Source organism: Microbacterium sp. 01T413_2 (genome assembly GCF_056398985.1).
This window is the reverse complement of the sequence record NZ_JBFTQL010000002.1, coordinates 224442-281534: the sequence shown is the minus strand read 5'-3', so window position 1 is coordinate 281534 and position 57093 is coordinate 224442. Positions and strand designations below refer to the sequence as shown.

Here is a 57093-nt window from a genome sequence, read left to right as displayed (position 1 = left end):
GACGGCGCGCGTGACCTCGACGGCGAAGCGTGCTCGGTTCTCGGCAGAGCCGCCGTAGCGGTCCTCACGGGTGTTGGACGCCGGTGAGAGGAACTGATGCACCAGATAGCCGTTCGCACCGTGCACCTCCACCCCATCCATCCCGGCAGCGATCGCGTTGCGGGCCGCGTCGGCGAACTGGGCGATCACCTCGGTGATCTCCTCCTCGGTCAGCGCGTGCGCGACCGGCAGCTCGGCCTTGCCGTGAGGGGTGTGCGTCTCCCCCGGCGCGGCGAGCGCACTGGGGCCGACCACGCGCGGTTCGCCCGAGATGTCGGGATGGGAGATCCGGCCGCCATGCATGAGCTGCATGACGATCGTGCCGCCTGCCGCGTGCACGGCATCGGCGATCCGCCGCCAGCCGTCGATCTGCTCGGGAGTCACGATGCCCGGCTGCCCCGGATACGACTTGCCCTCCGCGGACGGCCAGGTGCCCTCGGTCAGGATGAGCCCCTGCCCGGACCGCTGCCGGTAGTACTCCTCCATGGTCGCCGTCGCCACGCCATCCGCCCGGGCACGAGTGCGGGTGAGCGGGGCCATGACCACGCGGTTGGACAGCTGCAGGGCGCCGAAGACGGCGGGTTCGTAAAGATTCACAAGGAGGGTAAGGCGCGGCCCTCGCACGATATTCCGATACCGGCATGCGGATCGCCTGGGCACCGGATCGCGGCCCTCGGAACGACTCACGATCGCCGCATGACGAAGGCCCCCTGATCAGATTTCCCTGATCAGGGGGCCTTCTCTTGTTGCGGGGACAGGATTTGAACCTGCGACCTCCGGGTTATGAGCCCGGCGAGCTACCGAACTGCTCCACCCCGCGGCACAAGGAATAGCCTAACACGGGAATCGGCAGTGCGCGAATCGAGCGCTACTTCGTGGTGGTGCTGCCGCTCCCCTCGAGCTCGATCAGCCGGTTCACGGCGTCGGTGAGCTTCTGGTCCTGCACGGCGAACTCCGAGAGGTTCCCCGCCTTCAGCGCGGCGTCGCGCGCGACCATCGCCGCCTTCGCGTCCGCCAGGGCGGACTGGAACGCCGCGTCGCCGGTGGGCGGCGTGGTGCCGGTCCCCGTCCCGGGGGTCGGCGTCGGAGTGGGCGTGATGTTGTTGTCACCGCCCGCGGCGCCCGAGTCGCCGCCGAACAGCTGGTCCAGCGCCTCGGTGAGCGTGTCGGCGAAGGCGATCTTGTCGCCGAAGGCGACGAGGATCTTCTGCAGACGCGGCACCTGGGTGCCACCGGACGACTGCACGAAGACCGGCTGCACGTACAGGAACCCGCCGCCGACGGGCAGCGTCAGCAGGTTGCCGTGGGTCACCTTCGACTGCCCCTGCTTGAGCAGGTTGAGCTGCTGGCCCACGGTCGGATCCGAGTCGAACGAGTTCTGCACCTGGCCGGGGCCCGGCACCGTGGTGTCGGCGTCGATCTCCAGCATGCGCAGCTTGCCGTAGGAATCCGATTTCTTCCCCGCGGTCGAACCGGCATCCGCGTCGACGGACAGATAGCCCATCAGCACGTTCCGGCTGTTCGATCCCTGCGACGCGGGGATGAAGCTCGTGTACATGGAGAACTGGGACTGCTCCTGCCCGGGCATCTTCATGGTCAGGTAGTACGGAGGCTGCAGCTCGGGGTTGGCCGAATCGCTCTGCGGGTCGTTCGGGGTCTCCCAGAGGTTGTCCTGCCGGGCGAACGAGGCCGCGTCGTTGACGTGATAGGTGCCGAGCATCGCGCGCTGCACCTTGAACAGGTCGGTGGGGTAACGCACGTGGCTCATGAGCTGCGCCGACATGTCGCTGATCGGCTTGAGCGTGGACGGATAGATCTTCTGCCAGGTCTTCAGCACCGGGTCGGTCGGATCCCACGCGTACAGGGTGACCTTGCCGTCGTAGGCGTCGACGGTGGCCTTGACCGAGTTGCGGATGTAGTTGATGTCGTCCGTCACGAAGCCGGGCTGGGTGTTGACCGAGTCGCTGATCGCCTTGGGCAGGTTGACGGTGGTCGAGTACGGGTAGCTCGAGCTCGTGGTGTAGCCGTCCACGATCCACACGATCCGGCCGTCCACGATGCTCGGGTACGGGTCGCTGTCCAGCGTCAGGTACGGCGCCGCCTTCTGCACTCGATCCTTCGGTGCACGGTCGTAGAGGATCTGGGAGTCCTCGTTCACGCTCTCCGAGAACAGGATCTGCTCGGACTGGAACTTCAGCGCGTACAGCAGCTTCGTGAAGAAGTTGCCGACCCGCGGTCCGCCGTCACCCGTGAACGTCGTCTTCGTCTGGTTCTCGCTGGAGTCCTTGCCGCGCGGATAGTCGATCTCGACCGGCGCGGTGCCCTTCGGCGCTCCCACGATCGAATAGGCCGGCGAGTTCTCGCCGAAGTACACTCGCGGCTCGAACTTCTGGGCGTCGGTCAGCGTGCCCGAGGTCGGGATGCCCCGCTCCAGGAAGACCGGCTCCCCGTCGTCGGTGCGCTTGTTGCCGGCGGCGGCGACGAGGCCGTAGCCGTGCGTGTAGACGAGGGTGTTGTTGTTCCACGTCGGGCTGCCGATGCGGTCCGTGTCGATCTCGCGGACGGCGACCACCGCATCCTGGGTCTTGCCGTCGATCGTGTAGCGGTCGACGTCGAGCTTCGACGGGAACTTGTAATAGCTCCGGTACTGCTCGAGCTGCTGGAACGTCGGCCCGATCACATTCGGATCCATGATGCGGATCGACGCCGTCGTGTCGGCGTCGCTGCGCAGCTGCCCCGACTCGGCCGTGGTCTGCGCCTTGAACGGGGTGGTCTCCACGCCGTTGATCCCGTAGGCCGCCTTGGTGGCGGTCAGGTTGCGCTCGTAGTACTGCGCCTGCAGCTGGTTCTGGTTCGGCTTCACCTGGAAGGTGTTCACCGCCCACGGATAGGCGATGCCGAGCACGAGGGCCGCCACGATGAGCAGCGCGGTCGCCGCCAGCGGGAAGCGCCAGTGCCCGATCACCGCGGTGACGAAGAAAAGCACGGCCACGAGCGCGGCGATGATCGCGAGGATCGACAGACCGGGGATCACCGCGTTGACGCCGGTGAAGGCCGCACCCGTGATCTTGTCCTCAGTGGTGGTGAGCGTCTTGTAACGGTCCATCCACAGGCTCACCGCCTGGGTCAGCAGGTAGACGCCGGCGATCACGGCCAGCTGCACACGGGCCGCCTTGGAGATGCGCAGCTCCCCCTGGCCGATCCGCACCGAGCCGTACAGGTACAGCACGAGCGCCGACACCAGCAGCGACAGGATCAGCACCGCGGAGATGAAGCCGAGCAGCGCCTCGTAGAAGGGCAGGTCGAACAGGTAGAAGCCGGTGTCCAGGTGGAACTGGGCGTCCTTCTGGCCCGTCGCGGTGCCGTTGGCCCACTGCCACACGGTCTCCCACTGCCCCGCGGCGGCGAAGCCGGCGAACAGGCCGAAGAAGACCGGCATCCCCCACATCGCCAGGCGACGCAGCGGCTCGACGACCTCCTGGTACCGGTCCAGCTGCGAGCTCAGCCGCACGTAGACGGGCCGCATCCGGTAGGCCAGCTGGATGGCGATGAACATCGGCACCGCCATGCCGAGGAAGCCGACGACGAACATCGTCGCAGTCGCGATCCAGCGGGTGGTGAGCACGCCGGCGAAGTTCAGCTGGTCGTACCAGAGGAAATCGGTGTACATCGATGCGAACACGAAGAACGCGGCGATGAGCACGGCGAGGATCACCACCGTCGCGAGGACGATGCGTCGGGCAGTACGGGGCGCGGCCGGTGCGGGTGAGGTGGTCACCGTCCCATCCTAGGTCGGCGCTTTGTCGAGATCCCGAGCCGCGGGCGCCCCGGCTTCGCCCGTCGCGAACGCGCGGGCTACTTCTTCAGGTCTGCCGCCGTGCACGTGGGCAGCGCGGCGACGTCTCCCCCGTCGGCGATGACCTTGAGCGCATCGAGCGACTGCTCCAGGGTGTCGGTGCGCACCACCGTCAGCCCGGAGGGGACATGGCCGTAGACCTCGTCGCAGTTGGACCCCGGCGCGAGGAAGTAGTCCGCGCCGGCCGCGCGCGCACCGTAGAGCTTCTGCCGGATGCCGCCGATCGGGCCGACCGTGCCGTCCGCGGTGATCGTGCCGGTGCCTGCGACCTGCTTGCCGCCGTTGAGGGCCCCGGGGGTGAGCGTGTCGATGATGCCCAGCGCGAACATCATGCCGGCGCTCGGACCGCCGACGTTGTCCAGCTGCAGCTTCACATCGATCGGGAAGTCGTACTTCTGCTGCAGCGTGATGCCGAGCAGCCAGCGGCTGCTTCCGCTCTGGACCTGCTTCTTCGGGGTGACCGAGACGTCCTGCCTCGTGCCATCGCGTTCGATCGTGAGCGTGACAGGAGATCCCGCCGACTGCTGGATCTCCGCCCGGACCGCGTCCGTGTCCGACGGATTCGCGCCGTTGACGGCGATGACCGCATCTCCCGCCTTCAGGATCCCGTGCGCGGCGCCGTCGTCGGTGACCGAGGCGACCTGGATCGTGACCGGCACGTCGTGGCCGAGTTCACGCAGGGCTGCGGCGGTGGCCTCCTGCTGCGAGTCGACCATCATCAGCTGGTTCGCCTGATCGCGCTGCGTCGTGGTGACGCCCTGCGGGAAGACGGCGTCGACCGGCACCACGGCCTTGGACGGGTCGAACCAGGCCAGCACGAGCTGCATCCACGACGGCGGGTTCTCCCGGTTGCCCACGACCTGCACGGTGGTGAGATCCAGCGCACCCTGGGTGGGATGGGTGTCGGCGCCCGTGACGGAGATCAGCCGCACGGACTTGCCCTTCGCGTCCTTGACCTCGCCAAGAGTGTTGAAGACCGGTCCCGGCTGCTCGATGACATACGGCAGCGGGAGGAAGGTCAGCACCAGCAGCGCGACGAGCGACACGATGAACGCGATCAGCCCGATCCGGGTGCCCCGGGGTGCACGCCGCCGCCCGCGCGTCGCTCCCGCGTCGGATCCTCCGCGCCCGGTCTGCTCGGGATCGCTCGGCGCGGGACTGATCGTCACAGGGCCTCCAGGCCGGGGGTCTGATGCTCGTTCGCGAGCGGCGTACAGCGGAGCGGTCCGTTCCCGGCGCATCCTGTGGTGGTGCAACTAGCGTAGTCAGCACGGGCTATACACGTGCTGAGAGGGCTCCCGATGGCTGAGAACGACCCGAACTCCGACGACTTCCTGCAGTTCCTCCGCCGTATGCTCGGCGGGTCGGCGGATGACTTCGACCTGAGCGCCCTGCAGGGCATGCAGGGGCTGAACCTCGACCCCGCGATGATGCAGCAGATGATGCAGCAGATGCAGGGCGCCATGAACGGCGACCCGTGGGAGACCACGCTGCGGCAGGCGCTGCACATCGCCAACCGTGATGGTCAGGGCATCGACACGGGCTCCCGCGCGTCGATCGCCGACGCCTTCGCCCTCGCGGATCTCTGGGTCGGCGAGGCGACCACGATCTCCGAGCTCGGCTCCGCCCCGCGCGCCCTCACGCGCGGCGAGTGGGTCGAGCAGACCCTTCCGGTATGGAAGGAGGTCGCCGCCCCGGTGTCCACGAGCATCGCCGACGCGCTGATGAGCGCGCTCGAGGGCCAGACCCCCGAAGAGATGCAGGGCATGGTTCAGGGCGCAGGGCGCCTGATGCGCGGCATCGGCAGCTCGGTGTTCGCGATGCAGTTCGGTCAGGTGCTGGGCAACCTGTCGCTCGAGGTGGTCTCCGGCGGCGACGTGGGCATCCCCGTGCTGCCGGCCGGCACCGCGGCTGTCATCCCGCAGAACCTCGCTGCATTCGGCGAAGGGCTGGAGATCCCGGAGGATCAGATCGCGCTGTACCTGGCGGCCCGGGAGATCGCGTACGCCCGGCTGTACCGGCACGCGCGCTGGCTGCACCTGCACGTGATGACGCAGATCACCGAGTTCGCGAAGGGCGTGACGGTCGACGTCGACAAGCTCGAGGACGTCGCCGGCCGGCTCGATCCGTCGAACCCCGAGGAGCTCCGCGAGGCGATCGAGGGCGGGGCGCTGCTGCCAGAGCTGTCGGATGCACAGCGAGAGGCGCTGGAGCGGCTGGAGAACCTCATCGCCACCATCGACGGCTGGGTCGACGTGGTCACCACCCAGGCCACCTCGCGGCTGCCCGACAGCGTTCGGATCGCCGAGGCGGCCCGCCGCCGTCGCGCGGCGGGAGGCCCCGCAGAGGACGCGCTGGGCGCCCTGGTCGGGCTGAAGATCCGGCCGCGCCGGCTGCGCGAGGCCGCCGCGATGTGGCGGGCCGTCACCGAGGCGGTCGGCGTGGAGGCCCGCGACGCGCTGTGGGACTATCCCGACCTGATGCCGGATGCGTCCGACATCGATGATCCGGCCGCGCTCGTGGCGCGGCTGCAGTCGCGCGCACGGGGCGAGCAGCCCGCGCCCGACGAGATGGACGAGGCGCTCGAGCGGCTGCTGAACGGCGAGGACTTCGGCGATCCGGAGAAGTCGGATGATCCCGGGGCCGTGAACGGTTCCGAGGATGACGGATCGGGCGAACCGGACGGCTCCGGCGATGGGTCCGACGAGAAGCCGGTCTGACCGAGTTCTCCACCGATCGCGCATCCGGCCTCCAGGCAAGGTCGTGGACCGGTCATGATCGGGGCATGTCCACGATCCGACTCGATCCGGCGCACCCCGTGCTCTGGCGCGACGCCGACACCGTGCAGCTCGGCGCCGACCCGGCGCTGACACTGCACGTGGAAGCGCCGTGGATCCCCCGCATGCTGCAGGAGCTCGCGCACGGGATCCCCGCCCGCGCGTTCGAGGTCGTCGCCCACGGAGTCGGCGCGCCGCTGCCCGCCGCCCGAAGACTGCACGCCCAGCTGGAGCCGGTGCTCGTCGAGGTGGTCCCCCGGGCCGCGACACGGCTGGCGCCGTCGCCCGTGGTCGGGGCCCGCACGCTGCTCCGCCTCGAGGAGGCGCTCGCGGATGCCGGCGTCGATGTCGTGGACGACACGGACACGGTCGCGGTGGTCGTCCGGCACGGGGCCGTAGCCGCGCGCGACGCCGCGGCGATGCTGGCAGACGATCTGCCGCACCTGCCGTTGGCCTTCGATGCCGGCGGATCGACCGTCGGACCCCTCGTGGTGCCAGGGCGGACCCCGTGCCTTTCCTGCCGCGACTCGCACGACCGCGAACGGGATCCGTCCTGGGCGGCCCTGCATGTCCAGCTGCTCGAGCGGGATCCGGGCCGGGTCCCGCTCGGCGGGATCGCGTCCGCCGCGGAGGCGATCGCCGACCTGCTCAGCACGCGATCCCAGGCCGTACGCGACGGCTCGGGCCGGCTGATGCGGATCACCCGCGACGGGCGCCGATCATCGCGGACGGTGGAATTTCACGCAGACTGCCTCTGCCGATCTCCGCAAGGAAGCGAGACGGGCGCCGCCCTGCGCGATCCGCATCCCGCGACCACGTCATCGTCAGCGCTCGCGCGGCCCGCGTGACTCCGACGTACGCGAGCCGGCGCTCCTCGTCGATCGCGTCGAAGCCCGTCGCGTACGAGATCGGCAGCAGACCCTCCGAGCAGCCCACGAGATACACGTGCGGCCATTCCAGGCCCTTCGCGGCGTGCAGCGTGGACAGGGTCACGGTCCGCAGCACCGGCTCGTGCTGATCCTTGGCCCGGGCGAAGAGGTCGTCCGCGAAGCTGCGCATGGTGGTGCCGGCCGGAGCGTCCTCGGCGAGGCGCAGCACGGCGCGGCGGGCCTCCCAGGCGTCGCGCAGTGCTCCGCCAGCCTCGGGCGGATCGTCCGTGTAGCCGAGGCCGCGCAGCACGTCGCGCACGGCGCCGAGGAACGAGTGCTGCTGCGGCGCGACAGCGGCGGCGCGCAGGCCCTGCACGGCCTGACGCACCTCCGGCAGGTCGAAGAAGCGCTTCCCTCCCAGCACCGTGGCCGCGACCCCGGCCGCGGCGAGCGCCTGCAGAAGCGCCCCGGATTGCGAGTGGGCACGGTAGAGCACCGCGATCTCCTCGGGTGACACCCCCTCGGCGATGCGCGCGGCGATCGCCGCAGCGACCCCGCGAGCCTCCTCCGCGTCGTCGTCGAACGCCACCACGACCGGGTCATGCACGGGGATCGCCGGCGGCTCCTCGGATTCGGGGGCCGCGGCCGGCACGAGCTCGAGCGCCCCGGGACGTCCCTTCATGAGCGCGTTGGCCACACCGAGCACCCCGGCCGCGGAGCGGTAGTTGGTCTCCAGCCGCACCACCGTCGCATCGGCGTGACGGCGCTCGAAGTCGAGCAGGTAATGCTGGTCGGCGCCCGCGAAGGAGTAGATGGTCTGCGAGGCGTCACCGACCACGCAAAGGTCCCCGCGGTCGCCGACCCACAGCTCGAGCAGACGGTGCTGCAGCGGGGAGACGTCCTGGAACTCATCGACCGTGAAGTGCCGGTACTGCTCGTGCACCGCGGCGGCGACCCGGGGTTCCGCCTCGAGCATGCCCGCGCACGCGAGCAGCACGTCCTCGAAGTCGAGCTGATGCCGGTCATCCTTGAGCGTCTCGTAGGCGCGGGAGAGCTCGGCCACCTGGTTCTCGTCGAACCGCCCGACGGACCGTCCGCGCCGCGCCGCCTCTTCGATGGACAGCATGGAGACCTTGCGCCACTCGATCGCGGAGGCCAGATCGCGCAGCGTGGCGGTGTCGGGCCGGAGGCGCAGCATGTCCGCGGCCTGGGCCAGCAGGCGCACCTTGTTGTCCACGATCGCGGGGGCGGGGGCTCCTGCCAGTTGCGGCCAGAAGAAGCCGAGCTGAGAGAGGGCGGCGGCGTGGAACGTGCGTGCGGCGACGCCCTGCACGTTGAGCGCGCGCAGTCGGCCGCGCAGCTCCCCCGCCGCTTTCGCGGTGAACGTCACGGCCATGACGCGTGACGGCGTATAGGCGCCTGTCTCGACGCCGTGCGCGATGCGGTGCGTGATCACCCGGGTCTTACCGGTGCCCGCACCTGCGAGCACGGCGACCGGTCCGCGCAGCACGGACGCGGCTTCCCGCTGGCGTTCGTCGAGGCCGTCGAGCGCGCTCACCGCCGAAGCCAGTCGACGATGAGACGGTGCGCGATCGATGCCGCGCCGGGCAGTCCCACGGGTCCGTTCCCCTCGAGAGCGGATCCGACCTCCGCGCGGGTGAGCCAGCGCACGTCGATGATCTCCTCGCCGTCGCCCTGCACTCCCTCCTCGTCCACGGCGGTGGCGTGGAACCCGACCATGAGCGAGCGGGGGAACGGCCACGGCTGAGAGGAGAAGTACTCCACGTCGCGGACGCGCACGCCCGCCTCTTCGAACAGCTCGCGGTGCACCGTGGTCTCGAGTGACTCCCCCGCCTCGACGAAGCCCGCGAAGCAGGAGTAGAAGCGGCCCTTCCACTGCGCATTGGCGCCGAGGAGCAGGCGTTCGCCGTCGGCGCTCTGCACGGCCACGATCACGGCGGGGTCCGTACGGGGGAAGTGCTCCCGCCCGCACGAGGGGCAGTGCCGGGACCAGCCGCTCTGCCTCAGCTCGGCCGCGCTGCCGCAGGCGGGGCAGAATCCGGCGTCATGCAGCCATCCGGCCAGGGCGATGGCGGAGACGACCAGTTCCGCGTCGACCTCGTCGACCACGGGGAGAGCGTCCCGCAGGTCGCTCCAACGCGGCGCCCAGGATCCGTCCGCGTCCGTGTCATCTTCCGGATCCTGCAGTGCGAGAAGCAGACCGGATCCGTCGGCACGACGTCCCAAGAGAGCCCATTCCCGCGTACGAGCGAGGACGGGGTCACCGGCGGAGAGGAGGATGAGGCCGTCGTCCAGGGGCACGCGGCGCTCACGCACGACGAGCACTCCGGTGCGGGGATCGGCGCGGAGACGGGTGATCGTCTGCGGGTCGTCGCGCCACTGCGCACCCTTGTCGAGTGCCGCACGCTCGGGGGCACCTTTGTCGGCTGCTGCGCCCTCGGGGGCGGCTCCGTCGAGCACTGCGCCCTCGGCGACCACGCCATCCAGGACGGCGGCGTCCAGGACCACGGTGTCATCGGCGTTCGGTTCGGGGACGGTCTCCGGCACGGTCTCGACTCCCCTTCTCACAGGCGTGGCGGGCCCTGTGCGGACGAGGCTCGACCTACCCTGGTGACATGGCTCGCTCACCCTTCACTCTAGCCGCGGCGGTCACGGCGGCGGTGCCCGGAGCCGATGTCGTCGGCGCACGGGCCCTGTCATCCGGCGGCGACGGCCGATTCGACTCCGCCGTGGCGACGCTGGCCGACGGCACGGAGGTCGTGATCCGCGCGTCGAACGACGACGAGACGGCCTCCGAACTCGCCAAGGAGAGCCTGGCGCTGCGCGCCCTCACCGCCGGGGCCCGCTCGATGCTGCGCTTCGCCGCCCCCGAGCACCTCGGCGACGGCCGGGTCGGGGACACGCGCGCGCTGGTCACGACGCTGCTGCCCGGTTTCCAGATCGACGCCGCCGATGTGCCGGCCGGCCCCGGCGCCGCCGTCGCGATCGGCAAGGCCATCGCCGGGGTGCACGCCCTTCCCGCGTCGGTCGTCCGCAGCGCGGGTCTTGCGGAGCGGACGGCCGCCGAGGCGCGCGACGAGGTGCGCCTGCTCATCGATCGCGCCGCAGCCACCGGCCGCGTCTCGGCTCGCCTCACGGTGCGCTGGCGCGAGGCGGTCGACGCCGACGATCTGTGGCGCTTCGAGTCCGCCGTCACCCTGGGCGGCGCTCATGCGGAGTCATTCGTGTTCGCGGATGACGACGAGCGCGGCCCACGGGTCACCGGGATCGTGGGATGGCATGCGCTGTCGATCGGCGACCCCGCCGTGGACCTCGCCTGGCTGACCCTGGCCGCCGATGCGCGTTCCGATGTGCTGGACGCCTATGCGTCCGCCACGCTGCGCGCTCCCGATGCCGGCCTCGCCACGCGCGCCCGACTGCTTGCCGAGCTCGAGCTCGCGCGCTGGCTGCTGCACGGGCACGACACGCATCGCGCCGACATCGTCGACGACGCGGCACAGCTCCTGGACGCTCTCGCCGACGGGATCCATGACGACCTGGCCCCGCGCGCGGGTGCCGGCGCCGGCGTGGACGAGGCGATGTCCGCCCTGGACCGGGTGCCGGCGACCGGCGCGACCCGCATCGACACCTCCATGCAGACCGACACCTACGACGCGAGCGCGTTCGCGGGGATCTCGATGGACGACACCTCCGCGTTCGGGCCACGCGGTGCCGCGCGCACGGACGAGGACGACGAAGGCGCATCCCAGGCGCCCGAGGAGGATGCGGCGCCCCACGACGGAGCCCGGGAGGACCTGACCGCGGCGGGCTCGATCGAGCATCTGGATCCGAACGCGACCGAGGATCTCGGTGATCTGCGCGCGTCGTTCGGCCCCAGCGGCACCAGCCCGCAGGGATCCGCGGACCGGGACGATGAAGACAGCCCGGAGCGGCCCGGCACGCTGCTGCCCAGCGAGGGCGGCATCGCCGGCTCCGACTCCGACGTCGCCGAGGCTCACCGCGCGGCGCGGGCCGCATTCCAGCGCTGGACCAGCGCCTCCTCCGAGTAGACGGTGTCGCCCCGCAGCACGAGGTCGTCAGCGACGTAGAACAGCGCGACGTCGATCTCGTCCAGTGGCACCCCGAACCGGCGATGGTAGGCGAGCCGGTACAGCGCGAGCTGCAGCATGCGCTCCTCGCGCTCGGCCGCCGTCGCGGGCGGTCGGCCGGTCTTCCAATCCACGATCTCGATGCGCCCGCCGCGATCCTCGCGCCGGTAGACGGCGTCGAGCTTGCAGATCACGATGCGCGCGGGCTCGCCGTCGCCGACGGGCAGAGCGAAATCGATCTCCGTCTCCACGGCGATCGGCCGGAGTGGCGCCCACTCGCTGCGCTCGAAGATCTCCCGCAGTCGTGCAAGGTCCTCGGCGTCCGCGCGGGCGATCTCGTCCCCCGCATCGCCCTCTGCCGCGGCTGCACCGCCGCCGGCCAGGGAGAGCTGGTCGTCGTCCAGATCCCACAGCGCATCATCCAGCGATGTGCCGACGCCCACGGATCCGGAGCGGTGCTCGACCCAGGCGTGGAAGAGCGTGCCGAGCCGGGTCTGCCGGTAGGGGCGCTCCGGCATGGGACGGGCGATCGCACGGATCGTGCCGCCGTAGTCGGTGACGTAGTCCTTGAAGCGCGAGGCCGGCACGCGCGTGGGCGCGTCCGCGATCGTGCCGCGCTGCCGCGCCGCCCGCTCGGCGAGCAGCCGTGAGAGCTCCGCGCTCGGCGCCGGTGCGGTCGCATCGGCCATCGCCCGGCGCACCTCCTCGGCGGCGCCTGCGACCCGTTCCCGGCGTCCGCCGAGTGGATCCATCGGCCACACGCTCGTGCGTGCCGCCCCCTCGTACGGGTTGTCCTCCGACTGCGGTTCGGGCAGCGGATCGAGTCCGAGCTCCTCGATCGCCTCGAGCAGGTAGGGACTCGGCTTGCGCATGTTCTTCTGCCCGGACCAGTGCGAGCCGGTCAGCAGCAGATCCGTGCGCGCCCGCGTGACGGCGACGTACGCCAGCCGTCGTTCCTCGGCGCGCTGGTAGTCGCGATAGTCGTCCTTGAACCGGCGCAGCGCACCGCCGTGCGGGTAGGCCTTGGTGATGCCCGCGGCGAGCGAGTCGAGAGCCGCCTTCTCGCGCTTGCGGGGATCGTCGCCGGCGACGTCCCTGGCGGCCTGCGGATCCCAGGCGAACCGCGGCAGCGCATCGCTGTCGCCGCGCAGCGCGAAAGGTACGACGCCGAAGCCGAACCAGCCCTGCGCATCGGCGATCCGGCCCGGCAGCTCGTCCTCCACGAGGCGGACAACGGCCACCGCGTCCCACTCCAGCCCCTTCGAGCCATGGATCGTGAGCAGCTGCACCACGCCCGGTTCCGGCGGCTCGGTGCGGGGCATGAGCTCGTCCGTCATCTCGGCCTTGTCGAGCCAGGCGAGCAGGCTCGAGATCGTGCCACGGTCGTCAGCGACGAGGAACGCGCGCACCTCGTCGCCGAACGCGCGCAGCTGCGTCGCGGCGACCCTCGCAGGCCCCCGGGTCTCGTTCACGGCGAGCTCGATGTCCAAGCGCAGCTCGGACTCGATCGCGCGGATCAGCTCGAGGATCGGCTGCCCTGCCGCCCGGCGCAGTCGCTCCAGCATCTCTCCCGCCGCGCGCAGCCGCGCGCGGCCGGCAGGGCTGATCCGCTCGATCAGCCGGTAGTCGTCGCGGGCGGTGCGCACGAAATCGACCGCATCGACGATCGACACGGCCTCGTCGGCGCCGCGCGAGGAGCGCAGCCGCTGCTTCAGCTCGTCCGTCAGCGGAGCGAGCGCGCCGTCTCGCACCGCGAGTTCGCGCGCCAGGTCGTACAGCGCCGCCATGTCCGCGACGCCGATCGCGAAGCGCGGGCCGACGAGCAGCCGGATCAGCGCGGATCCCGCCGTCGGATCGTGGATCACCCGCAGCGCCGAGACCACGTCCACCACCTCCGGCGTCGCCAGCAGTCCGCCGAGACCGAGAATCCGGTGCGGGATGCCCTGTGCGGCGAGGGCGCCCGCGAAGGTCTGCATGTGCCGCTTGGACCGGAACAGGATCGCGCCGGTGTGCGGGCGGGCATCCTGCGTGCGCCCCTCCTGTGCCTCGTCGTGCGCGGCCCGGCGCTCGGCGAACCAGGTCGCGACCGCCTCGGCCTCGTCGTCCGCCGTCTCGCCGTACCGCACCTGCACCCGTCCCGTGCCGGATCCGGGCCGCGGCTCGAGAGCCGGTACGTCCAGGCCCGGGCGCTGCAGCGGCAGCAGCAGGCGGTTCGCGACATCGAGGATCCGCTCGTCGTTGCGCCAACTCGTCATCAGGCTGTAGGTCTCGGCGGTCCGCTCCTCGGCGAACGTGCGTCCGAAGGCGTAGAGGTTGTCCGCGCTCGCACCGCGCCATCCGTAGATGGACTGGTGCGGATCACCGACCGCCATCACGGCACCGTCGCGGAACAGCGCGGCGAGGAACCGCGTCTGGATCACGGACGTGTCCTGATACTCGTCCAGCAGCACCACGCGGTGTTGCGCGCGCAGCTCGGCACGCACCTCGGGCGACGCCTGCACGATGTCGAACGCACCGCCGACCTGGTCGGCGAAGTCGAGCACGCCGCGGCGTCCCTTCTCCGCGATGTACTCGCGCACCAGATCCACGAGGATCGGCATCGTGCGGAGGTTGTCCACGGCCTTGGCCACATCGGCGTTGCCGCGATAGGGCTCGAAGTCGGAGGCAGTCCGAGCGGCGATGCGGACCATCGCATCCAGGTCGACCCGATGATCGAGCACGTCCCCCGCGAGACGTTGCACGGCATCGATCACGCCGTTCAACGAGCGGTCCACCTCGTCGAGGCCATCCAACTCAGCACGCAGCACGACAGAGCGGGCGATGAGCCATGACGCCGACTGGCTGAGCATCGCCGCATCGGGGTCACGGCCGATGTGCGCCGCGTGCTCGCGCACGATGCCGTCCGCGAAGGCGTTGTACGTCGACACGCGAGGCCGGATGATGAGATCCTCCGCAGCGCGGGGGGCCGTCGGATCCCACCCGGTGCCGAACCGTATCGCGAGCTCGTCCAGCACCTCGCGCTGCACGGCGGCGCGCTGCGCGGGACTGGTCGCCGCCCCCACCCGGTCGAGCGCGCCGGTGCGCACGATCTCCGCAAGATGCGGCAGCAGGCCCCTGCGTCCGTACTCGTCGATGCGGTCGAGCCGCAGCGCGATGCGCTCCGCGAGCTCGCCGGCGGCCTTGCGGGTGAACGTGAGCCCGAGGATCTCGTCGCGCTCGACGTGACCGTTCGCGACGAGCCAGACCACGCGGCCCGACATGGTCTCGGTCTTGCCGCTGCCGGCGCCGGCCACGACGAGCGCCGGAGTCGGAGGCGCCTCGATCACGCGCTGCTGCGCCAGGGTCGGCGTAGGCAGGCCGAGGGCAGCGGAGATGTCGGTGGCGGCGATGCCGTGGCCGGGGCCCCAGCCGTCCTCGATCGCGCCGTCGCTGACCACGGCGGGGCCTGCGACGGCCGGCCCGCCCGCGCCGCTCATGCGCTCACCGCCGGGATGGTGTGGATGCGACAAGGGCTGATCCGCACCTGCGTGTCGGCGCAGTGCGCTTCGACCTGCGCCGTGAAGCTCGACGCGGCCATGCCGCGGCCCGCCTCGGCGACGCGCTGCAGGAACGCGGCGCGCGCCTCGTCGCCCAGCCGATGCTGGTGCGCCACGCGGTAGGGGCTCTGCCCGATGGTCTGCGCGACGAGGACGAGGCGAGCACCGGCGAGCGCGGCCGGATCCGCATCCTCGACCTGACCCTGTTCGACTGCGAGCTGATACGCGGCCAGCTGCGCGTGCTCGGTCACGAGCGCCTCCGTGCCGGGCTCGTACTTGCCCGTCTTCAGATCCACCACCACCACGCGCTCTCCCCCGGCGCCGTCCGCCATCGTGCTCCAGGTGCGCCCGCGCGCGGCCTCGTGCTCACCGGAACCCGCCGGATACGCCTCGACGCGGTCGATGTAGCCGCTGACGATCGCCTGCTGCGCCGGCTCCTCGGGATCGATGGGGTGCGCGGTCGGCTCGGCGGCGAGGTCGACGGCGAAGCGGAATCCGCCTTCGGAGGCGATCACTCGGCCTCCCTCGCGCTGCACCTCGGTCAGGTAGTCGTGCAGGCGCTGCAGGTACAGGTCCGCTCTGCGGCGCTCCTTGGCATCGATCCACGGCGTTTCGAAGTCGAGCTCGCCCCAGCGCTCCTCGAGGATGCGCCGCATGGCCTCGAGGTCGCCGTCGGGCACGTACTCCATCGCCGCGTGCACGATCGTGCCGATGCCCGCCGAAGGCGGAGCCATGGTGTCTCCCCCGAGCGCGGCCACGGCCCAGTTGACCCCGCACTCCTCGAACGCCTCGAGCCGTGACGGCGAGACGGACACCGATCCGGTCTCCAGATCCCGCAGCGGACGCTCATCGGACGGCCCTCGCACGCCGAACCACTCATCCGGATCCGCTCCCGGCACGTCCGCCTCGGCCAGCAGTCGCAGCTGCCCGGCCGCCTCGGACCGCGCAGCCGGATCCGGCGAGGTCGTGAGCACCCTGCGGTGCTGGGCGACGAGGCCTCGGAGGGTCAGCGGATGCGCATGCCGCTCCTGGGCGGGCAGCGGATCCGGCAGGAAGCCGAAGAACGCGCTCGGACTCTGATCGTCGTCGTCGACCGCGGTCACCAGCAGCCGGTGGCGAGCGCGGGAGAGCGCCCGCACGAACAGACGCAGCTCGTCATGCAGCGCCGCACGACGCCGGTCGAGTGTGGAGTGCTCGTGCTCCGGCTCACCGGAGCGCGCCGCGGCGACCGCCTCGCCGAGCCGCCAGGTCTCCAGCAGCCCGCCGCGCAGCCGGACGTTCGGCCACACCCCGTCCTGCAGGCCGGCGATCACGACGGCATCGAACTCCGTGCCGAGGGCGGTGGCCGGCGTCATCAGAGTGACCGTGGCGGGGCGCTCCGGGGCGGAGAGGGAGTCCTCCGGCACCTCGCTGTCGAGGATGTCGTGGATGAACGCCTCGGGGCCCTTCTCCGGCGCGCGCTCCACCGAGCGCTTGGCCGCGTCGAACAGCGCGACCAGGGCGTCCAGGGCGCGCGCGGTTTCGGCACCGGAAGGAGAGCCCGCGGCCTCCTGCCACGCGAGCGCGAGGCGTCGGCCGTCGGGGGCGCGGCAGGAGTCCCACACCCGCCAGAGCAGCTCGTGGATCGTCTCGCCGCGCAGCCGGGCTTCGCGCACCTCGTGCAGCACGGTGCCGAACCGGTCCGCGGTACGCGCTTCGGCCGTGTCGATCCTCGCGAACCGCGCGGGCTCCGCGAGACCGTCACGCAGCAGCAGCCGTGCGGGTGCGGACCCGCCGGCTTCCAGTTCGAGGTGACGCAGCCGCGCCCGGAGCCGGCGCAGCCCCACGCCGTCCAGCCCGCCGAACGGCGTGCGCAGCGCCTCGGCGAGCAGTTGCGGATCCCGCTCCGTCGGCTCGGTGAGCGCGAGCCGCACGATCCCGACGATGTCGCGCACGATGGTCTCGCTGCCGAGCGGGCGCTGCACGCCGGCCGCGCGGGTGGGCACCTCGCGGGCGGCGAGCTCGGCCTCCAGGGCCGCCACCTGGCGGGTGTCGTGGGCGATCACGGCCATGCGCTCCCACCCGATGCCCTGCAGCAGGTGCCATTCGCGCAGCGTGCGTGCGATGAGGTCGTGCTCCTCGTGCGGCGACGGCGCGATGAACGCCTGCACGGCGTCACTCGGCGCGCCATCCTCTGCCGCTCCCGGCGCGCGGCGGTGCTCGATCCGTCCCGACGCGCCGATCGTCTGAACCACGGTGCGGGTCAGCGCGGTGAGCGGCGGATCCTGCCGATGCGACTCGTCCAGCACGTGCACGTCGCCGAGCATCGCAGCGAGGCGCGCGAACAGCTCGGGGCCGGCGCCGCGGAACGCCCCCGAGGAGATGTCCGGATCCCCGAACGCCAGCACCGCGATGCCGCGAGCGCGCAGAGCTTCGACCAGCGTCACGCCGCCGGCGGTCAGCTCCTGCGCGTCGTCGATGAGCACGACCCGCAGACGTCCGAGCGGGCCCAGCATCTCCTGTGCGGCGGTGTGCAGGATGGCGGCGGCCTCCGCGAGCAGATCCGCGGCGTCGCGGTGCGCGGCGCGGGCGCGATCCAGCACCCGCCGATAGGACTGTGCAAAGGATCCGACGGCACGCCAGGCCGGGCGCTCCGATCGCCCCAGCTCCGCCGGGGTGACGCCGAGCTCGGTGCATTCGGCGAGGAAGGCGCGCAGTTCGGAGCGGAACGCTCTCGACGAGCGCACCGCCGCCGGCAGGCTCTCCGGCCAGCGGCTGCGGATCCCCTCGGCCTCGTCCTCCGCATCGCCGGAGAGCAGATCCGCGATGATGCGATCCTGGTCGGCACCGGTGAGCAGCGCCGGCGGTTCCTGCCCCGCGTGCACCATGGTGCCGCGGACCAGTTGGAACGCGAACGAGCCCAGCGATCGGGCGAGCGGGCCCGGCGTCGCGACGCGCACGCGGACGCCGATCCGGTCGCGCAGGGCCGTGGCCGCCTGTCTGTTCGGAGTCAGCGCGAGCACCTGCTCCGGGGCGAGACCGCCGTCGACGAGCGCGGCGACCCGCTCCACGAGCGCGTGCGTCTTTCCCGTGCCCGGTGCGCCGATCACGGTGCCGACCGCCGTCTCCGGGGCGCCGATCACGGCTGCCTGCGCAGGGGTCGGGGCGGGCTGTGCGGGCATGTTCCCACGCTATCCGCCGCGGCCGACATCGCCGCCCGCGATCCGCGGCACCGGCGGGGAATCGCCCTCGGCGAACACCGCCCGGCACGCGGTCCCGCCCGCTCGACCCCGCGATAGAGTGACGGGACATCGGCTTTCAAGAGCACGACCTTTCAAGGAGCATTCCCGTGGAGATCCGCATCGGCATCATCAACACCGGCCGTGAGCTCAGCTTCGAGACCTCGGCCTCCGCCGACGAGGTGCGCACGCAGATCGCCGGCGCCCTCGATCAGGGTGCCAGCCACGTGACCCTGAGCGACACCAAGGGCAACTCCTACATCGTGCCGACCGCGAACCTCGGCTACGTCGAGCTCGGGACCGAGGAGTCCCGCCGCGTCGGCTTCGTGGCCTGACGCAGGAACTGAGCCGCGTGTACATCCTGCTCGCGCTGATCGCCGCCTGCGCGCTCGGTGTCGTGGTGCACTTCACGATCCCGCAGCGCGAACTCCGCGGTGTGGCTCTCGTGCCGGCGATCGCGACGGCCGTCGCGGCCGCCGCCTACACTCTCGGGCAGTGGGCGGGCCTGAAGGAGTCGAGCGCGTGGCTGTGGCTGATCGCCCTCGGCGGCGCGATCGTGATCTCCGCGGCAGCCGGCGTCATCCTGACCCGCGTGCGGAGTCACGGCGACGCCGTGCGCCGCGCCGAACTCGGCGTCTGAGCCGAGCGTGACCGCCTCCGAGGGCAGGGATCGCGCCCGCACGCTGCGCGGAGAGCGCCGGGCTTCCGCCCGCTAGGAGGCGAGGCCCATCGCGTCCATGCGGCGGGCGTGCGCACCCATGAGCTCGGTGAACACCGGCTCGAGCTTGTCGTCCTCCGCGCCGGGCAGGTGCGGCCGCAGCGCCGCGCGGGCGACGAGGATGGTGTCGCCGACGAGACGGCGCCCCCACATCGACAGGAGTGAGCGCCACTGCTCGTCGCTCGCGATCGTGGCCTGCACGATCCCGACGATCTCGTGCCGGTCATCAGCCTCGGAGAGGATCCTGGCGACCTTCGTCCCGGTCTCGCCGTAGCTGGAGGCGAGCGCGAGGTAGAAGTCGTCGAGCATGCCGGCGGTGAGGTACACCGCGAGCATGGTCTCCGCGATGCGCGGGCCCAGGGTCTTGCGGCGGAACGCGTCCAGTTGCTCGCGGAACGGCAGCATCACCTCGGTCGGACGGTCGCCGTGCGCGGCGATGATCGCGACGATGCCGTGGTGTTTGGCGAGGGCCGCCCCGGCGGCGCGGGAGAGGATCTCCTTCTCCGCGAGATCGTCCGTCGCACGGATGAGGCGGGTCAGCGTCTCGAAGTAGCCGAGCTGAAGGTAGGCGGCCTGACCGAGGAACGTGTTCAGCTCGGGCGCCAGCTCGGCGAAGTCGACGCGGGTCGCGTCACCCGCATCGCCCCGGGAGCGGAGCACCAGCGCGCGCCGCGGCGCCTTATCGCGCTGCCAGAACCACCTCACCACCCGCCCAGCCTAGTCGAGACGTCCCGCCCGACCGGGGGCGCCGCGCACGCCGATCACTCCGATCCCGGGTACGCGTGCCCGCTCCGGTAGGCTGGATCCCGCTCCGGCGACGGATCGGAGCCCCGCGCCTGTGCATACGGATTCGGCGTGGACCCCATCAACGAGGCGGCGCCGCGATCGCAAGGCCCGCCGGACAGGCAATCAAAGACTGTGACTTCTTTCGCCGATCTCGGCATCGATCAGGACATCGTGGACGCCATCGCGGCGAAGGGCATCGTCGACGCCTTCCCGATCCAGGAGCAGACCATCCCGCTCGGCCTTCCCGGCCAGGACATCATCGGCCAGGCCAAGACCGGCACCGGCAAGACCTTCGGCTTCGGCATCCCCGTGGTGCAGCGTCTCGGACTCGACCCCGAGCCCGGTGTGAAGGCGCTCATCGTCGTGCCCACCCGCGAACTCGCGGTGCAGGTGTACGAGGACATGGATCTGCTGACCAGCAACCGCTCGACGAGCGTCGTCGCGATCTACGGCGGCAAGGCCTACGAGGGCCAGATCGACCAGCTCAAGGCGGGTGCGCAGATCGTGGTCGGCACCCCCGGGCGCCTCATCGACCTCGCGGGGCAGCGTCTGCTCGACCTGTCCCACGCGACCGAGGTCGTGCTCGACGAGGCCGACAAGATGCTCGACCTCGGCTTCCTCGCCGACATCGAGAAGATCTTCCAGAAGGTCCCCGCGGTGCGCCACACGCAGCTCTTCTCCGCCACGATGCCGGGACCGATCGTGGCGCTGGCGCGCCGGTTCATGACGAACCCGATCCACATCCGCGCGAACGACCCCGACGAGGGCCTCACTCAGGCGAACATCAAGCACCTCGTCTACCGCGCGCACTCGCTGGACAAGGACGAGGTCATCGCCCGCATCCTCCAGGCCGAGGGCCGCGGCAAGACGGTGATCTTCACGCGCACCAAGCGCGCCGCCCAGCGCCTGGTCGACGAGCTGGGCGACCGCGGCTTCAATGTCGGCGGCGTGCACGGCGACATGGGTCAGGATCAGCGCGAGCGCTCGATGGCCGCGTTCAAGGCCGGCAAGAAGGACGTGCTGGTCGCGACCGACGTCGCCGCCCGCGGCATCGACGTCGATGACGTCACGCACGTGATCAACCACACGATCCCGGACGAGGACAAGACCTACCTGCACCGTGCGGGCCGCACCGGCCGCGCGGGCAAGACCGGTATCGCGGTCACGTTCGTCGACTGGGAGGACCTGCACAAGTGGGCCCTCATCAACCGCGCCCTCGAGTTCGGCCAGCCCGAGCCCATCGAGACGTACTCGTCGAGCCCGCACCTCTACGAGGACCTGAACATTCCGGCCGGCACCAAGGGACGCCTGGTCACCGCACCGGTCTCCGAGAAGCCGGCCCGCAAGCAGCGCGAGCCGCAGCGTGCCGCCGACGCGGCCGCCGAGGGCACGAGCGAGGGCACCACCCGCCGTCGCCGCCGCCGCCGCAACGCGGAGGACGAGGTCGGTTCGACGTTCACCGAGGGCGCGGAGGCTCCCGCCGCCAAGGCGGCCGGATCCGGTGACGCCGACCGTGCCGCCGAGGGATCCGGAACGCACGACGGCCAGGGCGCCGAGCATCACGACGGCAAGCCCGCCGCGCAGCGTCGTCGTCGCCGTCGTCGCCGTCCCTCCGGCGGTGCCGCCGCGGGCAGCGCGCCGCAGCCCGGAGCCTGAGCCCGCCCCGCGCTCGCTCCCGCCCCGCGCTCGCCTCTGACCGCGAGACTCCATCTGGGCGACGAGACTGCACTTCACAGGCGCAGTCTCGTCGCCCAGTTGCAGTCTCGCGGGCAGTTACCGGGCCCGGATCGGGTAGACCGGGGCGGAACCGGATCCGCGGTCGATGATGCGCTGCAGCATGGCCGGATCCGTGGTGTTCTCTCCGGGCACGTTCGGCTTGCCCGCGCCGTGGTAGTCGCTGGACCCGGTCACGATCAGGTCGTTCTCGGCGGCGATGCCGCGCAGCCAGGCGCGCCCCTCGGCGGTGTTCTCGCGGTGATCGATCTCGAGTCCGGCCAGGCCCGCGTCGATGAGACGCCGCAGGGTGGCGTCGGTCATGCGCTCGCGCCCGGCCGGGTGCGCGATCACGGGCACTCCCCCCGCGCCGACGACGAGCTCGATCGCCGTGAGCGGATCCGGCGCGTAGTGCGCCTCGTAGTACCCCTGGCGCGGATGCAGGATCCCGTCGAACGCCTCTCCGCGGTCGCCCACGATCCCTCGCGCGATCAGCGCATCGGCGATATGAGGCCGGCCCACGGTCGCCCCCGGATCGGTCTGCTCGAGCACATCCTCCCAGCGCAGCGCATAGTCACGGCCGATGTTGCGCACGATGCGTTCGGCACGGCCGATGCGGTCGTCGCGGATGCGCGCCGTCTCGGCGAGGAGATCCGGATCCGTGGGGTCGAACAGATACGCGAGCACGTGGACGCTGCGCCAGCCGTCCTTCGAGGACAGCTCCATGCCGGGGATGAACGTCATGCCGCGTTCCGTCGCGGCAGCGGCCGCATCGCCCCATCCGGCCGTCGTGTCGTGGTCCGTGAGAGCGATCGTGCCCAGGCCTTCGTCCGCGGCCCGTCTGACGACGGTCGCGGGATCCTCCGTGCCGTCCGAGCGGTTCGAGTGCAGATGCAGATCGATCGGCCCGTCGAAGAGGGCGGGGCGTGACGTCGGATCGGCATCGGTCATCCTCCGAGCGTAGCGATCCCCCGCCTCTCGGACCGCCGCGGCCACGGGGCGGCGGTCGGGCGGATCCCCGGCTGCGCACCAGATGTCTCACAGATCCGCTCGCCTAGGCTCGAAGACGATGTTTCGACTGATCGGGATCCTCCTCACCGTGCTCTTCGCGATCGCCACCGCGATCGTGACCTGGCCGCAGTTCTTCCACCTCGAGCAGACGTTCCCGATCACGCAGATCGTGGCCTCGCGCGCGGTGCTCGTGCTCGTGTTCGCCGGGATCCTGGTGCTGGCGCTGCTGCTCCTGTTCGCCCGCCCGCTGCGCGGGTTCGCGGCGTCGATCGCACTCGTCGCCCTGCTCGGCGGAGGCGCCTCGGCGGCCATCCTCGCGCTGCGCGGCATCGACACCGCCGTCTCCCTGCCGGACAAGACCGCGACGAGCGTGCGCGTGCTCGCCTGGAACACCGCGGGCGAGGCCGTCTCGGCCGACGAGATCGCGACCACGATCGTCGCCCAGAAGGCCGATATCGTGGCGCTCCCGGAGACGACCGAGGCCGTGGGAGAGGAGATCGCGCTCACACTGCGCGAGGCAGGGCACCCGATGTGGGTGCACCACGTGCAGTATCGGCCCGAGGTCACCCAGGGACCGGATTCGTGGCAGACCACGGTGCTCATCTCGCCGGCCCTCGGCGACTACGCGGTCATCCCCTCCTCCGCCGACGGATCCAGCAACACCTCCTCGGTCCCGAGCGCGGTCGTGATGCCGGTCGACGGCGACGGCCCCATCGTCGTCGCCGTGCACACCGTCGCTCCGCGCGAGGACGAGATGGCGGACTGGACGCAGGATCTGCGATGGGTCGCCGACCAGTGCCCCGCCGGGAAGAACGTGATCCTCGCCGGCGACTTCAACGCGACCCTGGACCACATGGGCGGGCTCGGCACCGGCGGCGGCGACCTCGGCGCCTGCCACGACGCGGCTTCCCACTCCGGCTCGGGTGGCGTCGGCACCTGGCCGACATCCGTGCCGGCGCTGCTCGGCGCCCCGATCGACCACGTCATGGCGACCGCGCACTGGCGCGCCACGGGATCCGCCGTGCTCCCGGCCGGCGCGGGCGGCAGCGACCACCGCGCCCTGATCACCCAGCTGGAGCCCGCGACGCCTTAGCGGAGCGTGCGTGCGCGCCGATCCGCGAAGCGCGCCCGGGCGGCGCGGCGGCTCAGCGGCGAGCGCGCCCCCGGGCGATGAGCGCCGCGATCCCGCGCCAGCCGACCAGGAACACGAGCAGAGTGATCGTGGCCACGATGATGAACGCGACCGCGGTGGTGCCGCCGGTCACGACGCGCAGGATCATCCCGAGCGCGACCGTGATCACGACAAGCCCCATCCCCGTGCGCAGCGGGGCGGAGGGCGCCCGCCATGCCCGCAGGATCAGCCAGCCCGCCGCCAAGCCCACCAGGAACGGCCACGCCGTCTCCAGTACGCCCACGGCGTCGACCGTGTGATCATGGCTCGCCCGGCCGATCGCGGCGAAGACGATCACCAGCACGGCGTCGATCCCCAGCGCCCAGGGCCAGGTCAGAACGGATCGGCGGTCAGGGGCGGCTTCGGTCATCCCTCCACGGTAGCCCGGCGGGCTATGGGTCCTGCGCCGCGCGCCGTGCCGCGCTCCTACCCTGATATCCGGCTATCAGCAAGCATTGAAATGGCTGGGAGCGCCCAGTAGAAACGATGCAGGGCCATCCGCCCGCGCCGACCTGTCGGCACCCACCCCCACGAGAGGACCCTCACCAATGAGGATGCCAACCCCCCACCGCTCGTTCCGCACCATCGCCTGCACCGTCGCGGCGCTGGGACTGGTCCTGGCGGGCTCCGTCAGCGCCACTGCGGCGACGAGCGAGCCCTCGACGCCCGTCCCGATCACTCCGCCGGACGGCACGGTCATGAGCTACGTCGTCAACACCGGCCAGGCGAACCCGGGCCAGACCCGCAAGGCCGAGAAGGCGGTGACCGACGCGGGCGGCGTCGTCGTGCAGAGCTGGCCCGAGATCGGCGTCGTGATCGCGCAGTCCGATCGCGCGGCGTTCCGCGACACCGTGAAGGCCAAGGGCCGCAACGTCGTCGCGTCGGTCGGCGCGACCCGCACCGTCGAGGTGAAGGACAAGGTCACCGGCCCGCAGGCGCCGTGGGGTCCCGGAGCCTCCGGATGGAACCAGGGCAAGAACAAGCCGGTCAACGGCGATGAGCCCACCGAGCCGGTGCCCGCCTCCGCGTCCGACTCGCTCGAGGGCCAGCAGTGGGACATGACCATGATCCAGGCGGATCAGGCGCACCAGATCACCGACGGCAGCCGCAACGTGCTCGTGGGCGTGCTGGACTCCGGCATCGACCCGACCCATCCCGACCTGCAGGCGAACATCGACGTCGCCGACTCGGTCAACTGCACAACTGGCGGCCGCCCTGACCAGACCGATGGCGGGTGGTACCCGACCACGTCCGACCACGGCACGCACGTCGCGGGCACGATCGCGGCGGCCCGCAACGGCGTGGGCATCGTCGGGGTCGCCCCGAATGTGCGCCTCGCGTCGGTCAAGGTCGTCAACGACGACGGGTTCATCTACCCGGAGTACGCGGTCTGCGGCTTCATGTGGGCGGCCCAGCGCGGCATGGACGTCACGAACAACAGCTACTACATCGACCCGTTCGAGTTCTGGTGCGACGATCAGCCCGACCAGGCAGCGGTCCGCGAGGCCGTCGCCCGCGCCGTGAACTGGTCCAACTCCAAGGGCGTCGTGAGCGCGGCCGCGGCCGGCAACTCGGGCCTCGACCTGACGGTGAACACCCTCGACGAGGGCAGCCCGGACGATGCAGCCACCCCGACGCCGCGCACCATCAACCAGGGCTGCAAGGACATCCCGGCCCAGGTCCCCGGTGTCGTGACCGTCGCCTCGCTGACCAAGGACGGCCAGCTGTCGTACTTCTCCAACCGCGGTCTCGGCGAGATCGACGTGGCGGCGCCCGGATCGAGGATCCTCTCCACGATCCCGGGCGCGAAGTACGGCCTCAAGAGCGGCACCTCGATGGCCTCCCCGCACGTCGCCGGCGTGCTGGCGCTGATGAAGTCCGCGCACCCGGAGCTGACCCCGGCCCAGCTCGTGCAGAAGCTCGAGGACGACGCGACGCCGACCGAGTGCTCGGCTCCGCAGTACGACGAGGGAGCCGCCTGCGTCGGCACCGCCGAGCTGAACAGCTACTACGGTCACGGCATCGTGAACGCGCTCAAGGCCGTGCAGTGATCTGATCCGGATCGACAGGAGGGGCTCGGATCGCCGACACGGCGATCCGGGCCCTTGTCGCCTGCCGCCCGGATACTTCCCGCACCGGCCGGTGAGAGGATGGATCCATGACCTCCGAGCACGACACGATCGAGCAGCCGGGCGATGCCGCCACCGCGACCACCTCGACGACGACCAACCGCCGCCAGCCTTTCCCGCAGGGCTTCCTCGACACCATCTCGACGGGCTGGGCCGAACGCCCCGAGTCCCTGCCCGCTCCGCGCGCGCAGGCGCCCTACGCAGCAGCACGTCGCGCCGCCGTCTCCGCGGCCTTCCCCGGCAAGCGCCTGGTGATCCCGGCCGGATCCCTCAAGCAGCGCAGCAATGACACCGACTACCCGTTCCGGGCGCACTCGGCGTTCGCGCACCTCACCGGCTGGGCGGTCGACTCCGAGCCCGACTCGCTGCTCGTGTTCGAGCCCACCGCGGACGGCCACGACGTCACGCTGTACTTCCGCGAGCGCGCCGACCGCACCACGAGCGAGTTCTACTCCGACGCGACGATCGGCGAGTTCTGGATCGGACCGCGTCCCGCTCTCGCCGGCGTCGCCGCAGACCTTGGCGTGACCACCGCGCATCTCGACGAGTTCGCCGCGGGCGAGGAAGACCTCGTGGTCGACCAGGACGACGAGCTCACCCGGTTCGTCTCCGAGCTGCGCCTCGTCAAGGACGAGTACGAGGTCGCGGAGATGCGCCGAGCCGTGGCGATCACCGCGGACGGCTTCGACGACATCATCCGCGACCTTCCGCGGGCGGTCGCGCACCCGCGCGGCGAACGCATCGTCGAGGGCGTCTTCCACCAGCGCGCCCGCAGCGACGGCAGCTGGGAGGGCTACGACACGATCGCCGCATCCGGCCCGCACGCGTGCTACCTGCACTGGACCCGCAACGACGGCGCCGTGCTTCCGGGCGACCTCATCCTCATCGACGCCGGAGCCGAGGCCGACAGCCTCTACACGGCCGATATCACGCGCACGCTGCCGGTGAACGGCACGTTCAGCGAGGTGCAGCGCCGCATCTACGACACCGTGGTCGAGGCCGCGGACGCCGCCTTCGCCGCGGCCGAGGTCGGTGTGCCGTTCCGCGAGGTGCACGCGGCCGCGATGGACGTGATCGCCCGCCGTACCGCCGAGTGGGGTCTGCTGCCCGTCTCCGCCGAGGAGGCCCTCGACGCCGACCAGGGCGGCCAGCACCGCCGCTACATGGTGCACGGCACGAGCCACCATCTCGGCATCGACGTGCACGACTGCGCCCAGGCCCGCCGCGAGATGTACTACGACGGCCTGATCGAGCCCGGCATGGTGTTCACGATCGAGCCCGGCCTGTACTTCCAGATCGACGATCTGACCGTGCCCGAGGATTACCGCGGCATCGGCGTGCGCATCGAGGACGACATCCTCATCACCGCCGAAGGCCCGGTGAATCTCTCGGCCGCCATCCCACGCACCTCCGCCGAGGTCGAGGCGTGGATCGCCCGCGTGCAGGGATCCGCGTCCTGACCGAGGACATGCACCCGGATCAGCTCCGGCTGGACGAGGCCGCCGCGACCGAGAGGATCGCGGCGGCCTTTCCCGCGCTGGCGGGGCAGCCGGTGGTGGCGCTGTCGACACCGGGCACGATGAACGCGCTGTTCCGGATCGGCGACGCGCACGTCGCCCGGTTCCCGCTGCAGTCCGCGGCGCTCGAGGACGTGGCCGCGGAGGCGCGCGCCCTCGACGAGTTCGCGACGTGCTCCCCGTTCCCCGCACCCGTCGTGCGCGGTGTCGTCGACCGGGACGAGTGCTACCCTTCGTCATGGTCGGTGCAGGCCTGGATCCCCGGTCGCACCGCCTCCGAGGCGCTGGCGGATGAGGATCCGCTCCCCCTGCTCGCCGACGATCTGGCGCGGCTGATCGGGGCCCTGCGTCTCGCACCCCTGCGGGGGCGGACGTTCGACGGCCGAGGGCGCGGCGGCGAGCTGCACGCGCACGAGTAGTGGATGACGCAGTGCTTCGCGAAGAGCGGACATCTGCTGGATGTCCCGTCCGCGCGTGCGCTCTGGCAGCGGCTGTCGCAGATCCCGCACCCCGGCACGGAGGTCATGTCGCACAAAGACCTGATCCCGCCGAACCTGCTCGTCTCGGACGATCATCGGCTCGCCGGAGTGCTGGACGGCGGGTCCTTCGGAGCGGCGGATCCGTCGCTCGATCTCGTGGTCGCGTGGCACCTGCTCGGACTCGACGACCGGCGCCGGCTCCGTGCGGCTCTGGGCAGCGATGACCAGGAATGGTGCCGGGGAGCTGCGTGGGCGCTGCAGCAGGCGATGGGCCTCGGCTGGTACTACGAGCGCACCAATCCCGTGATGGCCGCTCTCGGCCTGCGCACCATGCGACGGCTGCTCGCCGATCCGGATCTGGGCTGAGGCCGAGGCTCTTCGGCGGGGATGCTCCGGCTGTCAGCCGACGGCGTGCTCGCGCAGCGCGGCAGCCATCTGCCGCACGGCCTGCGCGATGACCGGGCGCGGCGTGGCGAGGATGAAACGCAGGAAGCCCTCCCCGGCGGCGCCGCAGGCGATGCCGTCGGTCATGGCGACGCCCGCGTGCTCGCGGAAGAACGCGGCCGGCGAACCCTCGATGCCGAGCCCGCGCGCATCCAGCCAGGCGATGTACGTGCCCTCCGGGGCGCGGTAGCCCATCCCGGGGATGTGCTCGGCGAGGAGTTCGCCCAGGAGCCGGAGGTTGCCGTCGAGGTAGTCGAGCGTGCCGTCGAGCCAGTCGCGGCCGTCGTCGAAGGCCGCCGTGGTCGCGATCACGCCGAGGTTGGCCGTGCCGTGCTCGGCCCAGGCGACCTCCGGCCGCGCCCAGGTCTCGACATCCGTGTCGTTCGTCAGGATCACCTGCGCCGCCTTGAGGCCGGGCAGGTTGAACGCCTTCGAGGCGCTGGCGGCGGTGATCGTATGTCCCGCTGTCACGGCGCTGATGCCGGCGTAGGGAACATGGCGGTGCGGCGCGAAGACGAGCGGCGCGTGGATCTCGTCCGAGAACACGCGCGCGCCGTGCCGCGCGACGACCTCCGCGACCGCTTCGAGTTCCGCGCGCTCGAACACACGTCCCAGCGGATTGTACGGGTTGCACAGGATCAGCAGGCCGCCGCCGTCCGCGAACGCCCGGTCGATGCCGTCCAGGTCGTAGACGTGGCGCCCGCCCTCGACGAGCATCGGCACCTCGATGATCTCGCGGTCATGCATCGCCGGGATCGTCAGGAACGGCATGTACGCGGGCGTGGGCAGCACGATCTTCGAGCCGGGCTCGGTGAAGAAGTCGATCGTCGCGCGCAGTGCGGTCAGCACATCCGGCACGGGGCGGATCCGATCGGCCGGCACGTCCCAGCCGTAGCGATCCTTCTGCCAGCGCGCGGTCGCCTCGCTCATGCGCGCCCGCACGGCCGCCGGCAGATATCCGGTCAGGCCGTCATCGATCGCGCCCTTCATCGCGCTTGCGATCGCCGGCGCGGGCGGGAAGTCCATCTCGGCGACGAACGCGCCGATCGCCTCGGGGAACACCGACCACTTCAGGCTGCCGATCTCGCGCAGCCGGGCGATGCCGATCGCGTCCAGCTCCTGCGCCATGCTCATGCGTCTCCCCCTTCGTTGCGCCCCGATGCGCCGATCTCCGACGCGCCCTTGCCGAAACCCGACCACGCGAACTCCACGACCAGCGGCGCGAGATCCGCCCCGATCTCCGCGGCAGGGCGCTTGCGGCCTTTCACCTCGAACGAGTGCCCGCCGCCGTCGATCCAGGCGATCCGCGCGTCCTGACACGACGCCACCGCCTCCTCGAGCTGCGACAGCGGCTGCACGAACGGATCGTTCGTGCCCTCCACGAACAGCTGCGGCTGCGGCACCGCCGGCAGATGCTCGGTCCGCGGCTTCTCCGGCTTGCCCGGCTGGTGCAGCGGATAGCCCAGGTAGACGAGCCCCGTCGCGGCGAGGCCGGCCTCCTCGGCGGCGGCCATGGACGCCATCCGCCCACCATAGGACTTGCCGCAGGCGACGACGGATCCGGATCCGCGCTCGCTCGCCGCGGCGACGACGGCGCGCCAGGTGAGGATCGCGTGCGCCGCCGAGCCCGGCATGCGCCGTCCCGCCTCGACGTACGGGAAGTTGAACCGCAGCGTGTGCAGGCCCGCGGTGCGCAGCGCCGTGGCGAAACCGATGAGGAACGGATGATCCATGCCCGCGCCCGCGCCATGGGCGATCGCCACGATCGGCGCATCGGCCCCGGCAGCGAGGTCCCCGTCGGCAGCGCCGAACGCGGCCGACACCTCGGCTGTACCGGCAGGGAGCGGAACCGCGATCCGGAACCGCTCCTCGGCCCGTCCCGTCATCGCGAGGTGCCGTCGCCCGCCGGGTTCTCGCCGTCCACGGGCGTGGCCGCGGAGGGCGGCGTCTCGAGGGCAGGGCTCTCCGCGGGGGCGGCGGGAGCTCCGTCGGTCGCCGGGGTACCGTCGGTCGCCGGGGTACCGTCCGTCGCCGGGCCACCGTCCTGTGCGGGCTGCACCGAGGCGGTCGGCGGTGCCGGCGGCATCGGCGGGCGCGGCGGCGCGATGCGCTCGCCGTACCGCGGCGGCTCCTCGACCCGCTCTCCGTACTGGGGCGGCGCTGCCGCGGTCGTGCCGGCGGCAGGGGCGGACTGCGGGATCGGGGTGACGGCACGGCCGAGCACCTGGCGCGCCTTGCCGACCGAATCGGACAGCACCGTGACCTCGTAATGATCGGCCTTGAGCTGCATCACGCTCGCGTAGTCGCGGCGACGACGCACGATCGAATACGTGATGAGGCTCAGGATCATCCCGATCGCGACGCCGACGAACAGGATCCCCACGAAGGCCTGCATCGGCACGGCGGGGTTGCCCAGCACGAAGATCGCAGAGAGGAAGAGGCCGATGAGCACGCCGTTGACCGCGCCGGAGCGCGCCGCGTTCGCATAGCCGAGGCGGCCGGTGACCCGCTCCACGGTCTGCACGCCGACCCCGACGATGGCGATCGCCCTGGCCGGGATCTCCCCCGCGATCAGCTGCGAGACGAGCTTCTGCGCGGCCTCGTACTCGGTCACCGTGGCGACCGTCTCGCCGATCTCGCCCGCGGGGCCCGACGCGTTCAGCATGCTCATCGGACCATTGTTCCACGCGGCTGCCCGGAGACCGCCGGATGCCGTCACCCACCCCGGATCCCAAGGCGCAGGACACTACGCTGGAACCATGAGCACACAGCGGGTTTTCGTCGCGCGCCTGGCCGGGTGCGCCGTGTTCGACCCCGCCGGCGACCGGATCGGGAAAGTCCGTGATGTCGTCGTCGTGTACCGAAGTAGCGCGGCCCCGCGCGTGATCGGCCTGGTCTGCGAGATCCCCGGCCGCCGGCAGGTGTTCCTCTCGATCGGGCGGGTCGGATCGATCAGCACCGGACAGGTCATCACGTCCGGGCTGATGAACGTGCGCCGGTTCAAGCCCCGCAACGGCGAGGTGCGCATCATGGCCGAGCTCATCGGCCGGCGCGTCGACTTCTCCGACGCCTCGGGCACGGCGGTGATCGAGGACGTCGCGATCGAGCCGAACCGGCTCGGCGAGTGGTCCGTGAGCCAGCTGTTCCTGCGCAAGCCCAAGACGAGCGCCTCGCCGTTCGCCAAGGGTCCCACCACGTTCGCGACCTGGAACCAGGTGCACGAGCACAACCGTCCCGGTGAGGCGCAGTCCGCCGAGCAGCTCGTCGCCACCTACTCCGAGATGCACCCCGCCGACCTCGCGAACACCCTGCTCGACCTGCCCCAGCAGCGTCGCATCGAGGTCGCGGAGGAGCTTCCGGACGAGCGGCTCGCCGACGCCCTCGAGGAGATGCCCGAGGACGACCAGATGGACATCCTGGACCGTCTCGGCGACGAACGCGCCGCGGACATCCTCGATCAGATGGAGCCGGACGACGCCGCCGACCTGCTCGCGCAGCTGCCCCAGGGCCGCCTGGAGCACCTCCTCGAGCTCATGGAGCCGGAGGAGGCCGAGGACGTGCGCATGCTGTTGCGCTACAGCCCCGACACCGCGGGCGGTCTGATGACCCCCGAGCCGATCATCCTCTCCGCGGATGCCACGGTCGCCGAGGCCCTGGCCCTGATCCGCCGGCACGAGTTGCACCCTGCCCTGGCCGCCGCGGTCTTCGTCACGCTGCCGCCGTTCGAGACGCCCACAGGACGTCTGCTCGGCGTGGTGCACTTCCAGCGCATGCTGCGCTATCCCCCGCACGAACGGCTCGGCGCCATCGTCGACGACACCCTCGAACCCGTCCCCGCGACCGCCTCGGCGGCCGAGGTCGCGCGCATGCTGGCCAGCTACGACCTCGTCTCGCTGCCCGTCGTGGATCAGGCGCACCGGCTCGTCGGCGCGATCAGCGTCGATGATGTGCTCGACTACCTGCTGCCCGACGACTGGCGCTCGCACGACGCCGATGACCGTCCCGGGTCCGCGCAGTCCGTGCCGACGCAGGGAGCGAGCGGATGATGGCGAAGTCGGGCCGTCGTGGGCTGGATCTGCCCCGCGGCCGGTCCGGCATGCTCGGGCGCGGCACGTCGACGGGATCCAGCGACACCTTCGGGCGGTTCTCCGAGGCGTTCGCGCGGGCCATGGGCACGTCCGGCTTCCTCATCGGGATGTCGGTGTTCGTCATCGTCTGGCTGTGGTGGAACATCGCCATGCCCAAGGAGTGGCAGTTCGACCCGGCCGCGACGAACTTCACCCTGCTCACGCTGATCCTCTCGCTGCAGGCCTCCTACGCCGCCCCGCTGATCCTGCTCGCGCAGAACCGGCAGGACGACCGCGACCGCGTGCAGATCGAGCAGGATCGACAGCGCGCGGAACGCAACCTCGCCGACACCGAGTACCTGGCCCGGGAGATCGTCGCCCTGCGCATGTCGCTCGAGGAGCGCTCCGCGCAGAGCGTCACCCGCGAGGTGCTGCGCGCCGAGCTCAGGGCGATGCTCGCCGAACTCCGCGACGAGGATCCGGCGGAGCAGACCCCGTGACCGTCGACCTCGCCGACGCGGTCCGCCGCGCCGTCGGCGCCGTCACCGACCCCGAGCTGCGCCGCCCGCTGGCCGACCTCGACATGCTCCGCGACATCACGGTCGCCGGCACGGTCGCGCACGTGGGCATCGCGCTGACCATCGTGGGCTGCCCCGCCGCGACCCGGATCGAGGCCGATGTGCACGCGGCCGCGGCCGCCGTGCCAGGCATCGACGCGGTCGAGGTCGCCGTGGGGGTGATGACGCCGGAGGAGCGTCGCGCCCTCACCGAGCGCCTGCGGGACGGCAGGGCGCCCCGGCAGATGCCCTTCGGCCCGGAGTCGCTCACGCGCGTGATCGCCGTCACGAGCGGCAAGGGCGGAGTGGGCAAGTCCTCGCTCACCGCCAACCTCGCGGTCGCTCTGGCGGCCCGCGGACGCAGGGTCGGGCTCATCGACGCCGACGTGCACGGCTTCTCGATCCCCGGCCTCCTCGGGATCGCCCCCGGCACCCAGCCCACCCGGATCGACGACCTCATGCTGCCCCCGGTCGCGCACGATGTGAAGACCATCTCGATCGGGATGTTCCTGCGGGAGGGGGAATCCGTCGTCGCATGGCGCGGACCCATGCTGCATCGCACAGTGCAGCAGTTCCTCACCGACGTGTTCTTCGGCGACCTGGACGTGCTGCTCATCGACATGCCGCCGGGCACCGGCGACATCGCGATCACGCTCGGCCAGCTGCTCCCCCATGCCGAGGTGCTGGTCGTGACGACGCCGCAGGAAGCGGCGTCCGACGTGGCGATCCGCAGCGCTCTCGTTGCCCGGCAGACCGGGCAACGGGTGATCGGGGTCGTGGAGAACATGGCCGCGCTGACGCTGCCCGACGGCACGGTGCTCGATCTGTTCGGATCCGGCGGCGGGCAGGCCGTCGCGAACGCCCTTTCGCAGGATGCGGATCCGGTTCCGCTGCTGGCCTCGGTCCCGCTGAGCCCCGCGCTGCGCACGGGCGGGGACGCGGGAGTGCCCGTGGTGCTCGCGGACCCGCAGGATCCCTCGGCACGCGCGATCCTGGCTGTCGCGGACGCGATCGATCGAGGGGGCCGTGGTCTCTCCGGGCGGCGCCTTCCCGTCAGCCTGGGTTAGACAGCCAGCCTGGGCCGGACGATCAGGTGGCTTCGCTGTCGTACGGCGGAAGGTCCTCGGCGGAGAACACCTTCGGCGCCTTCGACGTGGGGGCTGTCTCTCCCCCGGCGGACGCGGCGTTCATCGCGGTCGCCGTGGCCAGCAGAGCTGCTGCCGAACCCGCAGCCGCCGGCGCCGGAGCGGTCTCGACCGCCGCGACCGGGGTTGCCGGACGCGGCGGCGCCGGGGTGTCATCCATCAGCGCATCGCGGATGATGCGGCGCGGGTCGTACTGCCGGGGATCCAGCTTGCGCCAGTCCAGCTCATCGATCTCCGGCCCGACCTCCTCGCGCATGCGATCTTTGGCGCCGCGCATGTAGTCGCCCGCCTTCTTGACCAGGCGCGCGAACGTCTCCGCGTAGCGCGGGAGCCGCTCAGGGCCGACGAGAAGGGCCGCGATCACGCCGATCACGATCAGCTTCTCGAAGGTGATGCCGAAGAACATGTCATAAGGGTACCGCCGCGCCTGGCCACTGCGGACACGGAGGACGCCTACGCTGGGGGCATGCGGTGCAGTGAGCGACCGCCAGGGAGTCGAAGTGAGCGAGCAGGACGCCAACGCGCGATACGTGCGCGAAGCAATCATCGAGCCGGATGAGATCGCCAAGGCGCGCGCACATGCGGTCGAACTCGGCGCGCAGCCGATCAGCGCCGCCGTCGGCGCGCAGATCGCCGTGCTCGCGGCAGCCACCGGCGCGCGCTCGATCGTCGAGATCGGCACCGGCGCCGGCGTCTCCGGGCTCTGGCTGCTGCGCGGCGCCCCGAAGGCCGTGCTCACGTCGATCGACAACGAGCCGGAGCACCTGGCCGCCGCGCGCAGCGCCTTCCAGGACGCACGGATCGCCCCCACCCGCGCGCGCTTCATCGCGGGCAGGGCCGCCGATGTGCTGCCTCGGATGAACGAGGCCGCCTACGACATCGTCCTCGTCGACGCGGATCCGGAGAACGTGATCGAGTACGTCGAGCACGGTCTGCGGCTCGTGCGCGCCGGAGGGACCGTGCTCGTGCCGCGCGTGCTCGCCGGCGGAAGGGTCGCGGATCCGGTGCAGCGCGACGACGTCACGGTCGCCTACCGCTCGCTCATCCAGGAGACCCAGCAGTCCCCCGCCGTACTCGCCGCGCTGAGCACGGTCGGCGAAGGCATGCTGCAGCTGACCGGCATCGCCGAATGACGAAAGGCCCGCAGGAAGCGGGCCTTTCGAAGATCTGAAGAGATCTGGTCTTGATCGTGCGAGTCGGAACTCAGGCTGCTGCCACGACGTTGCTGAGCACGTCGTGAAGTTCCTTCGCCTCTGCGTCGTTGACGGAGACGACCAGACGCCCGCCGCCTTCGAGCGGAACGCGCACGATGATCAGCCGGCCCTCCTTCACGGCCTCCATGGGTCCGTCGCCAGTCCTCGGCTTCATCGCTGCCATCGCGGTGCTCCCTTTCCTCGGTGGTCTACGACTCCCATATTAGTGGGTGCTGGGACACCGCTTACCGCGGCGCGGCGAGGCCGCGAGACGATCGAGCAGGTTCAGGGCACGCGCCAGAAGGTGTTCGCGAGGCCGTAGACGTTCGCGATCCACAGCGCCTGCAGCGCGATGCACACCACCAGCACCGTCGTCCGCAGCCACCAGGAACGGTGCCAACCGACGCCGCCCCACAGGGGCGCGAGCGGGAACATCAACCGCAGCGTGCTGGACTGCGGGAAGAACACGGCCAGCAGGTACAGGGCGTAGCTCGCCGAGAAGAGCCGGATCTCCGGCCCGAGCCGGCGCACGCCGTGCCCCGCGATCAGCACCGCCGCGAACAGCGCCACCAGCACGGCGAGGATGACGAGGCCGAGCCATCCCGGCAGCCCGAGCAGCTGCGCCCAGTACGGCATCGCGCTCAGCCACCCCTCGAAGGGCGAGAAGGCGGTGTGCCCGTCCTGCGGCATCCAGAATCCGCGCCAGCTCAGCTCGGTCTCCAGGTAGGCGTTCGGCACGCCCGTGACCACGCCCGCGATCGCCTGCCACGCGAAACCCACGACGACGCCGAGCGCCCCGAGACCGAGGTAGTGCGCGATCTCGGATCCCGTCAGCGGATCCGACTTCCGTCGCATCCAGCGCACCACGAGCATGAGGCCGAGCGTGAGCGCGAACGCCAGCACACCCGGGCGCGTGAAGCCCATCAGCACGATCAGCGGATACAGCCGCACGTAGCGGCGGCGGATCAGGCCGTCCAGCGCGAGCAGCAGGAACAGCATGTTGAGCACCTCGGCGTAGCCGACCTGGAACAGCGCGCCGAGGGGGCCGGAGGCGAAGAAGACGACCGTCCACACCGCCGCCATCCGCCCGATCCGCCCGCGCATCATGCGGAACAGCACGAGGCAGCAGAGGTATCCCGCCACGAGGGAGACGAGCGCCGCGCCCACGCCCCAGCCGCCTGCACCGAACGGCAGCGCCACGACCTGCGACACCCACGGGTACAGCGGCAGGAACGCCCACGAGTTCTGGGTGATGTGTCCGTCCGGCCCGAGCGGCAGCGTGGTCGGGTACCCGTACACGACGATGTACCAGTACCACTGCGCGTCCCACCCGGTCACGAATGAGGCGATCGACGCGCCGTGGCCGAACCGCGAGCCCGGCGCGCCGGACAGCCCGGTCGCCCACAGCAGCAGGCCGGTGGTGATCAGGCGCGCCCCGACGTAGATCGCGAGGATACCCGCCCAGGCGGGCGTACGTGCATAGAGCCGGGCGGCCCAGCGCGGTGCGGTCGTCGCGCCCTGCCGGCGATGCACCGCCGCCGCGGCGAGCTCAGACACCGCTGAGCCAGGAGCGCAGGCCCCGCTCGGTGGCCGTGATCTGCGCGAGCGGCACACGCTCCTCGTCGTGGTGCGCGAGGTGCGGATCCCCCGGTCCGTAGTTGACCGCGGGGATGCCCAGCGCGGAGAACCGCGCCACATCGGTCCACCCGTACTTCGGTTTCGGGGTCGCGCCGACGGCCGCCACGAACTCCTGTGCGATCGGCGCGTCGAGGCCAGGACGAGCACCCTCGGCGACGTCGGTGATCTCGACCGCGAAACCGGCGAACACGTTGCGCACGTGCGCCTCCGCATCGGCCGCGGACTTGCTCGGGGCGAAGCGGTAGTTCACCTCGACCTCGCAGACGTCGGGGATGACGTTGCCGGCGATGCCGCCGGTGATCCGCACCGCGTTCAGCCCCTCGCGGTACTCCAGGCCGTCCACCGTGATCTCGCGCGGACGGTACTCCGCGAGACGCGCGAGGATCGGCGCCGCACGGTGGATCGCGTTCTCGCCGATCCAGGCGCGCGCCGAGTGCGCGCGCACCCCGGTCGTGCGCACGACAGCGCGCAGCGTGCCGTTGCAGCCGCCCTCGACCTCGCCGTTCGAGGGCTCGCCGAGGATCGCGAAGTCGGCCTCGAACAGATCCGGCCGGTGATCGGCGAGCAGCTTGAGCCCGTTGCGGGCGGCCTCGACCTCTTCGTTGTCGTACCACATCCAAGTGATGTCGACCACGGGCTCGGTGAGCTCCGAGGCGAGCTTGAGCTGCACCGCGACCCCGGCCTTCATGTCGACCGTGCCGCGCCCCCAGATCAGAGCCTCGCCGTCGATCTCGACATCACGCGTCGGCACGTTGGCGTTGATCGGCACCGTGTCGATGTGCCCGGCGATCGCCACGCGCTGCGCGCGGCCCAGGTTCGTGCGGGCGACGATCGTGTTGCCCTCGCGCAGCACCTCGAGATGGCCGAGCGCGCGCATGGCCTCCTCGATCAGGTCCGCCAGCGGCTTCTCCTCCCCCGAGACGCTGGGGATGTCGCAGATCGCGCGGGTGATGTCCGCCGCGGAGGCGGTGAGATCGAGCGGCATGGTCCCCACCCTAGCGCCGCGTCATGAAGGGGAAGCTGGGGGTGCCGATTCGATACCGTGGACGCATGACCGACGCGCGCATGATCCACGGATCCGGCCTGACCACCATCGCCGGCGACGGCACCGTCCTGGACGCCTGGTACGGCGAGATCGGCGCCGTCGAGCCGTCCGCCGGAGATCGCGCCGCGACCGCCCTGACGATCGCAGCGCTCGCCGGTGCCGACGAGCGCCGCAACGTCACCGTCGAGGCGGTGCAGCTGTCGATCGACCTCGATGCGGCTCCGGCTTCGACCGCCGACGCGTATCTGCGCCTGCACGCCCTCTCGCACCTGCTGGTGCGCCCCAACGAGGTGAACCTCGACGGCATCTTCGCGCACCTCCCGAATGTCGCCTGGACGAGCGCCGGTCCGATGCTCCCCGCCGATGCGGCACGGCTGCGCCCGCTGTTGCAGCGCGCCGGGATCCAGATCACCGGCGTGGACAAGTTCCCGAGGCTCACCGACTACGTGCTGCCGGAAGGAGTGCGCATCGCAGACGCCTCGCGGGTGCGCCTGGGCGCCCACCTGGCCCCCGGCACCACCGTCATGCACGAGGGCTTCGTGAACTTCAACGCGGGCACCCTCGGCGCCTCGATGGTCGAGGGCCGGATCTCGCAGGGCGTCGTCGTCGGCGACGGATCCGACATCGGCGGTGGCTCCTCGATCATGGGCACGCTCTCGGGAGGCGGCACCCACCGCGTCTCGATCGGTGCGCGCACCCTGCTCGGCGCGAACGCCGGCATCGGGATCTCCCTCGGCGACGACTGCATCGTCGAGGCGGGCCTGTACGTCACGGCGGGCACGAAGATCGTGCTCGCCGACGGCGCTCCGCTGGCCGACGGGGGCCGCCCTGTCGTCAAGGGCGCGCAGCTGAGTGGCGAGAACGGGATCCTGTTCCGGCGCAACTCCCTTTCCGGAGCTGTCGAGGCCGTGCGCCGCACCGGCGTGGGCGTGACGCTCAACGAGGCGCTGCACGCCTGAGTGACGGGCTCTCGGGCAGAGCTCAGGTCCGCAGCGAGCCGATCGCGAGGCCGAGCACGCGACGGCGCTGCTCTTCGTCGTCGTAGGCGACCGCGCTCACACCGGCGATGAGCTTGACGACGTCGGCGATCGCGAGATCGGCCTTCACGGCGCCATCCTCCTGCGCGCGGGCGAGCAGCGGCTCCCCCGCGCCCAGCATCACGCCGCGGCACTCCGCGAACACCGACGACTCCCGGTTCAGTCCGTCCAGCAGGACGTGCTTGGTGCCGACGTACTCGACGAAACGCCCCAGCCAGGCCTCCAGTGCGGGCCAGGGCTCCAGGTCCGCCACCTCGTCCGCGGCGTCGGCGAGAGCGGCGACCTCGCGGAGGTAGAGCGTCTCGATCAGGTCGTCCCTGGTCGGGAAGTTGCGGTACAGCGTGCCGATGCCGACCCCTGCGCGGCGCGCGATGTCCTCGAGCGAGGCTCCCGAGCCATCCTCGGCGAAAGCCTCGCGCCCGGCGGTGACGAGGGCGTCGAAGTTGCGCGCGGCGTCGGCACGGCGCGGTCGCCGCTCCTCCAGCGTCGCCGTCGCCCTGTTCTGGCCGCCCATCGTGCCGTCCTTCCGAAAAGTCTCAGAAGACCTCTTGCAAACCGGAGGGACCCTCCGGTAATCTCAATCCGGAGGCATCCTCCGTTCGGAGGCCTTCCTCCACTTTACCCCTCTTCTCCAGGCTTCGGAAGGGAACTCATGTCCCGCTCATCCACCTCGGTCCTGGTCGCGATCGCCGTAGCGGTCTCCTCCATCGCTCTTCTGCAGAACCTCGTCATCCCGCTCGTGCCGCTCATCCAGGCGGAGTTCGGCGTCACCGCCGATGCGGCCAGCTGGACCATGACCGCGTGGCTCATCGCCGCCGCGGTCGCCACACCCACCCTCGGCCGCGTCGGCGACCTGCGCGGACGGCGCACCACCTTCCTGATCACCCTCGGCGCGACCGCGGCGGGGGACGTGCTGGCCGCGGTCGCCCCGACCCTCGAGGTGCTCATCGTCGCCCGCGTGCTGCAGGGCATCGGCGGTGCGCTGTTCCCCCTCGCCTATGGGCTGCTGCGTGACGCACTCCCCCGTGAGCGCGTGACCGGAGCGATCGGCGTGGTGAGCGCCGTGATCGGCATCGGCGGCGCCGCGGGCACCGTGCTCGCAGGCCCGCTGGCGGACCTCGTAGGCTGGCGCGGCACGTTCGCGGTGCCGTTCCTGGTCGCCGCACTCGGCGCCTTCCTCACCCTCGCCGCGGTGCGCGACACCGGCACCCGCGCCCTCGGGCGGGTCAACACCCGCTCTTCGGTGCTGCTCTCGGCGTGGCTGGTCGCACTGCTCGTCCCGCTCAGCACCGGCTCGCGCTGGGGCTGGACCTCGCCGGCCGTGCTCGCGCTGTTCGGCGTCGCCGTGCTCGCCTTCGCCGCGTGGATCGTGTCGGAGCTGCGCTCCGCCGAGCCGCTCGTGGACCTGCGGATGCTGGCCTCCCCCGCGATCTGGCCGGTCAACGCCGCATCGCTCCTGATCGGGGCCGGCGTCTTCGCGTTCTGGGGTTACCTGCCGCAGTTCCTCGAGCTGTCGGCCTCCGCGGGCGGCACGGGTCTCACCGTGCGCGACGCCGGGCTCATGCTCGTTCCGATGCTGATCGGCATGAGCGGGGTCGGCTTCGCCACCGGCGCACTGAACCGCATCCTGTCGCTGCGCACCCTGCTCGTCATCGGCGCGCTGCTGATGGGTGTCTCCGGCGCGAGCGCCGCCCTGGCGCACTCGACGCCCTGGCAGCTCGCCGTGGCAGGCGCGGGCTTCGGCATCGGCTGCGGGCTGGCCTACGCGGCCTCGGCCGGCATCGTCGTGCAGAGCGTGCCCGCCGCGGTCACCGGCGTCGCGACCGGCGTGAACGCGAACCTCCGCACGATCGGATCCGCGATCGGCTCAGCTGCGACCGGCGCGATCGTGTTCGGCTCTGCGACGCACGGCACCGGCTCCGGCTTCGCCACCGCATGGGGGCTCGTCGCGGTCGCCACGATCCTCGCGGGCGCGATCGTGTGGGCGGTGCGCACCCGCCCCCACGTCACGACATCGGCGACGGCATTGCCCGAGCTCGTCGAGGCCTGAACCGACTGTCAGGGGATCCAGGATAGGATGTAGGGGATGTCGGATCATCCGGCATCTCGTCGCCATCCTGGATCCCTGGGCGCGGAGTTCGCTCCCCCTCGCGATCCGGTTCTGTGAGCGGCGACCTGATGCGTCGTTGCGACACGTTCATTGCGACGCCCTGACCCCGTGGCCGGACACCGGCCCAGGAGACACCCATGACTTCCTTCCTCGATCTCGGCGTGCCCGCGCCCCTGGCCGCCGTCCTCGCCGCCGATGGCAAGACCGAAGCGTTCGCCATCCAGCGCGACACGCTGCCCGACGCCCTCGCCGGCCGTGACCTGCTCGGCCGCGGACGCACCGGCAGCGGCAAGACGATCGCCTTCGCCCTTCCCCTAGTCGCCCGCCTCACGGGCTTCAAGGCCCGCCCGCAGTACCCGCGCGGACTCGTGCTGGCGCCGACGCGCGAGCTCGCCTCGCAGATCGCCGCGACCATCACCCCTCTCGCCCAGGCGGCGAACCTCCGTGTCGCCACCGTTTTCGGCGGCGTCAGCCAGCACCCGCAGGAGGAGGCAATGCGGCGCGGAGTGGACATCCTCGTGGCCTGCCCCGGCCGCCTCGAGGACCTCATGAAGCAGGGCGTCGTGCGTCTCGGCGACGTGCGCGTCACCGTGCTCGACGAGGCGGACCACATGGCCGACCTCGGCTTCCTGCCCGGCGTCACCCGGATCCTCTCGGCCACGCCGTCCGAGGGTCAGCGCCTCCTGTTCAGCGCGACGCTGGACAACGGCATCGACGTGCTCGCCCGCCGCTTCCTCACCCGCCCGGTGAGCCACGAGGTCGACGAGGAGAGCGTGCCCGTGGGTGAGATGACTCACCGCGTGCTCGAGGTCGCCGACGCCGACGCCAAGAAGACGCTCGTGCAGACTCTCGCCTCCGGTACGGGACGCCGGATCCTGTTCACCCGCACCAAGCACCAGGCGAAGAAGCTCGCCAAGGCGCTCACGGCCGCCGGCATCCCCGCCGTCGACCTGCACGGCAACCTTGCCCAGGGCGCGCGCGAGCGCAACCTGGCCGCGTTCTCCGCCGACCCGGCGGACGGCGGCGTGCGCGTACTCGTCGCCACGGACGTCGCGGCCCGCGGCGTGCACGTGGACGACGTCGATCTGGTCGTGCACGTCGACCCGCCCGCCGAGCACAAGGCGTACCTGCACCGCTCCGGCCGCACCGCGCGTGCGGGCGCCGCGGGCACGGTCGTGACCGTGCTGTTGCCGGAGCAGCGCCGCGACACGAAGGACCTCCTGCGCAAGGCCAGGATCAGCGTCGACATCGAGCCGGTCTCGCCTTCCTCCGCGGCCGTCGCGGAGCTGGTCGGCGAGAAGGCCGCCTTCGTGAAGCCCGCGCCGATTCAGCCGCCACAGCAGCAGCGCCCCGCGAAGAAGAAGCCCGCGGCGTCCGCCCAGCCGCGCGGCCAGCGCCAGGGCCAGGGCCAGGGCCAGGGCCAGGGCCAGGGCCAGGGATCCCACCGCGCGCCGCGCCCGCTCGGGGTCGGCGATACGGTTCCCTCGCGTCGCCGTCGCCGGTCCTCGCGCCCGCAGGGCACCTCGACCGCGCGCTGACCGTCCTCACCGCGGACAGCGGCGGAAACGAACAAGAGGGGGGATCCGATCCGGATCCCCCCTCTTTCGTCGTCGTGCGTCGCCCGCCCGGTCAGGACCGGCGGAACTCGCGCTCCGGCGAGCCCGTGTACAGCTGCTGCGGGCGGCCGATCTTGGTCTGCGGGTCGAGGTTCAGCTCGCGCCACTGCGCCAGCCAGCCCGGCAGGCGGCCGATCGCGAACAGCACCGTGAACATGCGCGTGGGGAAGCCCATCGCCTTGTAGATCACGCCGGTGTAGAAGTCGACGTTCGGGTACAGGCGACGCTCCTGGAAGTAGTCGTCCGCAAGCGCCACCTCCTCCAGTTCCCGCGCGAGATCGAGGAGCGGATCCGTGACGCCGAGCTCGGCGAGCACCTCGTCCGCGGCGGCCTTGACCAGCTTCGCGCGCGGATCGTAGTTCTTGTACACGCGGTGCCCGAAGCCCATGAGCTTCACGCCGTCTTCCTTGTTCTTCACGCGCTCGACGAAGCGCTGCACGCTCTGGCCCGATTCGCGGATCTGGCCGAGCATGGTCAGCACCGCCTCGTTCGCGCCGCCGTGCAGCGGGCCGGAGAGCGCCTGGATGCCGGCCGAGACGGAGGCGAACTGGTTCGCCCCCGTCGAGCCGACCAGCCGCACCGTCGACGTGGATGCGTTCTGCTCGTGATCCTCGTGCAGCACCAGCAGCAGCTCGAGCGCCTTGGACATCACGGGGTTGATCTCGTAGGGCTCGCTGTGCACGCCGAAGTTGAGCTTGAGGAAGTTGTCCACGAAGCTCAGCGAGTTGTCGGGGTACAGGAAGGCCTGGCCCACGCTCTTCTTGTGCGCGTACGCCGCGATCACCGGGAGCTTGGCGAGCATCCGGATCGTGTTCAGCTCGACGTGCTCGGGGTTGTGCGGGTCGGACTCGTTCTCGTAGTAGGTCGAGAGCGCCGCGACGGCTGACGACAGCACCGCCATGGGGTGCGCGTTGTCCGGAAGCGCCTGGAAGAAATGCTTGAGATCTTCGTGCAGCAGCGTGTGCCGGCGGATCTTGTCATCGAACTCCGCGAGCTCGGAGGCGCTGGGCAGCTCGCCGTAGATGAGCAGCCACGCGACTTCGAGGTAGGAGCAGGTGTTCGCGATCTGCTCGATCGGGTACCCGCGGTAGCGCAGGATCCCCTGGTCACCGTCGATGAACGTGATCTCCGACTTGGTGGAGGCCGTGTTCACGAATCCGTAATCGAGGCCGGTGTGGCCGGTCTGCCTGGTCAGGGTGGAGAAATCGATGCTGGCGTGCCCGTCGGTGCCCTGAAGGATCGGGAACTCCGCGGTCTTGTCGCCTACTGTCAGCGTCGCCTTCGTAGGCCGCTCGCCCGCTGCGCTCACGCAGACCTCCTCATGCGTCTGTCTCGTGTGGGGGATGCGCGATCGGCGCCGATGGGCCCGCGATCGCGTCGCTCATACAGCCTAGTCCGCGTGCGCACCTACTGTGAAAACGACCAAGAGTGGCGCCGAAACACCTGTGGAATGCTACAAAGCTGCCCCGCGCAAGCGCGCCGCGGCCGCCTCGATCCGTTCGAGAGGCGCGGTCAGCGAGAGCCGGACGTGCTGTGCGGAGTGGTCGCCGTAGAAGGGTCCGGGACCCGCCAGGATCCCGAGATCGGCGAGCGCGCCCATGGATTCCCACGCGTCGCGGCCCTGGGTGACCCACAGGTACAGCCCCGCCTCCGAGCCGTCGATCCGGAAGCCCGCGTCGAGGAGCGCCGGCCGCAGCACGTCACGGCGCTGCCGGTAGCGCTCCTTCTGCACTGCGACGTGCTCGTCGTCGCGCAGCGCGACGGCCATCGCGTGCTGCACGGGAGCCGGCGGCATCAGACCGAGGTGCTTGCGGGCGGTGAGGATCTCCCCCACCACGCGGGCGCAGCCGGCGACGAAGGCGGCGCGGTAACCGGCGAGGTTCGACTGCTTGCTGAGCGAGTAGACGCTGAGCAGACCCGCTCTGGTGCCGCTTGTGACGCGCGGATCCAGCACCGAGGGCACCGGCTCGCTCGCCCACGGCCCGTCCCAGCCGAGTTCGGCGTAGCACTCGTCGCTCGCGAGGATCGCGCCCAGCTCACGTGCGCGGCGCACGGCCGCGGCGAGCTCGTCGACGGTCCAGGTGCGCCCGTCCGGGTTGCCCGGGGTGTTGATCCAGATGAGCTTGGCGCCCTCCGGCCAGCGCGCGGGGTCGTCCTCGCTCACGACCGTCGCGCCGGCGACCTGGGCGCCGACGGCGTACGTCGGGTATGCGACGCGCGGCTGCACCACGATGTCGCCCGCGCCGAGCCCCAGCAGCGTCGGCAGCAGTGCGACCAGCTCCTTGGAGCCGATCGTGGGAATCACGTTGTCCACGCGCAGGTCGGGCACGCCCCGGCGTCGCGCGTACCAGTCCACGATCGCCTCGCGCACGGCCGGGGTGCCGACGGTCTGCGGATACGAATGCGCGTCGGTGGCCTCGGCGAGGGCATGTCGGATGATCTCGGGGGTGGGATCCACGGGGGATCCGATGGCGAGGTCGACGATGCCGTCCGGGTGCGCGGCCGCACGCTCGCGGAACGGGGTGACCGCGTCCCAGGGGTAGTCGGCGAGGTCGCGGACGCTCACCGCGCTACTCGCCCTGCGGCGGGAGAACGGCGATGACCGGGTGGTCGTGATGGATCACGCCGACCTTGGCGGCGCCGCCCGGGGATCCGATCTCGTCGAAGAACTCGACGTTCGCCTTGTAGTAGTCCGCCCACTCCTCGGGGAGGTCGTCCTCGTAGTAGATCGCCTCGACGGGGCACACGGGCTCGCAGGCGCCGCAGTCGACGCACTCGTCGGGGTGGATGTACAACGATCGCTCACCCTCGTAGATGCAGTCCACGGGGCACTCGTCGACGCAGGCACGATCCTTCACGTCGACGCAGGGAAGAGCGATCACATATGTCACGGACCCAGTCTACGACCCGTCGGCGGGCGCTTCTTCCGCCATCCGCGCACGGGCCGCCTGCTCCTGCTGGAGACGGCGGATCCGCGAGAAGTCCGGCCACGCGGCGACCAGCAGCACCATGCCGGCGATGGTCCAGGTCCAGGTCACGCCCAGCAGATCATTCGGCACGATCACCGATCCACCGGGTCCGCGGCCCGAGATCGCGACCATGCCGGCGAGCATGCCGAGCCCCGTCGCGAGCGCACCCCAGCGGTCGTGCAGCAGCAGCCGCACGGCGAGGAGCATGCCTCCGCAGGCGATCGCGCCGAGCACCAGCCCGACCCACGGGAGCCCCCACACCGAGGTCGAATGCGTCACGGTCGTCGCCAGACCGAACACGGCGCCGACCACGAACAGAGCCACCCACGACAGCGCTCTGCTGAGCCACGTTCCACGCACGGCTCGAGCTTACGCGGCCCACCCTAGGAGCCGCAGGAGAGCCGCGACGACCGCGGCGGCGATCACCACGACGAGGAACGACTGCCGCAGCGCCAGCAACCCCGCCGCGACGAGCACCGCGGGCACACGAGCGTCCACCACGATGTGCGGGCCCGCGGCCAGCGTCTGCACGGCCACGAGCGCGGCGAGCAGCGCGACCGTCAGCAGGTCGGTGATCCGCGCGGGCCGCGGCGCCTCGAGGACGGACGCCGGCACCAGATAGCCCGCGCCCTTGAGCGCGAGGCAGCCGATGGCGGCCAGCAGCACGGCGTTCCACAGGGTCATGCCGACTCCTCCCCCGCCGCCGGGCCGGCGGCCTGCGACCCGAACCAGTTGAACCAGCCGACGACGATCGCCACGAACGCCGCCACGAGCACGGGCAGCCCCGGGATCAGCACCGGCGTGAGCGCCGTGGCGACCGCGGCGGCCGCGATGCCGACCGCGATGGCCTGCCGCGTGCGCAGACGCGGCCACAGCAGGGCGAGGAACGCCGCCGCCGCAGCCGCGTCCAGCCCATAGGTCTTCGGATCCCCCAGCACGTCTCCGAGCAGCGCGCCGAGCAGCGTCATCAGATTCCAGCCGAGATAGATGCCGACTCCGGTGATCCAGAATCCGACGCGGCGCGCCCGCGGCGAGCGCTGTGCGAGCGAGACGGCGGTGGACTCGTCGATCGTGAACGGAGCCGCGAGCGCGCGCCGCGCGGCACCGCGCCCGATCACCGGAGACATCCGCATGCCGTAGGCGACGTTGCGGACTCCCAGAAGCAGTGCGGAGGCGATCGCCGCGGGCGCGGCGGCGAGCCCGCCCGCCCCGATCACGCCCACGAACGCGAACTGCGATCCGCCGGTGAACATCAGCAGGCTCAGCACGCAGGTCTGCCACACGTCGAACCCGTTCGCGACGGCGAGCGCGCCGAACGAGATCCCGTACGCGCTGGTGGCGAGGGCGACGCCGATCGCCTCCCGGCGCGCGACGCGCACCTCGGCGACGGCGTCCTCGGGGTCGCGGTCGATCGTTCGCTCCTCTGAACGCATGACGATCATTCTGAACATCCGCAAATCGTTTGTCAAGGCGAACGAATGTTTGGAATACTGGCCGCATGGATGATCTCCGCGCCCGCATCTCCCGGTCTCTGCGTCGCGAGCGCGAGGCGGCGGGGATCTCCGTCTCCGAACTCGCCCGCCGCGCCGGCGTGTCCAAGGCCACCGTCTCGCAGCTGGAGAGCGGATCCTCGGGGCCCAGCGTCGAGACCCTCTGGGCCATCGCCGACGCCCTGGGCGTGCCCTTCGCCGCCTTCGTGGAGGAGCGCACGAATGCCCCGACCCTGATCCGGGCCGGCGAGCACGCCGGCGTGCCGTCGGCTGCCGCGCCGTATCTGGCCACGCTCATCGCGGCCTGCCCGCCGGGCGCCCGTCGAGACCTCTACATCATCCAGGCCGAGCCCGGCGAGCCCCGCCGCTCGACGCCGCACCACGTCGGCACCACCGAGCACGTCGTGCTGATCAGCGGACGCGCTCTGATCGGCCCTTCCGAGGCAGCCGAGGAGCTGCACCCCGGGGACTACCTCTCCTATCCCGGAGATGCGTCGCACGTGTTCGAGGCGCTCGAGCCCGGGACCTCCGCGGTGCTCATCTCGGAGCTGCGCTGAGCCGCGCCGCACGCTGCACACGGTGCGTGCACGACGTGCGAACGCCCGAAACGCGAAACGGCCCGTCTGCCGGAGCAGACGGGCCGTTCGGACCGGCGTGGGTTACGCGTTGGCGTCCTGGCGCTTCAGGCGCGCGGTCTCGCGGGCGCGAATGGTCTGGTCGAGTGTCACCTTGCGAATGCGCACGACCTCGGGCGTGACCTCGACGCATTCGTCGTCGCGGGCGAACTCGAGGCTCTCCTCGAGAGTCAGCAGCCGCGGCGGCGTCATGGACTCGAAGTTGTCGGCCGTGGCCGAACGCATGTTGGTGAGCTTCTTCTCCTTGGTGATGTTCACGTCCATGTCATCGGCGCGCGAGTTCTCGCCGATGACCATGCCCTCGTAGACCTCCTGCGTGGGCTGCACGAAGAACGACATGCGCTCCTGCAGGGCGATCATGGCGAACGGAGTGACGACGCCCTGACGATCGGCGACGATCGAGCCGTTCTGACGCGTGGTGATCTGGCCCGCCCAGGGCTCGTAGCCGTGCGAGATCGCATTCGCGATGCCGGTGCCGCGGGTGGTGGTGAGGAACTCGCTGCGGAAGCCGATGAGACCACGCGAGGGGACGATGAACTCCATGCGCACCCAGCCGGTGCCGTGGTTGGTCATGTTCTCCATGCGACCTTTGCGGTTCGCCAGCAGCTGGGTGATCGCACCCAGGTGCTCCTCCGGGGTGTCGATCGTGAGGTGCTCGAACGGCTCGTAGGTCTTGCCGTCGATCTTCTTCGTGACCACCTGCGGCTTGCCGACCGTGAGCTCGAAGCCCTCACGGCGCATGTTCTCGACGAGGATCGCGAGTGCGAGCTCGCCGCGGCCCTGCACCTCCCACGCGTCCGGGCGGCCGATGTCGACGACCTTGAGCGAGACGTTGCCGATGAGCTCGCGGTCCAGGCGGTCCTTGACCATCCGGGCGGTGAGCTTGTGCCCCTTGACCTTGCCCATCAGAGGCGAGGTGTTGGTGCCGATGGTCATGGAGATCGCGGGGTCGTCGACCGTGATGGCCGGGAGCGGCCGCACGTCCTCCGGATCCGCGATGGTCTCGCCGATCGTGATGTTCTCGAAGCCGGCGATCGCGACGATGTCGCCGGGGCCGGCCTCTTCGGCGGGGTAGCGCTCGAGCGCACGGGTCTTCAGGAGCTCCGTGATGCGGGCGTTGCTGGTGGAGCCGTCGGAACGGACCCAGGCCACGGTCTGGCCCTTCTTCAGCGTGCCGTTGAAGACGCGCAGCAGTGCGAGGCGGCCGAGGAACGGCGAGGAGTCGAGGTTGGTGACCCACGCCTGCAGCGGAGCCTCATCGTCGTACGCCGGGGCCGGCACGTGCTCGAGGATCGCCTCGAACAGCGGCTCGAGGTCGTCGTTGTCCGGCAGCGCACCGTTCTCCGGCCGGTTGCGGGATGCGGCTCCGGCGCGACCGGACGCGTACACGACCGGCACATCGAGCAGCGCATCGACGTCGAGGTCGGGCACGTCGTCAACGAGGTCGGACGCGAGGCCCAGCAGCAGGTCGTGCGCCTCCTCCTCGACCTCGGCGATGCGAGCGTCGGGACGGTCGGTCTTGTTCACCAGCAGGATCACCGGGAGCTTGGCCTCGAGCGCCTTGCGCAGCACGAAGCGCGTCTGCGGGAGCGGGCCCTCCGACGCGTCCACGAGCAGCACGACGCCGTCGACCATGGACAGGCCGCGCTCGACCTCGCCGCCGAAGTCGGCGTGACCGGGGGTGTCGATCACGTTGATCGTGATGTCCTTGCCGCCGGCGTGCTCGCCCTTGTAGGTGATCGCCGTGTTCTTGGCGAGGATCGTGATGCCCTTCTCGCGCTCCAGGTCGTTCGAGTCCATGGCGCGCTCTTCCATGTGCTCGTGGGAGCCGAAGGATCCGGTCTGGCGGAGCATGGCGTCCACGAGCGTGGTCTTGCCGTGGTCGACGTGCGCGACGATGGCGACGTTGCGGAGATCGGAACGGAGGGCGTGCGCCATGAAGGAATCCAATGCAGCTGGGGTTTCGCCCGGGATTCCGGACTCTTCAGGATACATCACCGCTCCTGGGCATCCTCTGCGGGGCGCATGCATACCGCCTCGCCGTACGCTCGACCCATGAGGATCGCCCTGCCCCCTCCCCCGCCTGACGCGCCGTCGCGGGCGCGGATCGGGTGGGAGATCGCGATCGTGCTCGGCCTCGGTCTCGGACAGTCCGCGGTGTACGCGATCGTGCAGCTGCTGGATCGCCTGTCCCTGTCGACGCCGCTGGCGGATCAGACGGCGACGCTGAACCCCTCGCAGTCCAGCCGCGAGCTGTTCGACCTGCTCTACCAGTTGCTCGGCATCGGGTTCTCCGTGGTGCCGGTGCTGCTGGTGTGCTTCCTGCTCTGGCGCCCGGTGCGCCCCCGCCTCGGCGCGCTGGGCCTGGACGGAACACGAATCGGCCGCGACGTCGGAGGGGGTCTCCTGCTCGTCCTCGCCATCGGGATCCCGGGGCTCGCGCTGTACGTGCTCGGGCGGATGAACGGCTGGTTCGTCGCGGTGGATCCGGGGGCGCAGAGCGCGTATTGGTGGACCGTCCCGGTGCTGCTGCTGTCCGCGGCTCGGGCCGCCGTGCAGGAGGAGTTCGTGGTGCTCGGCTACCTCTTCGCCCGGCTGCGCCAGCTCGGCTGGGGTCCGTGGACGATCCTCCTCGCCACGTCCGTGCTGCGCGCGAGCTACCACCTCTATCAGGGACCCGGTGCGTTCATCGGCAACCTCGGGATGGGGCTGCTGTTCGGCTTCCTGTTCCTGCGCACCGGCCGGCTGCTGCCGTTCCTGGTCGCGCACTTCCTCATCGATGCGGCCGTCTTCGTCGGCTACCCCTGGGCGGCGGCCATGTGGCCGGCCCTGTTCGGCCTGCCGACGCACTGACTCGGCGCCGTGCGTCTGGCTGGCGCCGACCGGGCCCCCGGATCCCGAATCCAGATCCGCGATCCGGATCCGCGAGACTCCAACTGAGTAACGAGACTGCAGGCCATGTGCGAAGTCTCGTTACCCAGTTGGAATCTCGCGGCCAGATGAGGAGGTCCTTGATCGGTTCCACACAGACGCGCGCCTGCGGGAACTGTGCACCGACTGCGGCCAGCAGACTCCGAGGGACCGCCCCGAGCGGCAGGATCGGCACATGCTGAACGCCGGAATCACACCGCGACTCGCCGCCCCACCTCTTGAGTTGCTGCGTTCCAGCGAGATGGTGAGCTCCACTGTTCTCCTTCGGGCCTGGCGCCGCGGTGAAGTCGTCCGGGTGATCCCCGGTGTCTTCGCCGAAACATCTCGATGGAGCCAGATCCCGCCCTGGGATCGCTATCTCGCCCGCGCGTATGCCGTCGCGCTCACCCACCCCGCCTCAGTATTCTGCGGGATCACGGCCGCCGCACTGCGAGGAGTCTTCCTCGGGCGCCAGCAGGATCCGATTCTCATCCTGGATCCTGATCGCACCAGCAGGATCTGCGGCCCCGTACGCGTACTCACGTCCGCGGATGCCCGAACGATCGATGAGATCGACGGGATCCTTCTCACCTCTGCCGGCGACACGATCGTCGATGTCGCCCGTACCGTAGCTCCCGCTGCTGGTCTGGCCTATGCCGATGCGCTGCTACGCCGTTCACGTGACCTCGCTCCGGCGCAGCTGCCTGCGATCAACGAGTCGCGCCTCTCCTCGCGCGGTCGACGCCGCGCTCGTTGGGCGCTCGCGCGGGCGACAGGCGTTCCGGAGAGCCCTCTCGAGTCGCTCAGCCTCGCAGCGATCGAAGGTGCTGGATACGAACTGCCCGAGCTCCAGGTGACTTTCGTGACTGACGGCATCGCGGACCGGGCCGACTTCTTCTGGCGATCGCGCAATCTCGTCGGCGAAGCCGATGGCGACGTGAAGTACACCGGAGAGTTCGGTGATCCTGCCGAGGCGATCCTGAACGAGAAGCGCCGCGAAGCGCGGTTGCAGCGTCACGTCGCCGGGCGCATCCGTTGGGGTTGGTCCGAGCTGCGCGACATAGATCCGTTCCTCGAGATCCTGGGCACGGCGCGGGTCCCCCGCGTCGCCCCGGCAGATCCGTTCATGCTCGCCTCGCTGCGCGACGCGCTCCGGGCGCGAACCCGCTAAGCACCGCGAGACTCCATCTGAGTAGCGAGACTGCCGTTCAGACTTGCTGTCTCGTTACTCAGATGGAGTCTCGCGGTCAGTAAGGTACTCAGGACTTCGGGGCGCGGCCGGAAGCCGAGCCACGTCAGCGCGTGACCACGATCGCGATCACGGCTCCGACCGCGATCACGACGAGAGCGCCGATCGCGGGCCCGTCCCAGCTGCGCCGGATCGGCGCATCGGCGCCCACGCCCGCGGCGCCTTGCGGGCGCTCCACGGCGTTCTCCCAGCGGGTGCGCACCTCGGTGAGCGCCTGCAGGCTCTGCGGCACCTTGACCTCGCCCGAGCGCCTGCTCAGCCGCGGCGACTGGATGCGTCCCGGGCCTCCCCAGCACGCCAGCTTCCGGCCGTCATCGAGCGCGAAGTCCAGCTGCCAGCGCAGGTCGAGCTCGGTCACCCGGCGCCAGCCGAAAGTCGTGCGGCGCAGGAAGTTCTGCACGGTCGCGCCGTCCCCGTCCACCCGCACCAGGGAGACCACGCTGATCACGTAGATGAGCCACAGCACCAGCAGCACCCACGGCGCATACAGCAGCATCTGCGCCCAGCTGCCGCGCACCACCGCATCGCCGAGCAGGAAGACGGCCAGCACGGCGCACACCAGGAGCACGGCGATGCCCGTGGAGGCGCGGTACGTCCGCGCCCCCACGGGCATCTGGTCCATCGAACTCACGCGCTGCGACCGCCCAGGGCGATCGAGACGCCAGGGATGGCCTGGAGCAGTCGCTCCGTGTACTCCTGCTGCGGGTTGGCGAAGATCTCGTCCACCGTGCCCTGCTCGACGAGCTTGCCCTTCTCCATCACGCAGACCAGGTCGGCCGCGACGCGCACGACCGCGAGATCGTGCGTGATGAACAGGTACGTGAGGTCGAGCTCGCTCTGCAACTCGGCGAGCAGCTTCAGGATCTGATCCTGCACCAGCACGTCGAGCGCGGAGACCGCCTCGTCGAGCACGACGATGTCGGGCTTGAGCGCCAGTGCACGCGCGATCGCGACGCGCTGACGCTGACCGCCGGAGAGCTCGTTCGGGTACCGCGTCGCCAGCTCGCGCGGGAGCGAGACCTGGTCCAGCAGCTCGAGCACGCGCTCCTGGCGAGAGCCCTTGTCACCCACGCCGTGGATGTCCAGAGGCTCCGAGATCGTGTTTCCGATGTTGCGCAGCGGATCCATGGATCCGTACGGATCCTGGAACACCGGCTGCATGCGCCGGCGCAGCGCGAGCGTCTCCCGCCCGGAGAGGCTGGAGATGTCGACGCCGTCGATCGCGATCGAGCCCGAGGTGACATCCTCCAGCTTCAGCACCATCTTCGCCACGGTCGACTTGCCCGAGCCCGACTCGCCGACCAGCGCCAGCGTCTTGCCCTTGGGGATGTCGAACGAGACCGCGTCGACGGCGCGGAACGGGATGCTGCGGAACTGACCTTGACGGATCTTATAGTCCTTGGTCAGGTCGCGCACGGACACGGTCGGCGGGATGCCGGCGATGTCCTCGCTGGTCTCGATGCCCTGTCGCTCGTGGACCGCCTGGATGCGCTGCGACGCGATGCTCGGGGCCGCGGCCACCAGCTTCTTCGTGTACGGGTGCAGCGGGTTCTCCAGGATCTCCCGGCTGGGCCCGGCCTCGACGATCTCGCCGTTCTGCATGACGATGATCTTCTCCGCGCGCTCGGCCGCGAGGCCGAGGTCGTGCGTGATCAGCAGGACCGCAGTGCCCTTCTCCTTCGTCAGCGACGCGAGGTGATCCAGGATCACGCGCTGCACGGTGACGTCGAGCGCCGATGTGGGCTCGTCCGCGATCAGCAGCTTCGGGTCGGCCGCGAGGCCGATGCCGATCAGCGCGCGCTGGCGCATGCCGCCGGAGAACTGGTGCGGGTACTGGTGCAGACGCTTGGAGGCGTCCGCGAGTCCCGCCTGCTGCAGCACCTCGACCGCGCGGGCCTCGATCTCCTTGCGCCCGGTGGCGAGACCGTTCGCACGGATCGCCTCCTTGACCTGGAAGCCGATCGACCACACGGGGTTGAGGTTGGACATCGGGTCCTGCGGCACGTAGCCGATCTCGCGCCCGCGGATCTTCTCCATCTGACCCTCGGTGAGCCCGGTCAGCTCCTGACCGTCGAGGGTGATGCTTCCCGCGGTCACATGACCCGTGCCGGGCAGCAGATTGACGATCGCGGATGCGGTCGTCGACTTGCCGGATCCGGATTCGCCCACGATGGCCAGCGTCTCACCCGGGTACAGCTCGAGGTTGATCCCGTGCAGCACCTCCCTCGAGCCCTTCTGGGTGTCGAAGGCGACCTTCAGGTCGCGGATCCGGAGCAGCGGAGTGTCGGTTGATGCACTCATCGGCGAGCCCTCGCTCTCGGGTCGAGGGCGTCTCGCACGAGCTCGCCCAGCATGATGAACGCGAGCACCGTGATGGTCAGCGCGATCGACGGGTAGATGAGGGCCATCGGCGCCACCCGCAGCGACTGCTGCGCCTGGCTGATGTCGTTGCCCCAGCTCATCGTGTCGCTGCCGAGCCCGACGCCGAGGAACGACAGCGTCGCCTCCGCGACGATCGCGGCTGCGAGGCTCAGCGTGGTGACGACGAGCAGCGGTGCGATCGCATTCGGGATGACGTGGGCGATCAGGGTGCCGAACCGCGACTTCCCGAGCGCCCTCGAGGCCATCACGAAGTCGGCCTGACGCACTCTCAGCACCTCGGCGCGGACCACACGGGCCGTGGAGGCCCAGGCGAATCCGCCGATCGCGAACGCGAGCGTGAACACGTTGCGGAACTGCGCGAACACGCTCATCACGACGACCGCGGCGAGGATGTAGGGGATCGAGAAGAAGATGTCGCCGACGCGGGACAGCAGCCCGTCCAGCCAGCCGCCGTAGAACCCGGCCAGGGCGCCCATGATGAGGCCGATGACCGACCCGATGATCGTCGCGATGAGACCGACGGAGACCGAGGTGCGCGCACCCCACACCGTCCGCGCGTAGATGTCGCAACCCTGGAACGTGAAGCCGAGCGGGTGCCCGGCGGCAGGTCCTCCGTTGGAGTCGGACAGCTGGCAGTTGCTGTTCGGCGGGGTCTGCGTGAACAGCGTCGGCCAGAGGGCCATCAGCAGGACCACGAGCACGATGACCATGGAGATCCAGAACATCGGCCGGCGCCGCATGTCCGCCCAGGCATCGCGCCACAGGTTCGAGGGCTTCTCCGCGATCTTGACGACGTCGACGGCGATCGTGCCGTCCTTGATGGGTGCGACGTAGTGCGTCGCGCTGGTGTCACCGGACATAGCGGATCCTCGGGTCGAGCAGGCCGTAGAGCATATCGACGACCAGGTTGACGAGCACGTAGATGATCACGAACACCGTCACGAAGGACACCACGGTCGAGCCCTCGTGCTGTCGAATGGCTTGGAAGAGAGTGTTGCCGACACCGGGGATGTTGAAGATGCCCTCGGTGACGGTCGCGCCCACCAGCAGCACGCCGAAGTTCGTCGCGGAGTTGGTGATGACCGGGATGAGCGAGTTGCGCAGCACGTGCACGGGGATGACCCGGCGCCGCGGCAGTCCCTTGCTGTACGCGGTGCGTACCCAGTCCTGGTTGAGGGTGTCGATGACGGATCCGCGCATCAGACGCATGCTCACCGCGTAGAGGCTGAGTCCCAGCACGATCGCGGGCAGCCACATGTCGCCCCAGTCGTTGGTCGCGCCGACAGTGGGGCTGAACCACTGCAGCTTGACCGCGAGGAAGTACTGCGCCAGGAACGCGATGACGAAGATCGGCAGCGAGATGAAGACCAGCGAGATGACCAGCATCGTGTTGTCGAAGATCTTGCCCTTGCGCAGCGCGGAGAACGTTCCGATGATGATCGCGAGCGTGAACTCGATCCCGATCGCCATGACGGCGAGACGGCCCGTGACCGGCAGCGTCGCCGCGAGCACGTCGTTCACGGAGCGTCCGGAGAACGTGGTGCCCATGTCGCCGCGGAAGATGCCGGTCAGGTAGTACCAGTACTGCACGATGAACGGCTGATCGAGGTGGTACTGCGCGACGAGCGCGTCGTGCAGCTGCTTGCTCGGCTGCTTGTCTCCGAAGAGCGCAGCGATGGGGTCGCCTGGCATGGCGAAGACCAGGAAGTAGATGAGCAGGGTGGCCCCGATGAAGACGGGGATCACCTGCAAGAGGCGTTTGAGGATGTAACCGACCATTCGCCCCTCCTTTCAGATGAGGAGGCGCCTCGGGAACCCAGCACGATCCGTGCGGGTGCGACGCCTCACTGAGAATCGTGGCACGTGTTCGACGCGCACGACACTAATTCGGTGGCTGTTTTCAACAGCGCGCGAGGCGGTGACGTGGTCGTCACCGCCTCGCGGGTGTGATCCCCGGGCTGGTCAGCCCTTGGTGATCTCGTAGTACAGCGGAACGGAGTTCCATCCGAACTGGACGTTGTTCACGCCCTTGGCGAAGCCGCCGTTCACGTTCGAGTACCACAGCGGGATGGCCGGGAGGTCCTTGAGCAGCAGCTCCTGGGCCTGGGCGTAGTCCTTCGTGGCCTCGGACTGGTCGGTCGCCGAGGCGCCCTTCGCGACCAGCTTGTCGAACTCGGGGTTCGAGTAGTCGGTGTCGTTCGACGACGCCTTGGTGCCGTAGATCGGCTGCAGGAAGTTGTACTGCGCCGGGTAGTCGGCCTGCCAGCCGGTGCGGAACGCGGTCTGGATGGTGCGCGCGTTCACGTCCTTGCGAAGAGCAGCGAAGTCGACGTACGGGTTGCCGGAGGCGTCGATGCCGAGGTTGTTCTTCAGCTGGTTCGACACGGCGTCGACCCACGCCTGGTGCGAGGAGTCGGAGTTGTACGCGATCTGGAACTTGCCCTCCCACGGCGAGATCTTGTCGGCCTGAGCCCACAGGTCCTTCGCCTTCTTCGCGTCGAACTTCAGCACGTCCGCACCCTTGAGGGAGTCGGACCAGCCCGCGATGACCGGCGAGGTGAAGTCGCTGGCGGGGGTGCGGGTGTTGTTGAAGATCGTCTTGGTGATCGCAGCACGGTCGATCGCCATCGAGATCGCCTCGCGACGCAGCTTGCCCTCGTCACCGGTGAAGTGCGCGG

At 70.6% G+C, this 57093-nt stretch carries 50 protein-coding genes and 1 tRNA gene (2 of these 51 running past the window's edge); 20 read left to right on the top strand and 31 right to left on the bottom strand.

Translation table 11 applies throughout. The features are described from left to right. The 4 genes from AC1DMN_RS02600 to AC1DMN_RS02585 all read right to left on the bottom strand — a co-directional run. Positions 1 to 636, bottom strand: partial view of an alkene reductase gene (locus AC1DMN_RS02600; protein ID WP_477229402.1) — the 5' portion only. The gene continues 444 nt to the left of window position 1, outside the view; the window shows 636 of its 1080 coding nt (coding positions 1-636); it begins with the start codon at positions 634 to 636; its stop codon lies off the left edge, out of view. A 149-nt stretch (positions 637 to 785) separates the two neighbouring features. Beyond that, positions 786 to 859, bottom strand: a tRNA-Met gene (locus AC1DMN_RS02595). Between the two features lie 48 nt (positions 860 to 907). Next, the gene (locus AC1DMN_RS02590; protein ID WP_440734514.1) at positions 908 to 3817 is read right to left on the bottom strand and encodes a UPF0182 family membrane protein; all 2910 of its coding nucleotides are present in this window, start codon (positions 3815 to 3817) and stop codon (positions 908 to 910) included. A 77-nt stretch (positions 3818 to 3894) separates the two neighbouring features. Continuing rightward, a complete protein-coding gene (locus AC1DMN_RS02585; protein ID WP_477229701.1) occupies positions 3895 to 4962 on the bottom strand; it encodes a YlbL family protein in 1068 nt (355 codons plus the stop codon). Between the two features lie 234 nt (positions 4963 to 5196). Here AC1DMN_RS02585 and AC1DMN_RS02580 point away from each other — a divergent pair, with 234 nt between their 5' ends. Next, a complete protein-coding gene (locus tag AC1DMN_RS02580; protein ID WP_441976215.1) occupies positions 5197 to 6615 on the top strand; it encodes a zinc-dependent metalloprotease in 1419 nt (472 codons plus the stop codon). A gap of 756 nt (positions 6616 to 7371) precedes the next feature. Here AC1DMN_RS02580 and AC1DMN_RS02575 read toward each other — a convergent pair. After that, on the bottom strand, positions 7372 to 9099 hold the full coding sequence (locus tag AC1DMN_RS02575; RefSeq protein WP_441976216.1) for an ATP-dependent helicase: 1728 nt from the start codon (positions 9097 to 9099) through the stop codon (positions 7372 to 7374). Then, entirely contained in the window at positions 9096 to 10109 is a 1014-nt protein-coding gene (gene nudC / locus AC1DMN_RS02570; RefSeq protein ID WP_477229403.1) for an NAD(+) diphosphatase, read from the bottom strand. The genes AC1DMN_RS02575 and nudC overlap by 4 nt, the downstream gene beginning before the upstream one ends. A 68-nt stretch (positions 10110 to 10177) precedes the next feature. On the opposite strand from nudC, the gene AC1DMN_RS02565 reads away from it, so the two are divergent. Then, the gene (locus AC1DMN_RS02565; protein WP_477229404.1) at positions 10178 to 11611 is read left to right on the top strand and encodes a phosphotransferase; all 1434 of its coding nucleotides are present in this window, start codon (positions 10178 to 10180) and stop codon (positions 11609 to 11611) included. On the opposite strand, the gene AC1DMN_RS02560 is transcribed toward AC1DMN_RS02565, so the two are convergent. Together AC1DMN_RS02560 and AC1DMN_RS02555 are read right to left on the bottom strand one after the other, a co-directional pair. Further along, positions 11557 to 15126, bottom strand: a complete 3570-nt coding sequence (locus tag AC1DMN_RS02560; protein WP_477229405.1) for a UvrD-helicase domain-containing protein — start codon at positions 15124 to 15126, stop codon at positions 11557 to 11559. The two genes, AC1DMN_RS02565 and AC1DMN_RS02560, sit on opposite strands and share 55 nt — an antisense overlap. Next, on the bottom strand, positions 15123 to 18347 hold the full coding sequence (locus tag AC1DMN_RS02555; protein ID WP_477229406.1) for an ATP-dependent helicase: 3225 nt from the start codon (positions 18345 to 18347) through the stop codon (positions 15123 to 15125). Before AC1DMN_RS02555 ends, AC1DMN_RS02560 begins: the two co-directional genes overlap by 4 nt. Before the next feature lie 167 nt (positions 18348 to 18514). Here AC1DMN_RS02555 and AC1DMN_RS02550 point away from each other — a divergent pair, with 167 nt between their 5' ends. Together AC1DMN_RS02550 and AC1DMN_RS02545 are read left to right on the top strand one after the other, a co-directional pair. Next, positions 18515 to 18739 (top strand): DUF3107 domain-containing protein, encoded by a 225-nt coding sequence (locus tag AC1DMN_RS02550; protein ID WP_233311956.1) that lies wholly within the window; start codon positions 18515 to 18517, stop codon positions 18737 to 18739. 17 nt (positions 18740 to 18756) lie between these two features. Beyond that, entirely contained in the window at positions 18757 to 19044 is a 288-nt protein-coding gene (locus AC1DMN_RS02545) for a hypothetical protein (protein ID WP_477229407.1), read from the top strand. 72 nt (positions 19045 to 19116) lie between these two features. On the opposite strand, the gene AC1DMN_RS02540 is transcribed toward AC1DMN_RS02545, so the two are convergent. Continuing rightward, a complete protein-coding gene (locus AC1DMN_RS02540) occupies positions 19117 to 19830 on the bottom strand; it encodes a ferritin-like fold-containing protein (protein ID WP_440734522.1) in 714 nt (237 codons plus the stop codon). 210 nt (positions 19831 to 20040) lie between these two features. Here AC1DMN_RS02540 and AC1DMN_RS02535 point away from each other — a divergent pair, with 210 nt between their 5' ends. Then, positions 20041 to 21564: a DEAD/DEAH box helicase gene (locus tag AC1DMN_RS02535; protein WP_440734523.1), complete on the top strand. Its 1524-nt coding sequence runs from the start codon at positions 20041 to 20043 to the stop codon at positions 21562 to 21564. Between the two features lie 117 nt (positions 21565 to 21681). Here the strand turns inward: AC1DMN_RS02535 and AC1DMN_RS02530 are convergent, their stop codons facing one another. Then, the gene (locus AC1DMN_RS02530) at positions 21682 to 22572 is read right to left on the bottom strand and encodes a PHP domain-containing protein (protein WP_440734524.1); all 891 of its coding nucleotides are present in this window, start codon (positions 22570 to 22572) and stop codon (positions 21682 to 21684) included. A 118-nt stretch (positions 22573 to 22690) separates the two neighbouring features. Here AC1DMN_RS02530 and AC1DMN_RS02525 point away from each other — a divergent pair, with 118 nt between their 5' ends. Next, complete coding sequence (locus AC1DMN_RS02525; RefSeq protein ID WP_441976225.1) at positions 22691 to 23725, top strand: endonuclease/exonuclease/phosphatase family protein; 1035 nt, start codon at positions 22691 to 22693, stop codon at positions 23723 to 23725. Positions 23726 to 23777: 52 nt separating this feature from the next. On the opposite strand, the gene AC1DMN_RS02520 is transcribed toward AC1DMN_RS02525, so the two are convergent. Then, complete coding sequence (locus AC1DMN_RS02520) at positions 23778 to 24173, bottom strand: DUF3054 domain-containing protein (RefSeq protein ID WP_440734526.1); 396 nt, start codon at positions 24171 to 24173, stop codon at positions 23778 to 23780. A gap of 184 nt (positions 24174 to 24357) precedes the next feature. On the opposite strand from AC1DMN_RS02520, the gene AC1DMN_RS02515 reads away from it, so the two are divergent. From AC1DMN_RS02515 to AC1DMN_RS02500, 4 genes are all read left to right on the top strand, one after another. After that, positions 24358 to 25854: a S8 family peptidase gene (locus tag AC1DMN_RS02515; protein WP_441976227.1), complete on the top strand. Its 1497-nt coding sequence runs from the start codon at positions 24358 to 24360 to the stop codon at positions 25852 to 25854. 107 nt (positions 25855 to 25961) lie between these two features. Beyond that, entirely contained in the window at positions 25962 to 27392 is a 1431-nt protein-coding gene (locus AC1DMN_RS02510) for an aminopeptidase P family protein (RefSeq protein WP_477229408.1), read from the top strand. Beyond that, entirely contained in the window at positions 27359 to 27868 is a 510-nt protein-coding gene (locus AC1DMN_RS02505; protein ID WP_477229409.1) for a phosphotransferase, read from the top strand. Before AC1DMN_RS02510 ends, AC1DMN_RS02505 begins: the two co-directional genes overlap by 34 nt. 3 nt (positions 27869 to 27871) lie before the next feature. Beyond that, entirely contained in the window at positions 27872 to 28294 is a 423-nt protein-coding gene (locus AC1DMN_RS02500) for a phosphotransferase (protein ID WP_477229410.1), read from the top strand. A gap of 33 nt (positions 28295 to 28327) precedes the next feature. On the opposite strand, the gene AC1DMN_RS02495 is transcribed toward AC1DMN_RS02500, so the two are convergent. The 3 genes from AC1DMN_RS02495 to AC1DMN_RS02485 are packed head-to-tail and all read right to left on the bottom strand — an operon-like array spanning position 28328 to position 31043. Beyond that, on the bottom strand, positions 28328 to 29506 hold the full coding sequence (locus tag AC1DMN_RS02495; RefSeq protein WP_477229411.1) for a MalY/PatB family protein: 1179 nt from the start codon (positions 29504 to 29506) through the stop codon (positions 28328 to 28330). Further along, positions 29503 to 30258, bottom strand: coding sequence for an alpha/beta hydrolase family protein (locus tag AC1DMN_RS02490; protein WP_477229412.1), 756 nt, complete (start codon positions 30256 to 30258; stop codon positions 29503 to 29505). The genes AC1DMN_RS02495 and AC1DMN_RS02490 overlap by 4 nt, the downstream gene beginning before the upstream one ends. Further along, positions 30255 to 31043, bottom strand: a complete 789-nt coding sequence (locus tag AC1DMN_RS02485) for a YflT domain-containing protein (RefSeq protein WP_477229413.1) — start codon at positions 31041 to 31043, stop codon at positions 30255 to 30257. The genes AC1DMN_RS02490 and AC1DMN_RS02485 overlap by 4 nt, the downstream gene beginning before the upstream one ends. An 88-nt stretch (positions 31044 to 31131) precedes the next feature. Here AC1DMN_RS02485 and AC1DMN_RS02480 point away from each other — a divergent pair, with 88 nt between their 5' ends. The 3 genes from AC1DMN_RS02480 to AC1DMN_RS02470 are packed head-to-tail and all read left to right on the top strand — an operon-like array spanning position 31132 to position 34063. Then, positions 31132 to 32418, top strand: a complete 1287-nt coding sequence (locus AC1DMN_RS02480) for a magnesium transporter (RefSeq protein ID WP_440734533.1) — start codon at positions 31132 to 31134, stop codon at positions 32416 to 32418. Further along, positions 32418 to 32939: a DUF1003 domain-containing protein gene (locus tag AC1DMN_RS02475; RefSeq protein ID WP_441976447.1), complete on the top strand. Its 522-nt coding sequence runs from the start codon at positions 32418 to 32420 to the stop codon at positions 32937 to 32939. Before AC1DMN_RS02480 ends, AC1DMN_RS02475 begins: the two co-directional genes overlap by 1 nt. Further along, positions 32936 to 34063 carry an Mrp/NBP35 family ATP-binding protein gene (locus AC1DMN_RS02470; RefSeq protein WP_477229414.1) on the top strand — a complete coding sequence of 376 codons (1128 nt, stop codon included), beginning with the start codon at positions 32936 to 32938 and terminating at the stop codon, positions 34061 to 34063. The genes AC1DMN_RS02475 and AC1DMN_RS02470 overlap by 4 nt, the downstream gene beginning before the upstream one ends. 22 nt (positions 34064 to 34085) lie before the next feature. Here AC1DMN_RS02470 and AC1DMN_RS02465 read toward each other — a convergent pair whose 3' ends face one another. Continuing rightward, complete coding sequence (locus tag AC1DMN_RS02465; RefSeq protein ID WP_477229415.1) at positions 34086 to 34547, bottom strand: twin-arginine translocase TatA/TatE family subunit; 462 nt, start codon at positions 34545 to 34547, stop codon at positions 34086 to 34088. A gap of 94 nt (positions 34548 to 34641) precedes the next feature. Between AC1DMN_RS02465 and AC1DMN_RS02460 the strand changes: the two genes are divergently transcribed. Then, on the top strand, positions 34642 to 35274 hold the full coding sequence (locus AC1DMN_RS02460; RefSeq protein WP_477229416.1) for an O-methyltransferase: 633 nt from the start codon (positions 34642 to 34644) through the stop codon (positions 35272 to 35274). 70 nt (positions 35275 to 35344) lie between these two features. Here AC1DMN_RS02460 and AC1DMN_RS02455 read toward each other — a convergent pair whose 3' ends face one another. The 3 genes from AC1DMN_RS02455 to dapE form a co-directional block, all read right to left on the bottom strand. Beyond that, positions 35345 to 35518 carry a DUF3117 domain-containing protein gene (locus AC1DMN_RS02455; protein ID WP_082076728.1) on the bottom strand — a complete coding sequence of 58 codons (174 nt, stop codon included), beginning with the start codon at positions 35516 to 35518 and terminating at the stop codon, positions 35345 to 35347. 101 nt (positions 35519 to 35619) lie between these two features. Beyond that, a complete protein-coding gene (locus AC1DMN_RS02450) occupies positions 35620 to 36891 on the bottom strand; it encodes a hypothetical protein (RefSeq protein ID WP_441976236.1) in 1272 nt (423 codons plus the stop codon). Beyond that, complete coding sequence (gene dapE / locus AC1DMN_RS02445; protein ID WP_477229417.1) at positions 36884 to 37957, bottom strand: succinyl-diaminopimelate desuccinylase; 1074 nt, start codon at positions 37955 to 37957, stop codon at positions 36884 to 36886. The genes AC1DMN_RS02450 and dapE overlap by 8 nt, the downstream gene beginning before the upstream one ends. Before the next feature lie 65 nt (positions 37958 to 38022). On the opposite strand from dapE, the gene dapD reads away from it, so the two are divergent. Continuing rightward, on the top strand, positions 38023 to 38976 hold the full coding sequence (gene dapD / locus AC1DMN_RS02440) for a 2,3,4,5-tetrahydropyridine-2,6-dicarboxylate N-succinyltransferase (protein WP_477229418.1): 954 nt from the start codon (positions 38023 to 38025) through the stop codon (positions 38974 to 38976). A gap of 22 nt (positions 38977 to 38998) precedes the next feature. On the opposite strand, the gene AC1DMN_RS02435 is transcribed toward dapD, so the two are convergent. Then, positions 38999 to 39568, bottom strand: coding sequence for a TetR/AcrR family transcriptional regulator (locus tag AC1DMN_RS02435; RefSeq protein WP_440734540.1), 570 nt, complete (start codon positions 39566 to 39568; stop codon positions 38999 to 39001). A gap of 138 nt (positions 39569 to 39706) precedes the next feature. Between AC1DMN_RS02435 and AC1DMN_RS02430 the strand changes: the two genes are divergently transcribed. Both AC1DMN_RS02430 and AC1DMN_RS02425 read left to right on the top strand, forming a co-directional pair. Continuing rightward, the gene (locus AC1DMN_RS02430; protein WP_440734541.1) at positions 39707 to 41104 is read left to right on the top strand and encodes an MFS transporter; all 1398 of its coding nucleotides are present in this window, start codon (positions 39707 to 39709) and stop codon (positions 41102 to 41104) included. A gap of 197 nt (positions 41105 to 41301) precedes the next feature. Further along, on the top strand, positions 41302 to 42702 hold the full coding sequence (locus AC1DMN_RS02425; RefSeq protein WP_477229419.1) for a DEAD/DEAH box helicase: 1401 nt from the start codon (positions 41302 to 41304) through the stop codon (positions 42700 to 42702). Between the two features lie 91 nt (positions 42703 to 42793). On the opposite strand, the gene AC1DMN_RS02420 is transcribed toward AC1DMN_RS02425, so the two are convergent. The 6 genes from AC1DMN_RS02420 to AC1DMN_RS02395 all read right to left on the bottom strand — a co-directional run bounded on the left by AC1DMN_RS02420 (position 42794) and on the right by AC1DMN_RS02395 (position 47182). After that, a complete protein-coding gene (locus AC1DMN_RS02420) occupies positions 42794 to 44089 on the bottom strand; it encodes a citrate synthase (RefSeq protein ID WP_440734543.1) in 1296 nt (431 codons plus the stop codon). A gap of 144 nt (positions 44090 to 44233) precedes the next feature. Next, the gene (gene dapC / locus AC1DMN_RS02415) at positions 44234 to 45346 is read right to left on the bottom strand and encodes a succinyldiaminopimelate transaminase (RefSeq protein ID WP_477229420.1); all 1113 of its coding nucleotides are present in this window, start codon (positions 45344 to 45346) and stop codon (positions 44234 to 44236) included. Positions 45347 to 45350: 4 nt separating this feature from the next. Further along, positions 45351 to 45671, bottom strand: coding sequence for a ferredoxin (fdxA, locus tag AC1DMN_RS02410; RefSeq protein WP_045272231.1), 321 nt, complete (start codon positions 45669 to 45671; stop codon positions 45351 to 45353). 9 nt (positions 45672 to 45680) lie between these two features. Further along, positions 45681 to 46109, bottom strand: a complete 429-nt coding sequence (locus tag AC1DMN_RS02405) for a histidinol dehydrogenase (protein WP_477229421.1) — start codon at positions 46107 to 46109, stop codon at positions 45681 to 45683. A 9-nt stretch (positions 46110 to 46118) separates the two neighbouring features. Continuing rightward, positions 46119 to 46433 (bottom strand): AzlD domain-containing protein, encoded by a 315-nt coding sequence (locus AC1DMN_RS02400; RefSeq protein WP_440734546.1) that lies wholly within the window; start codon positions 46431 to 46433, stop codon positions 46119 to 46121. After that, on the bottom strand, positions 46430 to 47182 hold the full coding sequence (locus AC1DMN_RS02395) for an AzlC family ABC transporter permease (RefSeq protein ID WP_477229422.1): 753 nt from the start codon (positions 47180 to 47182) through the stop codon (positions 46430 to 46432). Before AC1DMN_RS02395 ends, AC1DMN_RS02400 begins: the two co-directional genes overlap by 4 nt. A gap of 65 nt (positions 47183 to 47247) precedes the next feature. On the opposite strand from AC1DMN_RS02395, the gene AC1DMN_RS02390 reads away from it, so the two are divergent. Beyond that, positions 47248 to 47796, top strand: a complete 549-nt coding sequence (locus AC1DMN_RS02390; protein WP_440734548.1) for a helix-turn-helix domain-containing protein — start codon at positions 47248 to 47250, stop codon at positions 47794 to 47796. Positions 47797 to 47898: 102 nt separating this feature from the next. On the opposite strand, the gene typA is transcribed toward AC1DMN_RS02390, so the two are convergent. After that, positions 47899 to 49812, bottom strand: coding sequence for a translational GTPase TypA (gene typA / locus AC1DMN_RS02385; RefSeq protein WP_440734549.1), 1914 nt, complete (start codon positions 49810 to 49812; stop codon positions 47899 to 47901). 117 nt (positions 49813 to 49929) lie between these two features. On the opposite strand from typA, the gene AC1DMN_RS02380 reads away from it, so the two are divergent. Together AC1DMN_RS02380 and AC1DMN_RS02375 are read left to right on the top strand one after the other, a co-directional pair. Then, positions 49930 to 50727 (top strand): CPBP family intramembrane glutamic endopeptidase, encoded by a 798-nt coding sequence (locus AC1DMN_RS02380; protein ID WP_440734550.1) that lies wholly within the window; start codon positions 49930 to 49932, stop codon positions 50725 to 50727. A 253-nt stretch (positions 50728 to 50980) separates the two neighbouring features. Further along, positions 50981 to 51955 carry a hypothetical protein gene (locus AC1DMN_RS02375; protein ID WP_477229423.1) on the top strand — a complete coding sequence of 325 codons (975 nt, stop codon included), beginning with the start codon at positions 50981 to 50983 and terminating at the stop codon, positions 51953 to 51955. A gap of 124 nt (positions 51956 to 52079) precedes the next feature. On the opposite strand, the gene AC1DMN_RS02370 is transcribed toward AC1DMN_RS02375, so the two are convergent. The 5 genes from AC1DMN_RS02370 to AC1DMN_RS02350 all read right to left on the bottom strand — a co-directional run. Then, a complete protein-coding gene (locus AC1DMN_RS02370; RefSeq protein WP_477229424.1) occupies positions 52080 to 52655 on the bottom strand; it encodes a PH domain-containing protein in 576 nt (191 codons plus the stop codon). 5 nt (positions 52656 to 52660) lie between these two features. Beyond that, positions 52661 to 54334 (bottom strand): dipeptide ABC transporter ATP-binding protein, encoded by a 1674-nt coding sequence (locus tag AC1DMN_RS02365; protein WP_441976245.1) that lies wholly within the window; start codon positions 54332 to 54334, stop codon positions 52661 to 52663. Then, positions 54331 to 55275, bottom strand: a complete 945-nt coding sequence (locus tag AC1DMN_RS02360) for an ABC transporter permease (protein WP_440734554.1) — start codon at positions 55273 to 55275, stop codon at positions 54331 to 54333. The genes AC1DMN_RS02365 and AC1DMN_RS02360 overlap by 4 nt, the downstream gene beginning before the upstream one ends. Further along, on the bottom strand, positions 55265 to 56194 hold the full coding sequence (locus AC1DMN_RS02355; RefSeq protein WP_440734555.1) for an ABC transporter permease: 930 nt from the start codon (positions 56192 to 56194) through the stop codon (positions 55265 to 55267). The genes AC1DMN_RS02360 and AC1DMN_RS02355 overlap by 11 nt, the downstream gene beginning before the upstream one ends. 183 nt (positions 56195 to 56377) lie before the next feature. Continuing rightward, positions 56378 to 57093 carry the end of a peptide ABC transporter substrate-binding protein gene (locus AC1DMN_RS02350; RefSeq protein ID WP_441976246.1) on the bottom strand. The gene runs 910 nt beyond the window's last position, so 716 of the gene's 1626 nt are visible here — the last part of the coding sequence; its start codon lies beyond the right edge, outside the window — the gene reads right to left on this strand; its stop codon occupies positions 56378 to 56380.

Coding starts and splice junctions, on each gene's coding strand:
- AC1DMN_RS02580 (WP_441976215.1), top strand. CDS start 5,197: ATGGCTGAGAACGACCCGAACTCCGACGACTTCCTGCAGTTCCTCCGC.
- AC1DMN_RS02565 (WP_477229404.1), top strand. CDS start 10,178: ATGGCTCGCTCACCCTTCACTCTAGCCGCGGCGGTCACGGCGGCGGTG.
- AC1DMN_RS02560 (WP_477229405.1), bottom strand. CDS start 15,126: ATGAGCGGCGCGGGCGGGCCGGCCGTCGCAGGCCCCGCCGTGGTCAGC.
- AC1DMN_RS02555 (WP_477229406.1), bottom strand. CDS start 18,347: ATGCCCGCACAGCCCGCCCCGACCCCTGCGCAGGCAGCCGTGATCGGC.
- AC1DMN_RS02530 (WP_440734524.1), bottom strand. CDS start 22,572: ATGACCGATGCCGATCCGACGTCACGCCCCGCCCTCTTCGACGGGCCG.
- AC1DMN_RS02525 (WP_441976225.1), top strand. CDS start 22,691: ATGTTTCGACTGATCGGGATCCTCCTCACCGTGCTCTTCGCGATCGCC.
- AC1DMN_RS02520 (WP_440734526.1), bottom strand. CDS start 24,173: ATGACCGAAGCCGCCCCTGACCGCCGATCCGTTCTGACCTGGCCCTGG.
- AC1DMN_RS02515 (WP_441976227.1), top strand. CDS start 24,358: ATGCCAACCCCCCACCGCTCGTTCCGCACCATCGCCTGCACCGTCGCG.
- AC1DMN_RS02510 (WP_477229408.1), top strand. CDS start 25,962: ATGACCTCCGAGCACGACACGATCGAGCAGCCGGGCGATGCCGCCACC.
- AC1DMN_RS02500 (WP_477229410.1), top strand. CDS start 27,872: ATGACGCAGTGCTTCGCGAAGAGCGGACATCTGCTGGATGTCCCGTCC.
- AC1DMN_RS02495 (WP_477229411.1), bottom strand. CDS start 29,506: ATGAGCATGGCGCAGGAGCTGGACGCGATCGGCATCGCCCGGCTGCGC.
- AC1DMN_RS02490 (WP_477229412.1), bottom strand. CDS start 30,258: ATGACGGGACGGGCCGAGGAGCGGTTCCGGATCGCGGTTCCGCTCCCT.
- AC1DMN_RS02485 (WP_477229413.1), bottom strand. CDS start 31,043: ATGAGCATGCTGAACGCGTCGGGCCCCGCGGGCGAGATCGGCGAGACG.
- AC1DMN_RS02480 (WP_440734533.1), top strand. CDS start 31,132: ATGAGCACACAGCGGGTTTTCGTCGCGCGCCTGGCCGGGTGCGCCGTG.
- AC1DMN_RS02475 (WP_441976447.1), top strand. CDS start 32,418: ATGGCGAAGTCGGGCCGTCGTGGGCTGGATCTGCCCCGCGGCCGGTCC.
- AC1DMN_RS02465 (WP_477229415.1), bottom strand. CDS start 34,547: ATGTTCTTCGGCATCACCTTCGAGAAGCTGATCGTGATCGGCGTGATC.
- AC1DMN_RS02455 (WP_082076728.1), bottom strand. CDS start 35,518: ATGGCAGCGATGAAGCCGAGGACTGGCGACGGACCCATGGAGGCCGTG.
- dapE (WP_477229417.1), bottom strand. CDS start 37,957: ATGCCGCTCGATCTCACCGCCTCCGCGGCGGACATCACCCGCGCGATC.
- dapD (WP_477229418.1), top strand. CDS start 38,023: ATGACCGACGCGCGCATGATCCACGGATCCGGCCTGACCACCATCGCC.
- AC1DMN_RS02435 (WP_440734540.1), bottom strand. CDS start 39,568: ATGGGCGGCCAGAACAGGGCGACGGCGACGCTGGAGGAGCGGCGACCG.
- AC1DMN_RS02430 (WP_440734541.1), top strand. CDS start 39,707: ATGTCCCGCTCATCCACCTCGGTCCTGGTCGCGATCGCCGTAGCGGTC.
- AC1DMN_RS02425 (WP_477229419.1), top strand. CDS start 41,302: ATGACTTCCTTCCTCGATCTCGGCGTGCCCGCGCCCCTGGCCGCCGTC.
- AC1DMN_RS02400 (WP_440734546.1), bottom strand. CDS start 46,433: ATGACCCTGTGGAACGCCGTGCTGCTGGCCGCCATCGGCTGCCTCGCG.
- AC1DMN_RS02395 (WP_477229422.1), bottom strand. CDS start 47,182: ATGCGTTCAGAGGAGCGAACGATCGACCGCGACCCCGAGGACGCCGTC.
- AC1DMN_RS02390 (WP_440734548.1), top strand. CDS start 47,248: ATGGATGATCTCCGCGCCCGCATCTCCCGGTCTCTGCGTCGCGAGCGC.
- typA (WP_440734549.1), bottom strand. CDS start 49,812: ATGGCGCACGCCCTCCGTTCCGATCTCCGCAACGTCGCCATCGTCGCG.
- AC1DMN_RS02380 (WP_440734550.1), top strand. CDS start 49,930: ATGAGGATCGCCCTGCCCCCTCCCCCGCCTGACGCGCCGTCGCGGGCG.
- AC1DMN_RS02375 (WP_477229423.1), top strand. CDS start 50,981: ATGCTGAACGCCGGAATCACACCGCGACTCGCCGCCCCACCTCTTGAG.
- AC1DMN_RS02370 (WP_477229424.1), bottom strand. CDS start 52,655: ATGGACCAGATGCCCGTGGGGGCGCGGACGTACCGCGCCTCCACGGGC.
- AC1DMN_RS02365 (WP_441976245.1), bottom strand. CDS start 54,334: ATGAGTGCATCAACCGACACTCCGCTGCTCCGGATCCGCGACCTGAAG.
- AC1DMN_RS02360 (WP_440734554.1), bottom strand. CDS start 55,275: ATGTCCGGTGACACCAGCGCGACGCACTACGTCGCACCCATCAAGGAC.
- AC1DMN_RS02355 (WP_440734555.1), bottom strand. CDS start 56,194: ATGGTCGGTTACATCCTCAAACGCCTCTTGCAGGTGATCCCCGTCTTC.